Here is a 56,673-nt window from a genome sequence, read left to right as displayed (position 1 = left end):
TTGTATTTTGAAGGAGTGATTGCAGTGGAGTAAGTAATTTTTTAAATCTTGGTTACATACTTTGAAGGAAGGGATTTATAAATATGAATACAAAACTAATAATAGTAGAAGGTTTACCTGGATTCGGAAAATCGACCACTGCAAAGCTAATAAATGAAATTCTAAGCCAAAATAAAATTGAAGTTGAACTATTTTTAGAGGGGAATTTGAACCACCCCGCCGACTATGATGGTGTATCTTGTTTTAATAAATTTGAATTCGATAGATTAGTATCTAACAGTGGAGATTTTAACGAAGTTCTTCTTAAAAGAGTTTTAAAAAAAGGAAGCAATTATTTATTACCATACAGAAAGATAAAAAATGAGTTTGGTGACCAGTTTTCGGACGAATTATGTAACGATATTTCAAGAAACGATATATATGAATTACCATTCGATAAAAATGTTGAATTAATTGCTGACAAATGGAATGACTTTGCTGAAATTGCTCTAGAAGATAATAAGGTTTATATTTTTGAATGTTGTTTCATACAAAACCCATTAACAATTGGGATGATTAAATACGGTGAACAAAAAGAAAAAATAATAAATTATGTAATGAAAGTTGCAAAAATCATAGAGAATTTAAATCCAATGTTATTGTATGTAGAACAAGATGATCTTGAATTTTCATTTAGGAAGGCATTAAAAGAAAGAAATCCAGAATGGGCCACAGGAATTGTCGACTATTACACGAACCAAGGCTATGGGAAAGAACATAACCATACAGGTGTAGAAGGAGCGATAAAAGTTCTTGAAGCTAGAAGGAATTTAGAGTTAGAAATATTCGATATGTTAAAAATGAAAAAAGAAAAAATCAATAATACAAAATATGAAATTGACTCATATAGGTCAATGTTAAAAGATAAGTTAACAATACAAATGGTGAAATAGCTTTTTACACTAACAGGTGCTTTAGTTGAAGTAGGAAATAAAAACGCTCAGAATATTTTCTGAGCGTTTTAGTTTGCTATTTATAATGCGAAATGCATACAAATTATTGTGTTATTTCAATTGATAAACATAATGCTCCAATTATTAATATTTTCTTCAAAATAAATCCTCCTTAAAGTGTGTATGTAACTTTAATATAATTAAAAACAAAGGTTTTATTCAAGTTTGGAAAGAAAGGAATAGCAATCAACCGTTGCTATTCATCCAGCTTCTACTATATAATAGCTATAGTCTACAATAATTGAGTCGTAATATGCGATTTTTTAAGACAATCGGTGAGAAAACGCTGAAATAAGCGGTATTAGTAGGAGGACACAAATGATTACAGTAAGTAACGTTAGTTTGCGTTTCGCGGATCGCAAATTGTTTGAAGATGTTAACATAAAATTCACGCCAGGTAACTGCTACGGTTTAATCGGAGCAAACGGTGCTGGTAAATCAACATTTCTAAAGATTTTATCTGGAGAAATCGAACCATCAACAGGTGACATACATATTACGCCAGGTGAGCGTCTAGCAGTATTAAAACAGAACCACTTCGAATACGAAGAGTTCCCAGTATTAGAAACAGTAATTATGGGTCACACGCAACTTTATAAAGTAATGCAAGAGAAAAATGCTATTTACATGAAAGAAGACTTTAGTGATGAAGATGGTATGCGTGCTGCTGAACTTGAAGGTGAGTTCGCTGAGCTGAACGGTTGGGAAGCTGAGTCAGAAGCTGCAATCTTACTAAAAGGGCTTGGTATTGGTGAAGATCTTCATGATAAGAAATTGTCAGAATTAACTGGGGCAGAGAAAGTAAAAGTATTACTTGCTCAAGCATTATTCGGTAAACCTGATATTCTATTACTAGATGAGCCTACCAACCACTTGGACTTAAAAGCGATCCAATGGTTAGAAAACTTCTTAATGAACTTTGAAAATACAGTTATCGTTGTATCCCATGACCGTCACTTCTTAAATAAAGTATGTACGCACATGGCTGATCTTGATTTCGGTAAAATTCAACTTTACGTTGGTAACTATGACTTCTGGTATGAATCAAGCCAATTAGCTTTAAAATTAACACAAGATGCTAATAAGAAAAAAGAAGAGAAAGTAAAAGAGTTACAAAACTTCATTGCGCGCTTTAGCTCAAACGCATCTAAAGCGAAACAAGCAACTTCTCGTAAAAAATTATTAGATAAAATTACATTAGATGATATTAGACCATCATCTCGTCGTTACCCATTCGTTGGCTTCACACCTGAGCGTGAAGTAGGAAATGACTTATTAACTGTTGAAGGTCTTTCTAAAACAATTGATGGCGAAAAAGTGTTAGATAATGTGTACTTCACTTTAAATAAAGGTGATAAAGTTGCATTTATCGGTCGTAACGATATTGCAATGACAACATTATTTAAAATTCTTATGGGTGAAATGGAGCCAGATAGCGGTTCATTCAAATGGGGCGTTACAACTTCTCAATCGTACTTCCCAAGAGATAACTCTAAGTACTTTGAGAACAGTGACCTCAACTTAGTTGAATGGTTACGCCAATTCTCTCCACAAGATGAGTCAGAAAGCTTCTTACGTGGTTTCTTAGGCCGTATGTTATTCTCAGGTGAAGAAGTTAAGAAGAACGTTTCTGTATTATCTGGAGGCGAAAAAGTTCGTTGTATGTTATCTAAAATGATGTTAAGTGGTGCGAACGTAATCACACTTGACGACCCAACGAACCATTTAGACCTTGAGTCTATTACAGCACTAAACAACGGTTTAATCGCATTCAAAGGTACAATGTTATTCACATCTCATGATCATCAGTTCGTACAAACAATTGCAAACCGCATTATCGAAGTAACGCCAAACGGTGTAATCGATAAAGAGGCTACTTACGATGAGTTCTTAGAAAATGAAGAACTTCAAAAACAAGTAGATGCAATGTACAAAGGTCAATAATAAATGATGAAAAGCCTCGCTCTCGTTATGAGAGCGAGGTTTTTTATAATCATTATTTTTATGGATTGTGAATAATTATTCAAGAATAACTTTATTAGAGGGAAGAGATTTGGATTTTACACATAGAAGAATTGCTGAAGCATAAATAACTGAATGAAGAAATAATATATATCGAAAAATTAAATGCTATCTATTGTGAATTTCATTATATTACATTAATGTTCCAGAACTGGAGACATATTTATTTGCGAAGTAGTGAATAAAGGTATATAGTATGTGATGTCATTATTAGTGGATGAATCTTGGGAGAAAACAGGAAATGTTACAAATTTATTTTGTTAAATAGAAACCAAGGTCAAAATCTCTAGAAAGAAATAGTTGAATAAATACTAGCTTCAAATTATAATTACTAGTATTCTTCATATAGTTAAATAAATAAAATCTATTTGAAGATGAAAAATTGAATAGAGAGACAGACTTATAAAAAATAAGCCTTGGATGATCAAAAGAGGTGGAGAAATGAAACAATTCTTATTAAAGAGCAAAAGTGTGCTAAGCAATCATTTTGGATTCTTTCTGTTTGCCGTTATTTTATTCTGGCTCAAAACATATGCAGCTTATGTAACAGAATTTAATTTAGGGATTTCAAACACGATCCAAAAATTCTTGCTGTTTTTCAACCCGCTTAGTTCAGCAGTGCTATTTTTAGGACTTGCATTATTTGCAAAAGGGAAACGATCTTATATTTGGTTAATTGTTATCAACTTGTTATTGTCGATTCTTTTATACGCAAACGTCGTATATTATCGCTTTTTCAGTGACTTTATTACGTTCCCGACATTAACACAAACGAATAACTTTGGAGATTTAGGTGGTAGTATTGTTGCGTTGCTACATCTTTATGATCCGCTATACTTCTTAGATACAATTATTTTAATTGTGTTAGTAGCAACGAAATTTGTAAATCCAAAACCAATTCGTGTTGCGAAACATAAATTATCTTTAGTATTTGTAGCAGGTATTTTATTATTCAGTGTTAACTTAGGACTTGCAGAATCTGATCGTCCTGAATTATTAACAAGAACGTTTGACCGTAACTACATTGTGAAATATTTAGGGGCGTATAACTACACAATTTATGACGGTATTCAAAGTGCGAAAGCATCAACGGAAAGAGCGTTAGCTGATGGAGATAACATGACAGAAGTAAGAAATTATTTAACATCAACTTACGCAAGTCCAAATCCTGAGTATTTCGGTAAAGGAAAGGGAATGAACGTAATCTATATTCATTTAGAGTCATTCCAAAACTTCTTAATCGATTATAAATTAAATGGTCAAGAAGTAACGCCGTTCTTAAACTCATTCACAAAAGATGCGAATACGCTTTACTTTGATAACTTCTTCCATCAAACAGGACAAGGAAAAACATCTGATGCGGAGTTTATGTTAGAGAATTCTATGTTTGGTTTACCACAAGGTTCTGTCTTTACAACGAAATCTCATAATACGTATCAATCAGCACCAGCTATTTTAGGGCAACAAGGATACACATCAGCAGTATTCCACGGTAACTATAAAACATTCTGGAACCGTGACGATATTTATAAATCATTTGGTTTTAATAAATTCTTTGATGCTTCATACTATGATATGAATGAAAAAGATGTAGTAAACTATGGATTAAAAGATAAACCATTCTTTAATGAATCCATTCCGTTATTAGAAACATTGAAACAACCGTTCTATACGAAGTTTATTACGTTATCAAATCACTTCCCGTATCCAATTGATAAAGAGGAAGCGACAATTGAACCAGCGAACACAGGTGACTCATCTGTAGATACGTATTTCCAAACAGCACGTTATTTAGACGAATCTGTAAAAGGTTTCATCGATTACTTGAAACAATCTGGTTTATACGATAATTCGATTATCGTTATGTACGGAGACCATTACGGTATTTCAGATAATCATAACGCAGCAATGTCAAAAGTAATGGGTAAAGAAATTAACTCGTTTGAAAATGCACAGTTACAGCGTGTACCTTTAATCGTTCGTGTACCAGGTGTGAAAGGTGGCGTACAACATCAATACGGTGGTGAAATTGATGTTCTTCCAACTCTTTTACACTTACTAGGAACAGATACAAAAAATTATGTTCAATTCGGTTCAGATTTATTATCACCAGATCATAAGCAAGTTGTTGCGTTCCGAAATGGTAACTACGTAAGCCCAACAGTTACTGCATTAAACGGCAAATACTATGATACAACGACTGGAAAACCAGTAGAATTTACAGATGAAATAAAACAAAATGAACAAATGGTTCAAAACTCGTTAAAATACTCTGACCAAGTCGTAAATGGTGACTTATTACGATTCTACACACCGGAAGGATTTACACCGATAGATCGTTCGAAGTATAATTATAACAATCGTGATAAAAACAAAACGAAAGTAAAAACGACTCCGGAAGGGGAAGCTAAATAAATAACAAAAGGCACTATTCATAGGAATAGTGCCTTTTGTTTGTAAATAAATCATCATCATGAGATAGAACCATCTGTTGCCTTTTGTTTTGCCTTTCCGAAGAAAACTACACCGACAATGATGATAATGATGAATGCCCATTTCATGAAAGGGTTGCTTTCGAAAAATGCAGCGAACCATTTTTCATCTACAATCATTTTCGCAGCAGTATAAGCTAGAACAGCTGCTCCAATTGTAATAATGATAGGATATCGGTCGACCCATTTTAAAATTAATGTACTGCCCCATACCACTACAGGAATAGAAACTAATAACCCGATGATTACTAAAGAAAAGTTGCCATGAGCAGCTCCCGCAACAGCAAGTACATTATCAATTCCCATTAATGCATCAGCTATAATAATGGTTTTAATAGCAGACCAAAATCCTTCTTCGGCCTTAATATCATGATCTTTGCCTTCAGCAATTAATTTGTAAGCGATCCATATAAGGAGTACACCACCAATTAGAAGTAGCCCTGGTATTTTTAACAACCAAACGACAACTAAGGTAGCGAGGGCTCTAATCGCGATTGCCCCGATAGTTCCCCATATAATAACTTTCTTTTGTTGATCTTTCGGTAATCGTCTTGCTGCTAATCCAATTACAATGGCATTATCACCTGCTAACACTAAATCAATTACAATAATGGCAAGTAAGGCTGACAAATATTCGGCTGAAAGAAAATCCATATACACATCACTCCTTAAGAGTAATATGTGCTAAAGTGTTGATAATATAAAAAATAGAATTGAATTTGTATATTCAATCCATAATTTCTTACTGTATTTTGATATATGTTTTAATTTCGTATAAGTCGCTTTTGTAGTCTTTTTTGTTTATCGTTTCGCTTTCTTAATTTTCGATTCATCTTTTTAATGCGGTTTTCTTTTCGATTATCCCAGTTATCACTTCTGATTTTACGAATAGACTTATCTGTCTTAGCACGAAAACGTCTTACTTTTTTCACGAAGGAAAGGGGTATTTTGCCGATAACACCTTGTTTTTCTAACGAATCCTCTTTACCTAGACACCAATCAGGATGAGATAACAAATAGTCGGAATCGAATATTATCCCGTATTCTTTATCCATATAGGTATACCATTCATCTAAAGTACACTTATTTTTTGTATGTAAATATATTGATCCGTCAGTCATAGCACAGCACCAATAGTCAAAATAGCTCCATAGTACCCATTCTTTCGGTACATCTAGCGTTAAAATTACCATTTTTGAATTTTTTCTACCCCAACCTCTATGATTTCGATTTGGGTAATTATTTGCTTCCCAGACCCAAATAGGGTAGTTACCATCGAAATAAGGCAATCTTGTTTTAGCAGCGCGCACCATCCAGTCATATGAATATAAATCGTCTGGATCGATGAATTCTTTATTACCTTCTAAATAACCAAGTTTCTTAAATTGTTTCCAAGCTTCTTCCGTTTGTACTGTATATACGATCATATGACACCTACTTATTTAAACTAGATTATAGTATAACATGTGATGTTTTTAAGTTAAATTCATGTGATTTGTAATTTTTATTGATAGTAGAGAAGGTGGAGTTTGAGTCGAATATACGAGGAGTAATTCCGAAAACGATAAAAAGACTTGATTCCTAGATAAAGGAAATCAAGTCTTTTTTATTACATACGATTATCGTGCCAGAAGTTTAATGGGAAGTGTTCGTTCTCACTATAGGCTTCTAATTCATATCCTTTTTCTTTCAGCCCTTTAATAATACCAGGTACTGCTTTTACGGATTGTGGATGAATGTCGTGCATAAGGATAACTTCTGTTGGATTTGTAGCATGAGCTAGAACATTCTCGACAATTTTAGCAGATGCAGCATCAACCTGCATTTTGTTGTACTTCCAGTCTAATGAATCGATTGTCCAATCCCAAACTTTTAAGCCATTCTCAACAACTTTGTTGCGAAGAGCCTCATTTAATCCTGGCATTGAGCCGTAAGAAGGGCGAGTTAATACTGGTGATTTACCTAGAACGCCAGCGATTAATCCTTGATCTTCTTTCATCTCATCTACGTAATGACCCTCTGTGTAAAGTTTCTTGTAGTTATGAGTCATACTGTGCATCCCAACGTAGTGGCCTTCAGCATCTTCACGCTTTACAAGATCAGGAAAAGCTTTTACATTTGAACCAATAAGGAAGAATGTTGCTTTTGCATTTTCTTTCTTTAGCATATCTAAAAGCTCAGCTGTGTATTTTCCAGGACCATCATCAAATGTTAAGTAAGCTACTTTTCTAACTTGCCCATTATATTGTTTTGGAGCTTCTTTCGGTGCAAGAGATGATTGAATTTCACTTACAAGTTGAACAGATTTTGCTTCATCCTCTGTACTTGCTAGAGCAGTATGTGCTGATCCTAAAGCCGCTTCGTATGTAAATAATACCCCCGCGCAAATCAACATAGCTCTTTTCACTAAAGTTGTCATTCGAATTCCATTGTGCATAATTTTCCTTCTCTCTATAAAAGTTCTACTCTACTATATTAGCAATTATAGGGAGGTAATTGCAAAAAAACTTTTTTACAAGAGCAAAAAGGTTTGTCCAAAAGTATGCAAGATTTCAATATTTTGCAGGTTTACTAAAATGAAACAAAAATTGAATGAAAATGCATGTAATTTGTTCATATATATAGTAAACCCAATGAATGAGTTAGTAGGGGATTGTATACAGAGAATGTTAGCGAAGAGGGTGCCTGTTGTATTAAAACGCATCTATAAAATTTCACATACCGTATTTTAAAAATAAATATAGGAAAACCAAAAAGTAATGTAGAATATATCGTACATACATATATGAAGTCAACATAAAAGATAAAGAGGTGTGCATATGTTACTTGATGAAGTAATGCAGCAACTAGAGGAATATGGAACAGAACAAAATCGTAAAACGTATAAAAATCACGGAGCGAAAGAGCCACTATTCGGAGTTAGTTTCGCGAATTTAAAATTGCTAAAAAAGAAGATAAAAAAAGATCATGATTTAGCAATTTTATTATGGCAAACAAAAAATATGGATGCAATGACTTTAGCAACGATGATTTTAGATCCAAAAAAAGTTACGACAGAACTACTAAATAAATGGGTACAGGAAGTTGATTATTATTGTTTAATGGATGTTTTGATGACGGCTATTTGTACGTCGCCAATCGCGATAGAAAGAATGGAAGAATGGACAAAATCTGATGATGAATGGATTGGAAGAGCAGGCTGGTCTTTATTAGCAAATATAGCGATTAAAAATAAAATGTTACAAGACGATTTCTTCTCTCCGTATTTAGAAGAAATTAAAGTAAATATACATAATGAAAAAAATAGAAAAAAAGAAGCGATGAATCGTGCATTAATCGCGATAGGAATTCGTAATGAAGACTTAGAGCGATTAGCTATTGAAATTGCACGTGAAATTGGAAAAGTACAGGTTGATCACGGAGAAACGTCATGCAAAACACCAGACGCAGAGCCGTATATAAAAAAAGCGAGAGAAAGAGCTGAAAAAAAGAAAGAGAAATAAGAAAAGGGGAACGGTTATGAAAGCAATGGAAGCGGCACAAAGCATAATTACATCACAATTTCCGAATTGTGATGTAGCTTTACTTGGAGGAAGCGTTGCAAGAGGGGAAGCGACAAAAACATCTGATCTGGACATTGTAATAATAGATTGTAGTTTGCCATCTTGTTATAGAGAATCTTTCTATAGTAATGGATGGCCAGTTGAGGTATTTGTACATAATTTTGAAACGTTAAAAACCTTTTTTAAAATGGATTGTGACCGCGGAAGACCTTCGTTACCACAATTAGTTGCAGAAGGTATTGTATTAAAAGGGGAAGATGAAATTATTGAGAAATTAAAAAGCGAAGCGAATGAGTTACTAAATAAAGGACCAGCTAAATGGACGGAAGAAATGATGGAGCAGAAGCGTTATTTTATTACAGATACTTTGGATGATTTTATTGGTGCATCAAAAAGAGAAGAAGAGTTGTTTATCGCGAATTTATTAGCTGATTTATTACATGAATATGTATTAAGAGTAAATGGGAAATGGCTTGGAAGTTCAAAATGGTTTATAAGGGTACTTAGAAGATATGATGAACAATACGCAGATCAATTTGTAGCAGCATTCGATCATTTTTATACAACGGGAGAGAAAAGAAAATTAATTACTTTTGTAGAAAAAACATTAGAACAGTATGGAGGAAGAATGTTCGAAGGGTTTTCTATAGGAAAATAAAAAGGGGATAACACAATGAATGTACCATTTGTTCAATTAAGAGAACTGACGCTAGATGATGTAGAAGAACGATATCAATGGTCATTAGATACAGAAGTAACAAAACATTTAGTTGTACCAGATCAATATCCACCGTTCACTCGTGAAGATACAAAACGATGGATTGAGGCATGTATAAATCGAAAAAATGGTTATGAACAAAGAGCTATCACTGCAGAGAACGGCATACATATTGGATGGATAGATCTTAAAAACTTTGATAAAACAAATAAAAATGCAGAACTGGGAATCGCGATTGGTAATAAAGAGTACTGGGGGAAAGGGTATGGAATAGCAGCCCTATATAGTATGTTACATGTAGCATTCTTTGAATTTAAATTAGAAAAAGTATGGCTACGTGTAGATGAAGATAATTTTCAAGCTAGAAAGAGTTATAAAAAGGCTGGTTTTGTTTGTGAAGGATTAATGAGAAAGGATCGATTACGTCAAGGGAAGTTCATTCATCGTTATCGCTATAGTATGTTAAGAGAAGAATACGAATCTATAAATAGTAGTTTATAAAAATATTATGTTAACTTAAAGGGGCTGGAGAAATATGATTCGATTACTTACGAAAGAAGATGCAAAAAAATATTGGGACTTACGTTTACAAGCATTACAAGTAAATCCAGAGGCATTTGTAACAACTTATGAAGAGGCGATTCGTCAAGAAAACCCGATTAAGCGAGTGGAAAGTAATTTAACAGCTACTACTAGTTGTACATTCGGTGCTTTTAATGAGGATTATCAATTAGTTGGAGTTGTCACTTTACTAACAGAAGAGAAAGAGGCGTATAAACATAAAGGGCATATCGTTGCGATGTATGTAGATGCAAGCAATCGAAGAAATGGCCTTGCACGTGATTTAATACGTAAGGCAATTGAAAGAGCAAGAGAAATGAACTTGGAACAATTGACTTTAGGTGTGGTGTCTACAAATGAGCCAGCAAAGAAGTTGTATGAATCAATGGGCTTTAAAACATATGGAATTGAAAAGAGAGCTATAAAGATGAATGGTGTGTATAGTGATGATGAACATATGGTGTTGTTCTTTTAAGAAAGGGAGTTTAGTATGAAAGATCTTTATATAGACAAAAATATGAACCCGCAAGTAGCGATTTTGTATGCGATGGTTACGGATACATTTAAACGCTTGCAAAAGTTAGTGGAAGGAACTGATGAAAAAGAACTGTCATTTAAAGGGACAGAAAATAATGAAAATAGTATTGGACAACTACTTCAACATTTAGCAGTTGTCGATTTACATTGGGTGTACCGCTTAAAAGGAGAAGCAATTCCACAGACACTTGATAATATATATGGATCTATGTTAAATGAAGCAGGAGAGCTGCCAAGTTTAAGAAAACAGACATTGCAACAATTAATGCAAGATTATGAAGTTGTGCAACATATGTTTTATGAGGAATGCATGAAACTAACAGAAAATGATTTAACACGAGAGGTTTTTTATGAAAAGGGAGAAACTGCGACTATAAGGTGGGGGATATGGCATATAGCTGATCATAATCGGTACCATCAAGCTCATATTAGTCAGTTAAGAAAACTATATAGAGCTAGAATACATGCAAGATAAAGAGTGCGAATTTTAATTATATTTATTTTGTTGTATAGTATAAGAAGAAACTAAACAAGGGGTTTTATCATGAAAGCTATTGCAGTAGGGATATTGGCATCATTTTTCTTTGCCTTTACCTTCGTTTTAAACCGGGCGATGGACTTAGAAGGTGGAAGCTGGATTTGGAGTGCTTCATTACGGTACTACTTTATGGTTCCAATGCTTTTACTTATTGTCATGTATAGGGGAAACTTAAAGCAACTCTTTCAATATATGAAAAACAATCCGAAAGAATGGTTAGTGTGGAGTATCGTTGGATTTGGTCTCTTCTATGCACCACTTAGTTTTGCTGGAGCGTTTGGACCTGGTTGGCTCGTTGCATCAACATGGCAAATTACAATCGTCGCAGGGATTTTGTTAACGCCATTTTTTGCGGTAGATCCATTACATAAAAAACTCCCAATGAAGGAATTAGTTATGTCGGGTATTATTTTATGCGGTGTTGTACTCATGCAAGTAGAACATGCTTCTTCATTAGGAATTCGTGAAACCGTTTTATGTGTCGTTCCTGTACTGATTGCAGCGTTTGCGTATCCTCTTGGAAATCGAAAAATGATGCAAGTTTGTAAAGGCGAGTTAGATGTATTCCAGCGAGTTCTCGGTATGACATTAGCAAGTCTACCATTTTGGTTTTTACTATCTGGTTATGAAGTATCAACAGGTGGTCTACCGTCAAGTAGCCAAGTTTTCCAATGCTTTATTGTAGCAGTTAGTTCTGGCTTAATCGCAACGGTATTATTCTTCTTTGCGACAGACCTTGTAAAAGATGATCCGCAAAAACTAGCAACAGTAGAAGCGACTCAGTCCGGTGAGGTTTTATTTGCGCTAGTAGGAGAACTTATCTTGTTATCTGCACCAATTCCGTCATCTTTATCTTGGGTTGGTATGAGCCTCGTTATTATCGGAATGATACTACATAGTTATGTAGCGGTCGTTGTGAAGAAAGAAGAAAAAATAACGGCGTAATGAGATTAGCTCTTTATATAAAGAGCTAATCTTTTTTCGTAGAAAGGAATGATGAAATGAATTTGCAATGTGTTGAACAAATTGAGAAAGATCCTATTTTAAATGTACTACTGTATGCAATCGGCCCAAGTGAAACTAGCTTAAAGAAAGCAGTTTTATTTTATGAAAGGAATAAAGGGTCATTGTATAGATATGAAGAAAAGGCTTGCATAGGTATTGAAATAATCGGAGCAAATAAAGCGAGAATATGCCACATAGCAGTCGTTCCACAATATCGCCATAAAGGAATTGCGTTGCAAATATAAAGGAAGTAGTAAGAATGCATCAATTGACGTATATAGAGGCAGAGACTGACGCTGAGGCAGTAAAATTTTATAAGAAAATTGGTTTTCAGATTAAAAGTTTAGGAGAAAAATATCCGGGGATTGAAAGGTTTCATTGTTATTTGGAAAAATAGTACGAAAATATGTAAATACATATTGTGTTTAGTTTGAAAAAAGTAACATTTACATTATATAATAAAGGTATCTGGAAAAATATAGATAATGGAAATTGGGTGTATAACACATGAGAATGGATAAAAGTAAATTTATAAAAATCGCTACTTCAATAGGGGTTTCATCTTTTTTATTAACGGGCTGTGGTGATTATGAAGAAGAAACTGCACAGAAAGAAAGTACTGCTGTTAAAACAGATGGTGCAAAACAGGGAAATGAACAAGAAACATTACATTGCGATGATAAAGCTCCTACTAATGAAAATGTAGAAAAAGATGAGTTATGTAAGGAAATGAATCCGTCTTTTTCATCGTATCATGAAAATTCACATTTACCGATACTTCCATTCGTAGCAGGATATTTATTAGCAAGCAGAACTTCAAATATGAATTATACAGCAAAGCCAAATATAATGAAGAAACCGTATGCAAATAATGTTATTCCCTATCGTGAAAAAGACCAAAGTAGAACTGGTGGAAGCGGTGGTGGAGGGTATTACGGCGGAACTAACAGTAACAATAATAACTCGTCCAATAAAGTGGATTTAAATAAACAACAGCCAAATAGCTCAAATAAAGTGACACCAGATACAAATGCGCCAAAATCATCTCCGACACAAACGCCAAAAGTGAATTCAGGTTCAAGTGGAATTGGGAACGCAAAAGCACCGGCCGGATCATAACTCGAAAGGATAATAGGAATATGTATACAGAGCAAGAGCAGAAGGAGTATATGAAAGTATGGTTTTCACTAGCGGAAGAGGCTGGTCGGAATGGATTTACGTGGCCGAGCCTATTAGAAAATGAAGAATGGAATCAATATATGGCAACAGGTATGTATCGTATGCCAGTAAAAACTTATACTGCTATTTCAAAAGCGACTGAAGAAATTATGTACGTGTTATATAGAACGTATCAATATATTGTAAATACGGCAGAAGATTTTCAAACACTAGGATTTCCTGCTGAAACGTGGGAAATTGCGAGAATGAAACATACTGGTTTGTTTTCATATTTTACGAGATTTGACTTTATCGTAAATGGTGAAGATATAAAGTTAATAGAAGTAAATTGTGATACACCAACAGGTTATTTAGAGCCATCGGTCGCAAATGAAGTGTTGTGCCGTTATCACGATGTAAATCACCCAAATCATATAGAAGAGCATATTGTGCAGGCATGGGAACAAATTAAACATGACTATAATATAGATCCTAGAGAAACGATTTATTTCACGAGTTATGATTGGCATGATGAAGATCATCAAACGGTTCAATTTTTAAGAAGCTATTGTTTGGATCAGTCAACGGATTATATAGGTATACAAGATATTGTCGTGACAGATGATGGTATATATACGCAAAATGGTGAGAGAATTCATTATTTATATAGGCTATATCCAATTGAATATTTAGTTTCAGACGCTGATAAAAACGGGAAAAGAATTGGACTCCAGTTTTTAGATCATATAGCGCAAGGAAGAGTGAAAATCATTAATCCACCTGCTGCCTTTCTTATGCAAAATAAAAGTGTACTCGCATTAATTTGGCAGCTTTATGAAGATGAAGTTTTCTTTGGGGACGAAGAGCGAGAGACCATTCAAAAATACTTCCTACCAACATACTTTACAAATAAACCATTTATAGAAAGAAATGAATCCTATGTTTCTAAACCTTTATACGGCCGTGAAGGCGGAGGGGTATCTATATTTGAAAATAATGAACTATTAGCTGAAGATAAAACAGAGTATTACTTTGAACAGCGGAAAATATATCAGCAATACATAGAAATGCCTGACTATACAATTGACACATGGGACGGTCCGTATACTGGTAAACTTTTAATTGGTTCACACTGCATAAGCGGAAGAGCCGCAGGGTTATTTTTACGTGTAGGTGAGAAAATAACGGGAAACTTATCGATGTTTACTGGAGTTACAATTGAAGGATAAATGGAACAAAGAGCTCATCATTTTTGATGGGCTCTTTCGTTTAAATATAGTGTTTTTATTGCTGTGATGTAACGCCTTCATGTTGCTTCTTTTGTTATATAAAACCAATTTATTACCATTTTTTAATTGGATAAAAATGATTAAGTTAAAAATTAAGAAAAATATGATAATATATGTATGTAGTAGTTTAAAACAAAATGGGGGAACAATCGTGAAAATGAATGAAATAGTGGCAAGTACGCCATTGCCAAATACAATTAAAACAATTACAAATGATTTAAGAAAATTAGGATTAGAAAAAGGAATGACAGTTATTGTACATTCTTCGTTAAGCTCCATAGGCTGGGTATCTGGCGGAGCAGTTGCAGTAGTAGAGGCGTTAATGAATGTTATTACAGAAGAAGGAACACTCATTATGCCAACGCAATCTTCAGATTTATCCGATCCGAAACATTGGTCAAGACCGCCTGTTCCTGAAGATTGGTGGCAGATTATCCGTGATAATGTCCCAGCTTATGATCCACGAATAACACCAACAAGAGGTATGGGGGAAATAGTTGAATGTTTTCGTACATATCCGAATGTAGTACGCAGTAACCATCCATTAGGAAGTTTTGCTGCATGGGGAAGACATGCAGAAGAAATAACGATGAATCAGTCTCTATCAATGAGTTTAGGAGAAGAATCTCCATTAAGAAAAATATATGATTTAGACGGATACATATTATTAATTGGTGTTGGATATGATTCCAATACTTCTGTACATTTATCAGAAGTACGTTCTGGTGCATGTGAGTTAATAAAAGTAGGGGCACCCATTATAGAAAATGGCGAAAGAGTGTGGAAAGAATTTGTTGATATGGATTACGATTCTGACAAATTTGTAGAAATTGGTGTGGAATTTGAGCAAAAAGGAACCGTAACAATAGGGGAAATAGGAAACGCAAAGTGCCGTCTTATGAAACAACGTGATATAGTTGATTTTGGAACAGAATGGTTTCGTAAGAAAAATTAGTAAGGGATGGTTACAATGAAGGGGAAAAAGGTATTAATTACAAGCGGTGGTTGTTTAGAAAAATGGGATCAAGTTCGTGGTCATACGAATATGGCAAAAGGAACAATTGGAAGAATAATCGCCGAAGAGCTTATAAGTAAAGGGGCCTATGTTATATATTTACATGGTTATTTTGCGGAGAAACCGAATGATATAAACAATCAATTAGAATTACACCCATTTGAAGGAATTGTTGATTTGCAAGATAAAATGAAAAGTATCATTACGCATGAAAAAGTCGATGCGGTTATTATGGCAGCGGCTGGATCTGATTGGATTGTGGACAAGATCTGTGATCAAGAGGGTAATGTTCTTGATATGAATGGAAAAATCTCAAGTGATATAGCGCCAATTATACATTTTCAAAAGGCACCGAAAGTATTAAAACAAATAAAACAGTGGGATTCAGAAACTGTACTCGTTGGCTTTAAACTTGAAAGCGACGTAAATGAAGAAGAACTGTTTGAAAGAGCGAAAAATAGAATGGAAGAAGCGAAGGCGAGTGTAATGATTGCGAATTCACCACATTCTTTATATTCGCGTGGAGCAATGCACTACGTAATTGGACAAGACGGTATAGAGAAGTTATGTAATGGAAAAGATGAAACAGCGAAAGAAATTGTTAAAAGGTTAGAGGTATTATGTAATCACATTACTGCTTTATAATTTTAAGTATTTGGATAAGAGTGAATCCGCATAGTATATATTGGTAAGCGAAACTTTAATTTATAGGAATTTTACTTTTACACAAACGTTAACCATTCAATATGGATACATAGAATAAATGGTGAGGAGTGAATTCTATGGAACATTTATTAAAGCAAGCTATTAAACTCCGGAAAGAAAAGAAATATGCGCAGTCTAAAGAGATACTCATCGGATTAACAAACTTTACGAGGGATGCAGAAGTACTTTATCAATGTGCCTGGATACATGATGTAATGGGTCTTGAAACAGAAGCTATGCCGTATTATGAACAGGCAATTGCAAATGGTCTTGAAGGGGAGTCACTTTGTGGCGCATATATCGGTCTTGGTAGTACATATCGTTGTATAGGCGAGTATGATAAAGCAATTACTGTTTTAGAAACAGGTTTGCAGCAGTTTCCAGATAATGATGTGATGAAAGTATTTTTGTCATTAGCGAAATATAACGTAAACGATCATGAATCCGCGATGAAATTATTACTTGAAACAGTCGTAAAAGTAGAAGAAGTGAAAGAGTTTGAACGTGCTATTTCATTTTATAAAGACCATTTAAACGAGGTTTTTAAATAGAGGAGTGAAAGTATGAGTGTCACACTTTCGCGAAGGCGAAAAGGTATATGGATTGGACTCGTATCTTTAATCTTATTATCAAACTATTTATTGTATGCTCTTCCGATTGTACCAGCTACTCCCAAAGAAGTTGTTCTTGGATCATTATTAGATTGTATGTTTGTAATTCCGGTTATTACGTATTTCTTTATTATTCGAAAAAGATACTCGTTAACGTATATATTCCCTGTTGTAATAGCTGGTTATATATTTGCAAGATTTATTATTCCAAGCGACTATTTACAAGCTTTTTCATACGTTTCTTATATGATAGTTGCAGGAGAAATTACCTTTGTATGTGTAGAGTTATTCCTTCTATATAAAATTGTTAGAAAGCTTCCTAACATAATAAAAAAATATAAAGAATATAAAAGTGAGTATTCTTCATTTTCTTATGCAATTGATGCTGCATTTGACGCTGCTATGAAAAGAAATAAATTAATAGATATCATTGTAACAGAGTGTAAGTTAATCTATTATGCATTTTTATCGTGGCGTGAAAAAGTGCCAGAAGGAGAATCTGTATACTCATATCACAAAAAGACTGGCGCAATAGGTGTATATATTATGATTATCCATGCGACCTTAATAGAAAGTATCGGTTTTCATTATTTGTTTCATCAATGGAATCCAGTTGTAGCATGGGTGTTACTTATTTTAAACGTATATGCAATGTTTTATTTTTTAGCTGAAATTCAAGCGATGCGTAAAAATCAAATTATTGTTGCGAAAGAAAAAATAATTATTCAAATTGGATTAGGAAAGAAAATCATTATACCATTTGCGCAAATTGATACAATTACGTTTTATAAAGGGGAACTTTTAACGAAAGAGAAAGAGCTTCTTGACGCAACGGTGATGGAATTTATAAAGGAACCTCCAACATTTGAAATCATACTCAAAGAGCCAATGAAAGCACAATTATTATATGGATTTTCTAAAACAGTAAGTCGTGTTCACTTAAATGTTGATGAGGAACGGAAATTTTATGATGTGATGACGGAGAAATTGAACCATGAATAATGCTACTAATTTTCATCGTGCGTTTGGTGTGTATGGCATTTGTATCGAAAGCAATAACATATTAGTAATCGATAAAATTAAAGGGCCATATAGAAATCGGTATGATCTACCTGGTGGTAGTCTAAAAGATGGGGAAGCATTATTAGCTGGACTTCATAGAGAGATTAAAGAGGAGACCGGGCTAAATGTAACGGTAGTAAAACAAATAGGTACGATTGATTTTCAATTTCCATCAAAATTCAAGGAGTACACACATGTACATCATATCGCAGTTTTCTACGGTGTTGAAAGGTGCGAAGGTGAATTCGTAGTAACGGAACAATTTGAAGAGCAAGATTCATTAGGAGCTAGATGGGTTCCTATTGAAAGCATTACAGAAGACAATTCATCTCCACTTGTATGTAGTGCAGTGAAGTGGTTGAAAACGAATGAGCTTCCATTAGAAGTGAAAAAATATGAAACATGGACAGTGAAAAACTCCTTCTAAAATAAGAGGGAGTTTTTATTGTGTATTTGGAGACCAAACACTTCTTTATCACTATATAAATGGATATAATTAAGATTAGAAATAGCATAAGGGGAAACAAAGAATGAATAAATTACTAACACCAAAAAGTGAAATTATAGAAAGAAAAATTCGGTATGATTCGACCGTAGTAGATCACACTTGCTTATTACTTGAAAAGCAGTTGCAAAGTATCGTGTTATTTCATGAGGTTCAGTATTCATTTACAATGACTGCACATCGTGCGAGTTTAACAATCCCAAAAGGAAGTTACACCATTGCATACTACTGGGAAAATCGTCCGTACAATTTATACATATGGAGAGATAAAAATGGAATATATGTAGGCTCTTATTTTAATGTTGTAAAAAATACGCAAATAACAGACGAATTAGTGTCATTTGAAGACTTAATTATTGATATATTGGTACTTCCAAGTGGTGAATATTTTATTTTAGATGAGGATGAGTTACCTGAGCCTTTAGAGGGTTTTGAGGGTGGTTATGTGAATGAAGCTCTTAATATATTAGAGGAAATCATTCAAAAGACGCTTCCTCAAATGATTGTAGAGACAGAAATGGTGTGGTTAAACTAAAGCGATTTGAAAAGAAAATATGTGTTTAATGAAATTGAGTAGTCTTAAGTTATATGATCTAACTTTTTTGATAAGTCTAAGGTTAGATGTATATTTCTTGAGATTACTCTTTTTTTGTGGAAACTAATATTGACTGAATATAGTTCAGTCGTTTATGATTGAATCAGATTCAGTCGAGGGTAAAACATAGTAGGAGATGACCTATGAAAAGAATATCAAAAGAACCAGATGTTAGAAGGCAAGAGTTGATGGATATTGGTTTTGAACTATATATGAAAAATGGTATGAAAGGATTTGGCATAAAAGATGTTGTGAATCATGCAGGTGTAGCAACGGGCTTATTTTATTATTACTTCAAGTCTAAAGAGAATTTTGTTGATGAAGTATTAAATGATTTTATTGTGAAAAATATGGAGTTAATTGAAGAAATACTTATTTCTAATGAACGGTCTGTCATGCAAAAGCTGAAAGATTCTCTAAATATATTTTGGACATTTATCGAAAAATTAGCACCCTATAAAAATGTGAGTTCGTTTCAGACAGAACAACATTTTCAACTGGAACAGAAATTATTTACGCGAATGCAGCCATTAATTCGACAAGTAATCGAAGAAGGGGTGAAAACTGGGATTTTTAATACTGATAACTCATTATTAACATCAGGATTTATTTTATACGGTCTTAGCAGTATTGCTCATTCAGAGGTGAATTTGAATCTAGACACGAAGCAAGAAATGATTCATTTAGTATTAAATACACTACGATACGATCAAAGCGAAGGAGAATGTATATGAAAATTATGATTGACGGAAACAATATTTCGAATGAACAACTTACAAAGTGGAAAAGAGAACGTATTAAAAAAGTTTTACATACATTAGGACATAAAGAACCGGAATTAAATGATACAGACGTTATGATAAAAAAACTAACGGAACTAAAGTTAAATTATTCATACAATGAAATGTATGATAAGTTAAAATCTAAACTGAAATTAAGTGAAATGGGTATGCGTATTTGTACTGTTTTATCTGGTGATAGACGAAAATTTTCAAAAACAAGTATCTATTTAGATGGGATTACAGCAGAAGAAGCGATAAATGGAATTGATAGTTTTATGCTTGAACAATCAGATGAAAATGATCAAGTAAATTTATCAGCCTGTCCAGATCACTACGTACTAAGACCCTTTGGGGAAAATGAATTAGAGGTTATCGAAACTACTGGTAATTCTCCATTTCCAGTTCAATTTTTTATTGTTTTTGGTGACGAAACAGGATTGAAGACACCTCGAGAAAAGTCTTATCAATACCAATCAACAGGTGTTGCACGTATGAAAGACGGTACTACTATTGGTGGAGTTCGACATCAATTCAAAGATACAGATACTGGTATAGAAGTAAGTCTAGTTGTAGAGTTTCCGGCACTTTGTCCTAATAGCCTTATTAAATCACATCAAATGCATTTGGCATGTGAGTTTTCTTATTGGTTACAGTGGATTAAGGACCATAAAAAGTAATTTTTAAACAAATAACAATAAGGATGTTCAAACGAATCATATGTAATTTTTAACAAAACCCAGTTGACTTATCGGAAATATTTGTATAATATGTACTTAATTCTATTACGTATTGCTGATTGGAGAAACCAAAGGCATTTTATCTATTGATAAAATGCCTTTGGTTTTTTTATTGCATAAATAGTGAATCTGTTCATTTAGATGAATCATTTCAAGGAGGCGAAGAAGTGACTGTTTCAATTCATGAGGTATCAAAATATTTTTCGAAGCAAACTGGTACTGTTCAAGTATTAGAGAATATTAATTTTCAATTAGAGAAAGGGGATTTTGTTACAGTAATTGGTCCGAGTGGTTGCGGAAAAAGTACACTATTAAAAATTATTGCAGGTTTAGACAACGATTTTGAAGGTGAAATCATTATTGATGGGGAGCGTATAACAAAACCGAGTAAGAAGCAAGGATTTATATTTCAAGAGCATCGTCTGTTTCCATGGTTAACAGTTGAAGAAAACATTGCAGCTGATTTGTCATTAAAAGATAAGTATGTGAAGGATAAGGTAAAGGAATGGGTTGAAATTGTTCGGTTAGACGGTTTTGAAAAATCATATCCGAAAGAAATATCAGGCGGGATGTCACAACGTGTTGCGATTGCAAGAGCGTTGCTAAGAGATCCTAATGTATTATTACTTGATGAACCATTTGGAGCACTGGATGCATTTACCCGAAGTCATTTGCAAGAAGTACTGCTCAACATTTGGGAACAAAAAAAGACGACAATGATATTCGTTACACATGATTTAGATGAAGCAATATATCTTTCAAACAGAATTGTCATCATGAGTGCAAAGCCTGGAAAAATACATAAAGCAATTGAAAATAATTTACCTTATCCGCGTAGTAAAACTTCGGAGTCATTCCAAGAAATTCGAAAGAAAGTATTACAGCAGTTTGAGTATGGAGGATTGATTCAAACAAGTTTATAGGGAGAGGGTGAGTATTTATGTATAAAAAATTTAAAGTTCTTTCTTTTGCAGTAGCTATTTCTTTATTTCTATTCGGATGTGAGAAAAGTACAGCAAGTAGTAAGAAGGAAGATGTAACAGTACAAATTGGTATTCAGCAAGGATTAAGTCCACTATTACTCGCGCAGAAAAAGGGATGGTTTGAAGAAGAATTCAAAAAGGAAGGAGTTAAAGTGAAATGGACAGAGTTCCAAAGCGGTCCTCCTTATTTTGAAGCGATTGCATCAAATCGATTAGACTTTGGTGAAGTTGGGAACTCCCCAGTTATTTCCGCACAAGCAGCTGGTATTGAATTTACCGAAATTGCTAATACAAGTTATGCGAGAAAAGGAACAGGGATTCTTGTACAACAAGATAGCAAGATTACAAGTGTCAAAGAATTAAAAGGTAAAAAAATTGCTGTTGCAAAAGGAAGTAGCGCATTTAATTTATTGTATCGAGCGCTTGATAAAGAGGGTATCAATGCGAAAGATGTAAATGTGATTCAACTGCAACCAGATGAAGCGCAGCCAGCATTTGAATCAGGATCAGTAGATGCATGGGCAATTTGGGATCCTTTCATATCGTTACATACGGTAAATAAAGGAGCGAAGGTGATTACAGATGGTGAACAATTAAATGTATCTTCTCCAGAGTTTTTAATTGCGAGAACAAAATTTGCGAAAGAGCATCCAGAATTAGTTGAGAAATTCCTTAAAGTATATGAAAAAGCACGTGTATGGCAAGATGAAAACTTAGATGAAGCAATAAAAATATACACTTCCGCAAAGAAAATAGATGCAGATATTGTAAAAGAAGTGTTTAATCACGACAAACCCATTTTAGTTCCGGTAACGAAAGAAATAGTTACAGAACAGCAAAAGACAGCAGATTTTCAATATAAGCTCGGTTCTATAAAGAAAGAAATCAAAACAGATAAAGTTGTAGATAATTCTTTCGTAGAAAAAGCATTAAAGGCGAAATGAAAAGAGGTTTTGTAAATTGGAAAATACGAAGGCTGTTGTGAAAAGGGCGAGTATAACGATTGGCAAAAGCAATGTAAAAAAAGTGCGAAAGACAAATGTAAAAGTGTTAGTAAGAGCGATTACTATACCAGTTATCGTATTAATAATTTGGCAATTAGCCGGCGTATTTGATCTAGTTTCTAAAACAGTATTACCAACGCCATTAGATATATTTCTAGCTTTTCAAGAACTTATAAAAACAGGAGAGTTATTCGGTCATGTAAGTATTAGTGTATTTAGGGCGGCCGCTGGTTTCTTTATTGGCGGGAGTTTAGGAATTATTTTAGGAACAATTGTTGGATTTTCAACGAGAAGTGAGCAATATTTAGATCCGTCAGTACAAATGTTAAGAACTGTGCCTCACTTAGCTGTTGCACCGCTTTTCGTATTATGGTTCGGTTTTGGGGAAACATCAAAAGTGTTATTAATTGCAGATGGTGCATTTTTTCCTTTATACGTAAACGCGTTTCTAGGAATACGAGGTGTAGATTCAAAATTATTTGATGTTGCGAGAGTGTTAGAGTTTAGTAAAAGAAAATTAATTACAAAATTAATTTTACCTGCCGCATTACCGAACCTATTACTAGGAGCAAGATTATCATTAGGAGTTGCATGGGTGAGTTTAGTAGTAGCAGAACTTATGGGATCTACAGAAGGTATTGGCTATATGATAATGGATGCAAGGCAATTTTCAAATACAGATATCGTATTTGTCGGTATTATCATCTTTGCATTCGTTGGGAAGTTTTCTGATTCACTCGTACGTTTACTAGAAGTGAAGTTTTTAAGATGGCGAGATAATTTTAAAGGCGAGATAGGAAATTAACATATAAATTATTAGGGGTAATTTATATAGAGTATTTTAGTATACGTTTCAAAATAAATAAGGGGTGTGTAAAAGGTATGGAATTATTATGGTTTATTCCGGCGTATGGAGATGGTCGATATTTAGGAACGACAAAACGAGGAAGAGCAGCTGAGTATGGTTATTATAAACAAGTTGCACAGGCAGCCGATTATTTAGGATATACAGGTGTGTTACTTCCAACTGGTCAAGGTTGTGAAGATCCATGGGTGTTAGCGTCAGCTCTTGCAGCTGAGACAGAGAAATTAAAGTTTTTAGTAGCAGTTAGACCAGGACTAATGTCACCGACAGTTGCAGCGAGGATGGCTTCTACATTTGATAGAATTTCAGACGGCAGACTTCTAATTAATGTAGTAGCTGGAGGGGATCCAGTTGAATTGCAAGGTGATGGATTATATCTTGAGCATGATGAAAGATATGAAGCGGCGGATGAGTTTTTAAAGGTTTGGAAATCAACATTGCAAGGTGAAACAATTTCTTTAGAAGGAAAACATATTAAGGTTACGGATAGTAAAGTTGTGTTCCCGCCAGTTCAAACGCCATACCCTCCTATATATTTCGGAGGATCATCCGCTGCTGGAAAGGAAGTTGCAGCAGAACATAGTGATGTATATTTAACGTGGGGCGAGCCACCAAAGCAAGTGAAAGAGAAAATAGATGAAGTAAGAAAACTTGCGGAAGAAAAGGGGCGTACGGTTCAATTTGGCATTAGATTACACGTAATTGTAAGAGAAACAGAAGAAGAAGCATGGGAAGAGGCAGAACGTTTAATTCAATATGTAGATAATGAGACAATTGAGCTTGCTCAAAAAACATTTGCAAGGTACGATTCAGTTGGTCAAAAACGAATGACTTATTTAAATAAAGGAACACGGGAATCGTTAGAGATAAGTCCAAACTTATGGGCTGGTATAGGACTTGTAAGAGGTGGTGCAGGTACTGCACTTGTAGGAGATCCGCATACAGTAGCAGATAGAATAAAAGAATATGAAGCGTTAGGAATTGATACTTTTGTATTATCGGGATACCCTCATTTAGAAGAGGCATATGAAGTGGCAGAACTGTTATTTCCTTTATTGAAAGAAGATAAGAAACAAGAAAATAAAATTGTTGGTGAAATGATAGCCGATGCATATGCATTAAAAAAATAGTGAGAAATAAAAAAACTCGCGAGTAAATCACTTGCGGGTTTTCATCGTAAACTATCAGAAAATATGGTAAAATTAAATAGTAACTTAAGGTACGGTTGGTTGTTCAATTATCACTTCTCCAAGTAGGAGGGGGGTGATAATAAGTGAGTGAAATAGCGTTGTTACTGCAAGGTGGACTGTTTCTCGTTGCATTGTTAACGTTCGTCGTCGTTTTAATAGACAAGCTCAAAAAATAACAACCCACCTATGCCAATAGAATGTGGGTTGTTTTGTTTGTAAGAAACAAATAGGATAAATGAACAATCCAATCTGCTAAGTTACGTGGACTAGTGTGTAGCCGCACACTAGTCTTTTTTATTTATATACAATTTATAATTGGTTTATGTGATTGTATTGTTCTTTTCATACTTATTATAACACAGTGTCTTTTCATCAAGAAAGGAGACCGTATGTTCTGTTTTGCCATTAAATAGAAGGTGTTTTTTCTTTAAAGAGCCCGTCCATATACTGTTTTAAAGTTTGGACATAAAATTCCTGTTTATTTACATTATTTATACCAACAATTGGTGATGAAAGTTCATATCTCTTTTCGGATAAATGAACGACAACGTCAAAAATATCAAATAGACGAATGAAACAGAACAGGCCATCTTTATCACTTAATAAAATAAAATAATGGTTTTCGCTATTTGTATTTAATGTATTCCATAATGAACTTTTGCTTAAATCGCGAACAATGCTCTTTTCTTTTAATTCCATGAAGTCGGCATTTGATAGAATGTTAGAAATATCAATCGCATCAGGATCTTCAAAATAGCCATCAACTGCTTGTACAGCGAAAGTATAAGCCATTTTTAATACACTCATTTTATACTTACGGTTATCTAAAAGTAATTCACGTTGAATAGAGCTAGCTACTTTTGTTACACGTTCTTCTTTCCAAATTTCATTATGTAGTGAAATATCGTGCTTTTTACATAGTTTCATAATTAATGCATTGGAATAAAGTATTTCATCACTTACTTCAACAACATCTGTCTCAGCCGCCGCAAGTTCCTCACCATGCTCATTTGTATAGAGGGGGGAGTCAATCTGTTTTTTCATTTGCTCAATCTTAAATTGACTTAATTTATGCCGAATTAAGGGGCGATCAATTTTTGTTGTCATTTGTTCATGACAAGTATCACAAATTGAGTTTGTGAAATAATATCCACATAATATTTCTGGGATGACATATTGTTCACTAAGTTCTTTCGTATCTTTTCTGCAAATGATGCATTGTGTCATTTTTATCACCTTTACCTGCAAATTTGTATGTAATCTCATTGTAGTGTATTTATTGGTATTTTGGAATATTGTAAAGGAAAATATTATGTGAAATTGTTGCTTATTTTGGTACAATGAAGAGAAGTGCTAGTTTAAAGGAGGACGTTTTTTTGAAATCGAAAGTGCACTTTTGGACATTAGAAGTGCTAATGGTTGTAGCGATCATATTTATTTGCACAAAAATATCGTTTCTATTTCAACCGATTGGTATCTTCATATCAACGTTGTTTTTCCCAATCTTAATCGCGCTTTTTTTATACTTCATATTTAATCCGGTATTAGTCTTTTTGGAGGATAAAAAAGTACCTAGAAATTTAGCGATATTACTGTTATATCTTTTTATCATAACATTAACCGCGGTTGGAGTTGGGGTAGTAGTACCAACGATCTCCCAACAGCTAATGGATTTAGTAAAAAATATGCCAGGTTATATAAAAGAGGGAAAAGTATACATACAAGATTTATCCCATCATAGACTGTTTGAATGGTTATCTACACAAAACTATGTTTCCATTGAAACAATTGAAAAAAATGCAATTGAATACTTAAAGGATATACCAAACACCATTACGTCGAGTGCAACGGCTTTATTTGGTATTATAACGAATGTCGCATTAGTTATCTTTACAGTACCGTTCATTTTATTTTATATGTTTAAAGATGGACATGCGTTTCCAGGGAAAGCAGTTAGTCTATTACCTGAATCTTACCGTGAAGAAGGACTTCGTATCATTAAGGAAACGAACGAAACATTATCTGCTTATATTCAAGGGCAAGCGCTCGTTTGTATATTTGTAGGTGCTTTTACTTTTATCGGTTATTTAATTATCGATTTACCATACGCTTTTGTTTTAGGAATTATAGCAGCATTTACTAATATCATTCCTAACTTAGGTCCATTTATCGGTGCAGCACCAGCTGTTATTGTAGGTCTGTTCGTATCTCCGATGCAAGCGTTGTACGTAATTATTATCGTAACAATTGTACAACAGTTTGAAAGTAACATCATTTCACCGCGTATTATGAGTTCAAAATTAAATATTCATCCATTAACAATTATTATTTTAATTTTAGGGGTAGGTAACTTTGCGGGAATTATCGGAATGATTTTGGCGGTGCCAGTTTATGCAGTAACGAAAACTGTTGTATCAAACTTAGTGAGATTATTTAAGACGAAACGAAGTAATCGAAAATAGTAAATGTTGAGAAAGATACACCCCTTTTTAAGTGGTGTATCTTTTGTTTATTAATCAATATTAAAAAGTGTACGAATGCAATTTTATTATATATTTATTACATATCAAATAAAACAGTAAACTTGGATGATATAGCCCCAAATAAAACTATGTGGAATCCCTCTGAACTATCCAAATCATTTCTTTACAACGTACTATCAACATCATAATCGACCCCTCTCAATTTTTTATAGTTAAATGATTATAGGTGGGTGTAGTATTTGCTTCTTCGATCACGAATTTCATCAATAATCATTTTGTATTGCTGTTCTTGTTTTAATTCAGTTTCAGAAATAGTTTCTTTCTGGATTGTGATTGTTAAAAAGAAAAGGTGAAACTTCATGATACATTCCTCCTTTCGAAAGGAATTATAGATGGCTACAGTAGTGACTTTGACGTTCTTTTACATCTTCCATAGCTTTATTAATTTGATGGTCATGCAAAATCTCATTGTCTGAGAACTTAGTTTTTTGAATCGTGATCGTTAAAAAGAATACTTTAAATTTCATTACATATTACCCCTTTATAAGTTAATTAGAAAAGACGGCTGTAATAAGAAGCCTGGCGGTCTTTCACTTCGTCCATAATAGTTTGAATGTGTTGCTCATGCAAAATCTCATTCTGTGAAAGTTTACGTTGTTGAATGGTAATTGTTAAAAAGAATGCTTTAAATTTCATGAAGGTATAGCCCCTTTAAAAGTTATTTAGAAAAGACGATTGTAATACGAAGCTTGACGCTCTTTTACTTCGTCCATAATAGTTTGAATGTGTTGCTCACGCAAAATCTCATTCTGTGAAAGTTTACGTTGTTGAATGGTGATGGTTAAAAAGAATGCTTTAAATTTCATTAGATAAAACCCCTTTATAATTGATTTAGAAAAGACGACTGTAATAAGAAGCTTGGCGGTCTTTCATTTCGTCCATAATGGATTGAATGTGTTGCTCACGTAAAATTTCGTTTCGAGAAAGCTTACGTTGTTGAATGGTGATGGTTAAAAAGAATGCTTTAAATTTCATGAAGGTATTTCTCCTTAAAAATATATTTTTAATACATGTGCGTATAGTATGAACTTTTAATGTCAGTCATTTTATCAGTCAGTTGTTTTAATTGTTGTTTACGATTGATTTCAGCTTCAGTTAAAGTATTTTTCTGAAGTACAGTCGTAAAAAAGAAAATATGAAAAGTCATAAATGAATTCCTCCTTTCGAAAAGGAATTACATGTGATCACAATAAAGTGCTTGGCGCTCCTTAACATCATTCATAGCTTTTTCAATTTGCTCATTATGAAAAATTTCATCTTTGGAAATTGTATTTCTTTGAATCGTAATACTTAAAAACAATACGCTAATAGTCATCGAATGTTGCTCCTTTCTTTAAAAAATAATGTAAGAGACTAAAAAATCGCACAAAAAAGCCACAGGAAGATATAGTTCTCCTATGGCCAGGCGTGAAAAAGCCACAGGAAAGTATACGACCTCCTGTGGCGAATTTATGAATTAATAGAAATAAAGTACAATTTTCAATTCTCCATTAGGGTGGTCGAATTCATATTTAATTGTCCAGAAAACACATGTGCAGTTAACGCTAAAGTTAAAGCATGTAATTGTAATTTCATCATTTCCTTCGACCTCCTTTTAGAATATTTTTCTTACGTTAGTAAGTATATACAATTAATGGATAATTGTAAACATAAAAATTGAAAATTTTTAATTTTGATTAAAATGCGTATGTTTTAAAGGGATTTGATAAGTACTATTGTAATTAAAGAAATACCGATAAAAATGGGGGATGCTAAATGAAGTATATGCATCGTAATGTAATGGTTATGCTAACAATTTTTTTATTTATTACTGCTTGTTCTAGCGGAGAAAGAATAAAAGGAATATCTGATGTTGAACCTGGTGACTTTAAGCAATATGCTGGGACATATGTTGGGAATAACTCAGATGTGGTTGCAATTGTTAATCATTTACCCGGTGGTGAAACATTTCAAAGTATAAGTTTAGAGAATGAAAGTATAAAGGTGAACTATGATGCAAAAGAGAATGGAATCCTTACAGAAGACATGGTTGAGACATATTGGTTTGATGGTAAGGATACGATGGAGAAGAATTTTCTCTTTAACGTTATTTATCTAGCGATTTTAGTACCAAATGCGAAAAGCTACGAGTTTCAAGTAGAAAATAAAAATTTCACGATAAAAAGAGAAGAAATACTATCAATCCTGTATGAAAAATTTGATAATTTTCCAAAAGAAAATGATATATGGGATAAAAAGAAAGTAGTAAAGTTTCTTAACGAAAATAACGAAGAAATTACAATGCTTATGAATGATAAAGAGTTTCGGAAATCTTTATTTACTAAATATCCAGTGCAGCAGTTGAAATGATTGGAGGAGAAAAGATGGAGTTAGTATACAAAATTTCTTATCATAGAATGCAGGATCATTATTTATCTAAGTTAGTACAGGCAATTGAGTTCGCTAATGAAGATGATTTGTGGAAGCAAGGGAACTCTGTTAATCCAATTGGTGGAATCGTATTGCATATTTGTGAACATATACAGAGAAATACGAGTCGTTATAAAAATCCAAATATAGTTTTTGAAAAGGGAATCGAGGAGTATTTTCCAGTAAAACGACAACGTACTGAAGTTTTGCTACAGTATGTTGAAAAAGTATTTGATGAATGGGGAAAAGCATATATACAAGCATGGGAAGAAAAAAGACATATTGATCTTCATAGTTTATTACATTTAGTAGAGCATACAAGTTATCATTTAGGGCAAATAGTAGATCGTACAAAGTTGATAAAAGGACAACAATTTAACTTTTGTCAAAAGGGTATAAATGAAAAGGATTTGAGAACAAGAGTTGAAACTTCTAAATTTTAGAAAGAGAGTCATTCTTAAACGAATGACTCTCTTTTTTTGTAAAAGAAATTTATGGAAATAAATATGTTTATGTGATATGGTTAATTACATAAGTAATGAACCTATGAACCTAACTAAGGTGGTGAAATTGTGAAACCTACTCTGGAGCAAAATAAATTGATATACTTACAAATTGCAGAAACGATCGAATCTGATATTTTAAAAGACATATTGCTTGAAGAAGAACAAGTGCCATCAACAAATCAATTTGCGAAGATGCTACAAATTAATCCAGCTACTGCAGCTAAAGGGGTAAATGTATTAGTGGATGAAGGGATTTTATATAAAAAGAGAGGGATCGGGATGTTTGTTGCAAAAGGAGCGAAAGAAGTTGTACTTAAAAAAAGACAAAATACTTTTATGACCGAATATTTACCGAAAGTGTGGGAAGAAGCAAAAGTATTAGAAATATCGAAAGACGAATTGATGGATATGATTCAAAAAATCACGAAGGAGGGGAAAGAGGGATGATTGCACTTGAAACGAAAGATATAACGAAAAAATACAAAAAGAAAGTAGCTGTAAATGAAGTAACGATTTCATTGGAAGAGCATAAAATATATGGTTTGCTTGGTAGAAACGGAGCAGGAAAAACGACGCTATTAAATTTACTTGCAGGCCAAATTACTTCAAGTAGTGGTAGCGTATCAATATTTGGTGAAAATGTATTTGAAAATAGTAAAGCGATGCAAAATATTTGTTTCGTTAAAGTGAAAGAAGAAGCTCATTTAAGTTATAGAGTAAAAGAAATTTTTAAGATGTGTAGCATGTTTTATAAAAATTGGGATGGAAAGTATGCTGAAGAACTAGCAGGCAAATTTCAACTTAATATAACAGAAAAATATCACAAACTATCACATGGTATGCAAACGGTTGTCGGGATTATTCAAGGGTTGGCAAGTAGGGCACCAATTACTATTTTTGATGAACCAACTACAGGTTTAGATGCAGCACATCGAGAGTTATTTTATAGTTTACTATTAGAAGATTACGGTAAGTATCCCCGAACAATTATATTATCAACACATTTAGTAGAAGAAGTAACTCATATTATTGAAGATGTAATCATCATAAAAGAAGGAAGATTGCTTGTTCAATCATCAGTGGAAGATTTATTGCAACAAGCTCATATTATTTCAGGGAAAAAAGATAAAGTAGATGAATTCTTGATTAATAAAAATGTTATAAATCGAGAAGGTTATGGAAATAAGGGGATTGCTGTTATATGGGAAGAACTTTCTAATGAAGATTATTACTCTCTTGAAAAAGAAGGTCTAGTAATTGATAGAATTACATTACAAAAACTATTTATTCACATAACTGGTGGTGAAGTGAAATGACGATGTTATTGAAGCAGTTAAAGTTACATATTAATTTTCATTATAAAGCAATTTTAATATTTTGGATTGTAATTTTATTAATAACAGGAGCTTTGAATGCTGCTCATTTAAACGGAGTAAAAATTGGTTATTTACCTGAGATTATTAATAATCCTTCAATAGCAATTATAATGTTTATAGTTGGGAGTGTTTTCATTATTCAAGATGATTTATTTCGTTTAGCTGTTTCATTTGGCGTTACGAGAATACAATTTTTCATCGGAGCGATTTGTTATATTGTACTGCAATCGGCATTGTTTTCATTTCTTCAAGTAATGCTTTTACAACATATAAAATATAATTTAGAGAATGTTAACTTTGGGGAGCAATTAGCGCAACAATTTATTTTGCAATTTTTATTTTATGTAACAACAGCATGTTTCTTTCAAGTGGTAATACTTTTAAAACAACGATTTCAGTGGATTGGTCTTATGATTGGTGGAACACTTTTCTTATCAACAAATAGTGTGCTTTATGGAAACGCAGGGGTAACCGGTTTATTATTTACAAGTGATGGATCTTTAGTAGATATTCCATATTTTACTGTTATTTCAATTGGATTAACTATTCTTTATATCATAACTAGTAGTATATTTATACGTAAAGTATCATTTGAACGAACGGTTTAATAGAGTGTTGGATTATTTTAGAGAGAAGGAAAGTAAATGGGAGACACGTCCTCACTAATTACAGTCTTTTTATGCATTGCACTACTAATATTTTTGCGTCGTTATCGCTCTATGTATAAGCCAATAAAGGGAACGGGAAAACGTATGTTATGGCCATTACTATTTTTAACACCAGGGATTATATGGTTTTTTGGCCCCGTACATCCAGCTATCTTACAAGTTATAATAGCGGTATTAATTGGTGTCCTTTTCGCCGTACCACTTATAGTTTTAACAAATTATGAGCGAAGAGAGGATGGGAATATTTATACGAAAAAAAGTGCAGCTTTTTTAATTACTTTTATTGCACTGATTATTTTAAGATATGGTTCAAGGCAATATATTATTGATTTAGATCAACAAACGATTGGTTTATTATTTTACGTTGTTGCCGTGTCATATATCATTCCGTGGAGAATTGCTTGTTATATTAAGTTCAGAAAAGTTTGGCGGGAAAATAATAATCATGCTATATAAGAAAAAACTTCTCTTTCGAGAAGTTTTTTCTTTTTATATGTAATTGTAAACATTTGTTGAAGTGCACACTGCTATACAATATGATAAATATAAAAAAAGGGGAAGTAGGGAGTATAAAAATGCGTACGATTTTACTTTTTCTAAATAAAATTTCTATCAATGAAATAGAGGCCATTAGGCTAAAACATGATCCTTTATTTGGGTTAATTCCACCGCATATTACAATTGTATTCCCATTTGAAAGTTCACTTTCAAATGATGAGTTGAAACTACATATTTTGAAGTTATCAAAAGGGATACAGGAGATAGAAATTGAATTTGCGAATCAAATTACGAGTGTGGGAGAATATTTGTTTTTACTAGTTGAAAAGGGAAAAGAACAAATAGAAGAACTGCATAATATCCTGTATACAGGACCTTTAATACAATTTTTGAAAGAAGATATTCCGTACATACCGCATGTAACAGTCGGGAGAATAGAAAGTGCTGGGGTAGCTGCTGAAGTAGCTAAGGATATTCAAAGTTTTCCTGAAAAGTTACAATGTGTAGTTGATAGAATTAGTGTAGAGCGAATTGGAGAGAATGGGGAATCAATTATAGAATTTGAAGTACCGTTGCAAAAAAGCTGACAATTGTCAGCTTTTTTTATTCGTAACATGAAGCCAAGCTCCAATCGCACCACTATTACCACCATCTCGTAAAAAAATAGGTGTTTTATTTTGATATTTTGTGTAGCTACAAATAATATTTTGAAGGTGTACGTTATTACATAGAGTCGAGCCAATATAAATAATATGGTCAATGTTTTTTGTTTCGGCGAATTGAAGGCTTAATGCAGTAACGACTTCACCGACAAGCCCTTGTACAGTAGCAAGTATATCTGAGCTATTATAATTTGATTCTATAGTAGCCGCTTTACCAAAATTGCTTGCAGTTAAACTATTATCAATAGGTGAGAGAATACCACCATAAATATCTCCAACCGTAATATCTAGTTCTTTTCTAGAACCTATTTTTGTTAAAGGAATCACATCTTCAAAATGATCTATATTTGTTAATAATTTTGAAAGTCCCATAATAGTGCCACCGCCAACACCAGTCCCACCAGCTCGAATATATTTGTCATTATAAACGTAATGAATAGAAGTACCTGTTCCGATATTTGTTAAAATAAAGTTGTTTATATCATATTTCTCTTCTTTTAACATGTAGCGGACGCCTATAAGAGTAGCTTCAAATTCGTTTAGCTCTATTATTTTATATGAACCTGTAAGCAGTTGCTGTAATTGTTTTGCTTTACCACCTGTAATACATATTTGTTTTTTACCAGTGTTTTTCTTAAGCCAATCTATTATTTTATCTTGTTCATTTGAATAAAATTTTTCAAAAGCTAATTGCTTTTTTTCGTTCAAATAAGCAATTTTTGTTAATGTTCCTCCAGCATCGATACCAATCGTACTTTTCATTTTCCTGCCCCTAACCAAGTAGTTTATTTACTCTGTTCATGTTGGTGAAACGAATTTGTAGGAGATAGAGCCCCAGTCGAATTACATCTTCTTTATTCAGCTTGATATATTAATAGCTTTTCTATCATTACAATCGGCTGATTATTAACCGTTGCGGTACCTTTACCGAGAACAAAACCTCGGCGATTTCGAGATAGCTCATAATGCAAATCAAGTTTATCACCGGGATATGCTTTTCCGTGGAATGTAACTCCATCTAAAGAGGAGAGAAAGCCTAATCCTTCAGAGTCACTCGTATGTACAAATGCGCTAAGCTGAGCAAGTGCTTCTACAATTAACATATGAGGCATATGTTTTTGACTATCATTTATAAACCATTCATTATTTGTAATGAGTTTATATCCCGTAACGGATTCACCATGTTTTACATTTGTTACTTTATCAATCATTAAAAATGGATAACGATGAGGAAGAGTGTCTTCAATGTGCATATGAAAATACCTCCAATAAATAATACCCCTGCTACAGTTAAGCAGGGGAGTTATCATTAATTTTTAACTAATTCATTTACTTTTTCAAGAGAAAAAATACCACTATTTCTAATGTTTTCAACCACTTGTTGTAGCACTTTTTTATCTTGAACGAGTGCAATACGTACAAAACCTTCTCCGTGAGGTCCAAATGCATGACCTGGCGTAACAACGACATTCGCACGATCCATTAATGCATATGCGAAATCTATAGAAGTCCAGCCGTTCGGAATTTCAGCCCAAACGAACATACTACCAGCTGGTTTATCGACATTCCAGCCAAATGTTTTGAACCCATCGATTAAAGTATCTCTACGTTCTTGATAAATACCGCGATTTTTCTCACAAAAAGCAGCGCCATTTCTTAGTGCAGCACATGCTGCTTTTTGAATTGGTAAAAACACTCCGTAATCTGTATTAGATTTAAATTGTGTAAGTGCCCCGACAATTTCTTCATTACCAATCATATAACCAATACGGCTACCTGCTAAACTATAACTTTTTGACAAAGAGTTGATTTCTACGCCAACGTCTTTAGCACCAGGCACAGAGAGGAAGCTAATTGGTTTGTTACCATCAAAATAAAATTCAGCATAAGCAAAATCATGGACAACAATAATGTTATGCTTTTTTGCGAATGCAATTATCTCTTTAAAGAAATCTTCATGAGCCATTGCTGGAACCGGATTCCCTGGGAAGTTTAAAATCATCATCTTCGCTTTATCTGCAATTTCTTCAGGAATTAGCTCTAAGTTAGGTAAGAAATCATTATCTTTCTTTAGAGGCATGTAGTAAGATGTTGCTCCAGCCATTTGAATTCCTGTTTCATAAGCTGTATATCCTGGATCAGGAACTAATATAATATCTCCCGGATTCGCATAAACCATAGGTAAATGAACGAGTCCATCCTGTGACCCCATTAATAATAAAACTTCTTTATCGGCATTTAATATAACATTATGAGTGTTGTTGTAATATTCAGTTACAGCTTCGTGAAATTCTTGAATACCACTTAATGTGTATCCATAGCTTTCTTTTTGATTTGCTGTATGTACCATTTCTTCTCTTACGAAATCAGCAGGTGGCATATCAGGATTCCCGATACTTAAATCAATCATTTTGTGACCTGCTGCAATCTTATCTTTTTTATAGGCCCCTAATTCACTAAATATAGAAGATTGGAATGCTTTCATTCTAGTTGCTAACGTGTAAGTCATCAAAACCCCTCCTAAAAACAGTGTTTTCTTTCTGCGTTTTTAATTATTCTGAAAACACATGAGTACATTTTATCATTTTTTTATGAAAATTAAAACGATTGACAAATTTAGAGGGAGGATTAGTCTTTTTTGAAAGGGGCGCTGTAAATAAGTATCGGTAAACTGAACTGTTTATTATATCTTTCTAGATGGTTTAGGATGTTTTGTAGTTTTTGTTAAGTATATCCCGCATATTTTGGATGAAAAAGTACACGAAAACGAGGCCTAATATACCACTAAGCCAATAGTATGAATTTCCTGTCGTGAATTTTTCATAACATGAATATGCGTTCCATATGATTAGGAGAATGGAACAGATTGTTGATACAATTAATGAACTTAAACTTCTCAAAAAAAAGCACCTCACATTAAAATATTGTTATTATATAATACTACATATAAATTTAAAAATTTAAAAGAGGGAAATGTTTTTGGGGAGGTTTTGTAAAATAAAAATAACGCAGAAAATATTTTCTGCGTTTTAAATGAAGAGTAATCATTTCTTTTTATATGTACATAATCTTTCCACTGCATAAAAGTATACATTTAATTTGTCATCGACAACTTTTAAAGTTTGATCCGATGTAAATGAGTTACCATAATCAATGTGATATACATTTGAATCTTTTACAAATGAACCTTTATATAAATCTTCTTTTTTCTTTGTTGTTTGCATCTCTACTAAATTTTGAATGATTTTTTCTTTCTTTTCTTCTTTTACAACTGTTTCAAATTTATACGATACAGGACAAAGACCATTTTTGTTGTCAACGACTTCCCAAGTACCGTATATGTCATTATTGCTACATCCACTGAGTAGTATAATGAATAATGGAATAAGTAATAGAACCTTTTTCATTTTGTACTCCTTTCTTTTTACTTTCAATAAACGTGCGAATACGATAGGAATATTGTAATAAATAAAGTTTAAATTTTTATAAAGAATTATTTAATTTCATATAAAAATTTAGAAGGAATTGAAAAAGAATGAATCTAGTGTACAGTCAGATTCATGCCGAGTACTATAGTCTATGTTATGTTTCTTTTGAGGGAAAATAAAGAGGAAAGTAGGATCACTATTCCATTTAAAATATATACAATGGCAACAATAAAGGCTAATGTACCTGCTTCAAATCCAGCTGTATCAAATATAGATGCGAATGCTGCGGTAGTCAAAAAGACTATGGGAGTTAGTAGTGAAAATATGGAACCTGCAACAATTCTTCTTTTAAAGTTATGCTTAGAAAGGAAAATGGCTAAAAAGTTTAGGATGCTAAACATTACTATTACAAAAATAAAGGTAATAAATAATTGCATACCATCAGACATTTCTACACCGCCTTGTTATGGATAATATTTTATATAATGTATTCGAAGGTGAGAGTGTTCACGCCTTTTAATAATTTTAATAAACGTAATAAATAAGGTTGTATATAATAAAGAAGCATGGATTAGTCTAATTCTACTAAATCCATGCTTCTTTGATTATGTTATAAATTCGCAGATTGCGACGGTTGTTTTTCATACTGTTTCTGTTTAGATAGCGATATAAAAATAATTAATAATGAAATAACTCCGAAGATTAGAACCATATATTGCAATCCAATCGTATCTAAGAAGAAACCAGTACCGAGTAAAACGATTTGGAACATCACTCTCTCAAACATATTACGGAATGAGAATAGACGGCCGTGATAACTTTTTTCCACTTTCGTTTGGAAAATTGTCGACATAATAGGGAAGAAGCAACCGACACTAAAACCAAATAAACCAAATGATGTAAGAGACATCCATTTTATATCGCTAAAGAACAATGATAGATGTGCAAAAGCGGTACAAACTGCGAAGAAATATAGTAACTTTTCAGGTTTGAAATGATCAGATAAACGTTTAATAACGAAGGCACCTAACATAAATGCGATACCTTCAATGGTATATATAAATCCTTTAATCGTTGGATCATGTTGCATTTCGCTAATGTTAATTACCATTAAATTAAATCCAGCTATAAATAATAGAGGGATAATACTTAATATAAGTGCTGTGAAAGCAATCGGAATTCCTTTTAAAATACGAAATACTTCCATAAAGCTATTATCTTTTGCAGCTTGTTTGCTTGGTGTTGTTGATTTCTTATCTTCGAATTGAAGGAAGAAAGTTGAGAGGAATAATAAAGCGTACGCTGCCATTGAGAAGGCATACATATACTGTAAACTCATTACAACTAAAAGAATGCCACCTAGTGAAGTACCTGCAATACGAGCGATTGTACCTACATTCATATGTACGCCGTTCATCTGTAATAACTCATGCTCACTTACGATAAGTGGGATTACAGATTGTAATGCAGGGAAATAAAATGCTGCTGAAATTTGAAGAGCAACCATAAATGCAATCATAAAGGCGATACTTTCAAATTGGATAGCGAAAAACATAAAAATAACACTAATAACACGACCGAACCCGGCATAAAGAAGAACTTTTTTCTTTTCATACTGATCAATAATGCGACCAGCCATAGGCCCTACTAGAACACCTGCTAATAGTCCAATAAATAATATAACTGATTTCATGAAATCAGAAGGGACATATTTTTGCATAAATTCTAGATTGCCAAGAATACCAAGCCATAACCCTAAACCAGCAATAAACTCCCCAATTAAAACAATCCAAACATTTTTATTACGCCACATAATATAAAACCTCTCCGTCTTTTAAAATGAAAAACTCGTATATAAAACCTCCTTATTTTATGTATAATTTATAACGAACTTTTTTAGAGTCAGAGTCTATATTACGTGTTTCATGAGTGGATTTCAATTTTTTTGATTTGTCAAAAAAACGATTCGTTAATTGATAAAATAAGCACATCAAAATGTAAATACGAGATGATTGAAAACGAACTGAAAGTAGGGGTAAATATCGCAAAAATAAAAAAGCAAGAACGTATAATTACGTCTCGCTTTTCTCAATAGCAAAATTAAACATTAGATTCACTTAGCAGCATTTACGCTCTTGTCCAATAGCTAAAGCGCTAAAAGATAGAGGACCAACAACTTCTGCGCTTGCACCACTAGTAAGGTTTTCTACAGTTAATGAATATTCGTGTGATCCACTGCTAACGTTTTGATCTATAGCTTGAAATGTTTGTACGTAGAATTGTTCAGAATCTGTAGATTCAATACCTACTTGTGCATTAAAAATTTCAATGTTATCACGGAAAATTCGGAATAAAACTTGTGAAGTCCCAGTTATACCTTCTACACCAATTGTAGCGATTAATTCTACGCGATTATTACGTGAATCTCTACTTGAAATTCTTACTTTCAAATTTGCTAGAATTGCTTTATTTGGAGAAGCTGGGATTGCAAAAGTGGTTTCACCCGTTTTACTTATAGGTTGAGTAGCTTGGTAATCAATGATATGAGTCATATTCGTCACCTCCTCATATACTAAAATATGAAAATGGCAATGAAATAGCTTGGACAAATAATAGAATATTTTAATAGAGTCGACAATAAGTGTTGAAAAGGAGTAATTCATAAAAAAGCATCAAGAAAATATCACAATAAAGTGAGGTTTTTCTTGATGCTTTTTGTAATTAAGCAGAATATTCTTCTTTACGTACTTCGAAAAATTCATTACGACGCAAGTAATTATAAACTTTCTCGGAAACCTCTTCTTCTTCAGACATTAAGAAACGATGATCAAAAGCATAGAAGGATTGACCTTTAATTAATTTTACGTAGTAAATTTTACACGCCTCCTCTAGCAAAATTAGTATGTACTTAATATTATGATGACCTATATGCATATGAATCATACTTGAAGTTTCAAAGGATAGAAGCTAAACAAAATAAAAAAGCTTACAAAACTGTAATGTTGTTGTCACGTTTTCCGATAGTTAAAAATAACCAATCTCTTCTATACTACAAATAGGTTACATAAAATAAGGGGGTAAAAAGATGGATGAAGTGATTGGAGAAGTAGTAGCAGGTATTTGTGAATTTGTGGTGGAAGTAACAGCAGATGCTATTGGCAATTTAGCTTCCGGAAATGATGAGGAAAAAGAAACATTATAATAGTTTGTAAAAGTATACAGATGATCAAACTATAAAGGCTGATTTCTAAAGGGAAGTCAGCTTTTTTATTTTTTACATTATATTAATTTCATTTGAATATTCATTTGTTATGATGTTTGTGAAACTCATAAAGGAGGTGAATAAATAAAGATGTCAAATTTAGGGGCTGATTTATCTGATTCTCGTTTGATTGTGGCGAATGTGGAGGAAAAGGAATATCACTTTATAGTCCGTGAACATCCGATTGTAGGGAATATTATATCGCTATTGGAAAATGGAAAAGAATATGGTTTAATAAATAAACAAATCGCTAATAAAGATAAATTTATTAAAACGGAGCTTGCTTTAACATAGATGTTCTATATCATACACCTGGATGGATATGGATTGGCATGGATCAATTTGGTTTACATGCTCGTGAGGCTACTTATAACGAAGTAGATGTGATTATGAAGTTGAAAGAGGATTTATATTATATAGATGTATATGAAAAAGTAAAAATGTAATTGATATTTAGTCAGGTTAGGGGACAAGTTCCCGTAGCCTTTTTTGTTTTATATGTAAACGGAAAATCGATTTTATGTTGATGATAGGACAGCATGATAAGAAGTGAGCTGAAAAGAGGATTTGAAAATACATAAAGAGAACTTTAATTATTACATGAATTCTATATGTAAATAACAATAGAAAGAAGATGATAAAATGAGTAAAGAAGAGCTTGTGAAACAACAGTTTGGTAATAATGCGGAGAAGTATGTAAAAAGTAAAATTCATGCTAAAGGACCGGATTTACAATATGTAGTTCAACAAGTTGAGTCTCGTCATAATAATCGTCTTCTTGATATTGCTACTGGCGGAGGACATGTTGCGAATGTATTAGCTCCATTGTTTCAAGAAGTAGTCGCCTTAGACTTAACAGAAAAAATGTTAGAGAATGCGAAAAACTTTATTATAAGTAATGGACATGAAAATGTATCTTTTGTCGCTGGAAATGCTGAAGATTTACCGTTTTCTGATCGTTCTTTTGATGTGATAACATGCCGAATTGCAGCACATCATTTTACGAATCCAGCTCAGTTTATTTATGAAGTAAATCGGACGTTAGAAGATAACGGATTGTTTATTTTAATAGATAATGTTTCACCGGAAAATAATGAATTTGATACGTTTTATAATTTTATAGAAAAAAAGCGGGATCCGAGTCATGAACGAGCGTTGAAAAAAACAGAATGGATTACCTTATTAGAAAGAAATAGTTTGCAAATGCAGTCGTGTCTTACTTTTGACAAGAAATTTGAATTTGATTGGTGGTGCGATATGATGGATGTACCTTTGCAGAAACGTGTGAAATTAACAGAATGTATGATGAAAACATCACTTGAAATGCAAGAATTCTTTAACATTCAATATGAAAATAATAAAATTATATCGTTTTATACTGAAATGGCATTGTTTATATGTAAAAAAAGTGCGACATTAAAAAGATAAATTTCTTGAAGTCTTTTCAAAGTACGATATACTTAGTACTGAGAAAATGAGAATAGAGGAAAAGTAATAATGATTCGCGTACGTATTGAAGGAACTGAAGAAGAAATGCTTGAATTTATGGAGAAAATGCCTGATATTCCTGGATTTGAAAAAACACATACGAGAGAACCAAGAAAAGGCAATAATCCAAAATACGATTCAAGTAAAAATGTACTAGCATATTTATCTTATAAAAAGATTGAAGTCGCCAATAAATAGGCGGCTTTTTTAGTTTGCATCGTTTCACAGCCTTGTCTTTTTTACATACTAATAATAGTAGAGTATGCTGAAGAGGGGTGAGGATAGTTAATAAGAAAATCATCTTTTTTGGAGACTTTGGTATTGACGATGCTGTGGCGTTAATTTATGCAAATAAAACATGTAAATTAGATATTATAGGTATTGTTGCTGAATATGGAAATGTATCGCGAGAAATCGTAACGGAAAATGTGTACTTTTTAGAAAGATACTATGCTACAGAAGTAAAAATTATTGAGGGTGCAGCAAGACCGATGACAGCTGAAGAACCTTTATTCTTTCCTGAAATTCATGGGGAGCACGGTTTAGGTCCAATTATTCCACCTGATATGAGGATTTGTAAACGCGAAAATTTTTGTGAATTAATTAAATTAATTGAACCTTGTCCGAAAGATATTATTATCGTAGCGACAGGGCGATTAACAACGTTGGCAACATTATTTTTATTATATCCAAACGTCATGGATAAAGTATGCTCGTATTATATTATGGGCGGTGCTTTTTTATTTCCTGGTAATGTTACTCCTGTATCAGAAGCGAATTTTTATGGAGATCCAATTGCCGCAAATATTGTGATGAAGTACGCGAAGAATGCGACTATTTATCCGTTAAATGTAACGCAAAAAGCCCTAATTACTCCTGAAATGGTGGATATTATTAATAGAGAAGGAACAGGGCAGGCAAAGCTTATTAAACCAATGATTGATTTTTATTATGAGAACTTTTATAAAAAAGAATACCCGGGTATTGCTGGAAGTCCGATTCACGATTTACTTCCATTCATTTCATTTATAAATGATGATATTTTTGAATATAAAAAATCTGCAGTTTGGATTAGTACGACAAATGATGTAACAAGAGGACAAAGTGTGGCTGACTTTAGAAAAATAGCTGAGCCGACAAGGTTTGATGATCGGCCAATACAAAGAATTGCGGTTGGTTTTAACTATCCTGCATTTAAAGAAGAGTTTATGCGGACAATATTGAAGCCCGATTGTCCATAATAAGTGTAATATCTCAAGCTGCATAAATCGTTAGTCTAAAAAGTTAATTAATATGTATTGTTTTTACAAAAAAACACAGTTGTGCTCCATGAATAACTTATGAAAAATGTAACATAACTAATGGTAAGCAATTGTTTCTAATTATATTTTGATTGGTGAAATATAAAGGAGGTTATCATATGATTTGGTCTTTAATCGTTGGTGGTATATTAGGGTGGCTTGCTAGCTTAATTACTGGTAGGGATGTACCAGGCGGTGTAATTGGTAATATCATTGCTGGTATTATTGGTTCTTGGATTGGTGGGAAATTACTTGGTAGTTTCGGCCCAGTAATCGGCGGATATGCAATTATTCCAGCTTTAATTGGTGCGATTATTTTAATCTTCATCGTAAGTTTCTTATTGCGAGCAATGCGAAAATAAATGTAAGGACTGTTTACATTTGTAAGCAGTCCTTTTTATATGTTATGCTAGTATTATACAATCAGGAGGTGTCAGCATTGAAAACATTTACAGTAAATTTTCATCAAGAAGATAATGCTAAAGCGACAACAGTACATAAATTAAGTGAAGAGGACTTCAATAAAGCAACAGAAAAAGGCACTCGTCATCTATTTGATTTAGATACAAATGTTGGATTCTTCGTATTCTTTGATGCAGAAGATGCAGAAGGAAATGATCAATACTTAATGTTACAATATGAAGGAGATCATGAAGAGCCAACTGCGTGCTACGGATTTGATTTAAAACTATACTATCAATTTTTAGCACTATACTTAAATGATCTTGAATTCCAAGGTGAAACTGATGAAGAAGAGGAAGAGTATGGTCCAATTCATCATTTAGCTCACTTACTTTATCATATTGTTGAAGATGGTAAGTCAATCGAAGTGTAAAAATACATATGTAAAGCTGTCCTTTTGGGCAGCTTTTTTCATTTTCTAAAGCAAAATATACAAATTGGATTTCTGATGATGATAGGTGGTTTGATTAAATAGAGAAAGCAACAAAGAAGATTTATCCTCCTTTGTTGCTTTTTCTACGTTTAAGGAAGGATTGCAGTGTAAATAGAGAGAAGGGATATATTAAGGAGATGGGAAAAATGATAAATAATACAATTCCAAGTTTTTTAAAATTATGGGAAGGTACCGACGTAGAATTAACAGTCCTTAATCAATACTTCACTTCACATCCAGAGATATTTGAAGAATATTTTAAGTATCATTGTCCTAAAACGAAAGAACGTCTCTCTAATGCCATTAACCTATATCCCACAAAAATAGAAGATATTCGTATCATTGCAGAATTATTACCAAACATTATTCAAGAGATAACGAATGAATATGATAACAAATTTAACTTTGATGTAAATATGAAATTTCATTTATTTGTTGGAGCTTTTGGCTCTAATGCATTTGTAGAAAGGGAGATTATTGGAGATATATTTTTTGCGGCAGAAAAATTATCTCCAGATTCAAATCATCTTCGCGTTATTGTCGCTCACGAAATAGGACATATATATCATAATGTTATGTTACAAAATGATGGAATGGATTGGAGAAAAGCTGAATGGACCGACGCGGCAGTTACTTTGTATCGTGAAGGTATTGCAACTTATTTATCAAAGAAAATTGTGAAAGGTTTAAATGAATCAGTATATTACTCCTATGATAATGATGGTGAACGTTGGTTACAATGCTATATAGAAAATGAAGAACATATAAAGAAATGTTTTTTGGCAGATTATATAGAAGGATGGACGTTCGAAAAAGAGAAAGAATGGTTCCGTTTATCAGGAGGAAACTATTTCGGATATAACCGACTCGGTTACTTTTTAGGAACAGCTTTTGTAACATATATTGTACAAGCTTTTGGAGAGAGTGAGGCACTGACTTTTTGGAGCAATCAAAATTTGAAAAGTAGTGTAATGGATTGGTTATCGAAATGAACAGGATTTGATAGGGGGCTGAAATGTATGAGAGTGTATGTAAAGATAGGTATGTTATTTCTCGCTTTTACATGCATTTTTGCATTAGTAGCATGTAAAGGAACGGACGAAAAAAAGGAAACAGATCCAACAACGGAAAATAGTAAAAATGAACAGAATAATACTTCTGAAGAAAAGAAAGAGCCTGATGAAAAATCAAATAATGAAGGATCAACAAAACCAAAGCCAGATCCAAGCACGAAAGATACAGTAATCAATCAAAAATCAATTAATCACGTTAAAGAATTGTTTGAACTATCGAAAGAAGGAAAAGTACCTAACGTTCCGTTTGCAGCGCATACAGGAGATATTGAAGAAATAGAAAAAGCGTGGGGGAAAGCAGATAAAACGGAACAAGCAGGAAATGGAATGTATGCTACCTTTACAAATAAAAATGTTTCCTTCGGTTTTAATAAAGGATCACAAGTTTTTGATGTACGCTCCTATCATGCAGAACTAAAATCAATTACATTACAAGAAATAGAAAAAGCATTAGGAAAACCAACTTCAGTTAAAGGAAATGGTGAAGATAAAATATATGTATATAAAGTAAACAATCAGTTTGAGTTAAAATTCATTATTCCAAAATCGACTGGTAAGGTAAATCATATTTCGGTATTTTCAACTGAGGATAGTATTAATAAAATGGCAGGGTAATAAAGAAAGGATGTCACAAAGGTCATCGAGACTTTTGTGACATCCTTCTTTTTACTGTTAAAAGGGTGAGGAATGCAGCTTATAAAACATGGGGAGTATGCTCTGAAATGTCTTTTTTCATTTTATTACGTTCGATATTTTGAATAAACAGTGCTTGAATAATGCCTCCAGCTATTAAGAAACAAGCGCAAATATAAAATAACATGCTACCGTTTAGTTTACTTAATAAAACCGCACCGATAACAGGACCGCAAGTTCGAGATACATCCCAGTGTAAGCCGTAAATTGAAAAATACAATCCACGTTTATCTGTAGGAGCGATTTCTGAAACGAATCGAAGTAAATGGTTGAAAGCAATGCTTTCGCCAATGACTAAAAAAAGTAAAGTGAAAAATAGTGATGAAATGGTTGCTGAAAGCCCGTAGCCAATTGCAGCTATTGTAAAGCAGGTGTAAGAAATAAGTATAATTTTTGTCATGGAAAATCGTTCAGACCATTTTACGAGGAAAATTTGTAGAATGATTTCCATAATAGCCTTGCATGTTGACATAAAAGCAAGTATGAATATGAAATCCGGAAATATATGTTTGGCGAAAATGCGATAATTTGTCTCAGTTTGTGCATAGAAAAAGCTAATAGGAAGTGTAGTAATCATAAGTCCTAAAACGGCGTAATGTTTGCGTACAAATTGTTTTGGAGATGATAATTCAAGTTTTTGCTTTGGCGTTGTAAGTACTGGAGCAGTTTCTGGAAGCTGCGTCCATACAACAAATGCATATACCATAAGTGTAATGCTTTGCATAATAAATAAATATTCAGGGTGAGTACGATAAAAGATAGCACCAATTATTGGACCGATTACGGAACCAATGGCAGCCATCGTATGCAAAAGAGCAAAAATTTCTGCTTGCTGTTTTTGTTTTGTTAAATCAGCAATTTGTGCACGTTGAGCGGGAATATATAAGGAACGGCCCACCCCATTTATGACGTATAACAATGCAAATATAAAAACAGTTTGAGCAAAGATGAAGCTTCCAATTGCAACGCCTTGCAGTAATAAACCGAGTAACATGATTTTCTTTCGCCCATATTTATCAGTCACTCCTCCGGCAATAAGTGTGAATACAATGTCTGAGAGAGGTTGTAGTCCAAAAATGAGCATAGTTATTATTATATTACCGTTTAACATTTTATTAACGTAAATAATCATAATGAGAGCTAACATAGATTCAGTCGTTCGGGTTAATAGTTCGCCGCACAGTCTAATAATAATGGGTTTATTATAACGTAGTAAGAGATTGGTCAATATTAATTCCTCCTTTCTATATTGAAATGATAAGATGAAAGGAGAAAGAGAAAAAGGGTAGAAATAAAAGGGGGTATTTTTCACCTTTTAGGGGGAGTATGATGTTTATTTTAGATCAATATATTGAACTATGGTGTGTCTACGGTAAAGGAAGACGAGAAGGAGAACGATTAGAAGTAACCGTACAAATGATAGCAGAAACATTATTTTGTACAGAGCGTAATAGTAAATTAATTATAAAAAAATTAGAAGAGTTACATTGGATCACTTGGTTTCCAGGTCGCGGGAGAGGGAATCGTTCTAAATTAATATTTCAAAAGCAACCAATTCCACTAATTTTAGAAAGAGGAAAAGAATTAACGAAAAAAGGAGATGTGAAAAGTGGAATCTCATTTATAGAACGCTACAGCTCACAGTTTCCATCAATAAAGAAAGAGTATGAAGTTTGGGTAGATTCCATATTTGGTCATCAAATAGAACGGACACCTGAAGGAAGAAAAGACGTACTTCGTTTGCAAGTACAAATGAACCTGGACATCGCTTTAGATCCGGTTTACGCTACGATGCGCTCAGAATGTCATATGGTTAAACATCTTTTTGATACACTCGTATATGTAAATGAGGAAACAAATTCTATAGAACCAAGGCTTGCTTTTCAATGGGAATATAATGATGCTGAAAAGGTATGGACTTTTTATTTACGAAAAGGCGTTCGTCTTCATAATGGAAAACGCCTTACTGCACATCATGTTATACATTCATTGAATCGATTTATGAAAGCTGAAAACAACCCACATGCATGGATGTTACAACATGTTGAAAGTTTCCGTGCAGTGGATGAATTTGTTGTTGAAATTCAATTGCATACGGAAAATAGGATGTTTTTACATATGCTAAGTGCAGAACAATGTTCTATCGTAAAGGAAGATGAAGCGGGAAACTTCATAGGTACAGGACCTTTTATATTACAAGAGAAGAATACACATTTATTTGCATTAGAAGTACATGATTTATATTATCGTGAAAGACCTTTTCTTGATCGAATTGAACTATTGAATGTAGAGCAAAATGTAAATACATATGACGTATTAGTAAAGGCACAGTATAAAGATAAAGAAAATCTTAATAAAGAACTTTCACGGCTTGAATCGAATGTGACATATGTAACGTGTAATCTTGTAAAAAAAGGGCCAATGCAAGATGAGCTGTTTCGAAAAGCGCTATACAAAATTATTCATGGTGATAAAATCGTTCAAGAACTCGGCGGAGAACGTGGAGAAGTGGCAAAGAAACTAATATTAGCAAATGAAAGTATAGTAGATATTGACGAAGATATCGAAAGTTTAATTAAAAGGAGTACGTATCATAGTGAAGTGCTACAACTATACACATTTACAGGACGAGATCACGTTGAAGATGCACAATGGATACAAAAAGAGTGTGCGAAGTACGGGATTCGTGTAGAAACTAATTTTCTTGAAATAGAAGATCTTTTAGAAATTAGTACGATACAAAAGGCTGATATGATGCATGATAGCGCAACAATTAGCGAACGAATAGAAGATAGTTTGTTATATATGTTTCTTACAAAAAACAGTTTTATTCATGGGCAAAGCAGCGTGGATTTTCATAAATTATTGTCCCCTTATTTTAAACAAGAACAAGTAGAGAAAAGAGTTACACTGTTACGCGATATTGAGGAGACATTGTTACGTCAAATTCAAGTTATTCCTTTATACCGTAACAAACAACAAGTAACTTCTCATGAAAAAGTACAAAATATAATGATTAATTCACAAGGGTGGATTGATTTTTATAAAATATGGTTTAAACCTTGATATATAAAGGTTCTTATGCATTTTCATGAGATGTGTAAGGGCCTTTTTTATATGTAAAATAGGTTTGTTTTACACATTGTTACGCTACTTGTGATAAAAGTCCATTTACAACGTAACAGTGTTATGTTACATTGTTATCAGGAAGGAGTGTTATACAGTTGAGTACAGATTTAATTTCAAAAAAAGATTTATTAGAACTTACTGGTATTTCATACGGACAATTATATAGGTGGAAAAGAAAAAATTTAATACCGGAAGATTGGTTTGTACGAAAGTCTACATTCACGGGTCAGGAGACATTTTTTCCGAAAGAAAAGATTTTAGAGCGAATTGATAAAATCCAAACGATGAAAGAGGATCTATCACTTGATGAACTAGCAAATATGTTTTCACCGAGTGTGAGAGAAATTCTTTTAACAAGGGAAGACGTTTTACGTAAAGGGATTGCATCAGAACCAGTTTTACAATTTTTTATAGAACAAACGAATAAAACAACAGAGTTTCAATTTGTAGATATTCTTTATGTGTACATGTTAGAAGAATTACTACAATCGGGAGAGATTAGTTTAGAAGAAGGAAAAATGATCTTGCAAGTTTTAAGTGAAAATTATGAAGCGATTAAACATAAAACATGTGACTTAATCATTGTCCGAAAGTTAGGGATTTCTACATGTTTCTTAGTTTCAAACGTGGACGACTTAATTTTTGAAAAAGGCACCAAAATCGTTTTACGCGAAGCGATTATGAAATATACCGAAGCATTAAAAACTAAATTGTTGTAGTGGAGGAGAAAGTATGCGTACAGATAATTTGATTATAAATGGTTACGGTTCATCGAATGGCGGCGAGTTTCATAAAGTGCAATTAAACGGAAAAGGAACTGTGAATGGAAATGTTGAATGTGAGCAATTTGAATGTAACGGTTACGGAGCAGTTACTGGCGATTTGAAAAGTAACAGTGCACGAATTAGCGGATCTGGTAAAGTCGATGGCACAGTTCATGCTGAAACGATGCGAATTGATGGAAAAGCTACAATTACGCAAAATGTAAAGGCAAACAGCTTGAAAATTGCAGGAAAAGGTACGATAGGTGGAAATGTCACAGGTGAAGAATTTAAAGTTAATGGTCAAGCAACAATTGACGGTAATTGTGAAGTGGATACTTTTTCTTCAGAAGGACAATTTACAATTGGCGGATTATTAAGCGCCGATGAAATAAATATTAATATTCACGGTACATGTCGAGCGAAAGAAATTGGCGGTCAAACGATTAAAGTAAAACATAGACTAAGTACTTTTAGTAGACTGTTTAAATCAGTATTTGGTATGCAGTTAGAGGCTGAACTATTAGAAGGTGACAATATCGATATTGATTATGCTCACATAAGAACGGTAAGAGGAAACAATGTTACAGTGGGACCGAACTGTGAGATTGAACTCATTGAATATACGGGCGTTCTTACTGTTGATAAAAGCGCAAATGTAAAAGAAATTAAGCAGGTTTAATGGGAGGGAGAAAGTAATATGGAAAATCCACATAGTCTTACTGTCAATGGTTCTGGCAGTTCAGCAGGCGGGGATTATAATAAAGTGAAGATACGCGGCGAAGGAACGATTTCTAATGATATGAGTTGTAATGAATTTAAAACATACGGCACGAGTGATGTACGCGGTAATATGAAAGTGAAAAATTATGTTGTGTATGGCGATAGTGAAGTACAAGGAAATGTAGATGCAGAATATGTAAAAGTATACGGTAATACACAAATGCATGGTGATGCACATATTGAAAAAACAAAAGTTAGAGGTATGATAGATATTGCAGGGAAGTTTTCAGGTGATTTCGTCGATGTAAAAGGTGCTTTAAATGTGAAAGGAGATATTGAAGTAGAGGAATTATCACTAACGGGTGGTCTTGAAAGTGATGGATTACTTAATTCTGAAAATATTCAAATCTCACTTCGTTATGAAGGGAGTAAGGTAAGAGAAATTGGTGGTAAAAAAATTACGATTCGTAAAAAAGCGAGATTTCTTCCTTTTATTAGTCATGTTGGAAACCTCCAAACTTCAATTGTTGAAGGAGATGATATTTATTTAGAACATACGATTGCTGACGTAGTGAGAGGAAACAACGTTACAATTGGCCCTGGCTGTGAAATTAGTGTTGTAGAATATCATACTAGTTTTAATCAAAAGGGTAATACAGTCGTAAAAGAACATAAACAAATATAAGTAGTATGAGGGAGAGCAAGGTTATGGTTGAGAAGAATAATAAGCTCGGCTTTATTGTGGCGGGCTTATTGCTAGGTATTTTAATGGCATCAATGGATAATACCATTGTCGTAACAGCGATGGGAACGATCGTTGGTGACTTAGGAGGTCTTGAAAACTTTGTATGGGTCGTTTCTGCCTATATGGTCGCAGAAATGGCAGGTATGCCGATTTTCGGTAAACTATCAGATATGTATGGAAGAAAGAGATTCTTTATTTTTGGTTTAATCGTCTTTATGATTGGTTCGGCACTTTGTGGTACTGCTGAAAACATTACACAGTTAGGTATTTATCGTGCGATTCAAGGTATTGGCGGCGGGGCATTAGTACCGATTGCATTTACTATTGTTTTTGATATTTTCCCTCCTGAAAAGCGCGGGAAAATGGGTGGATTATTCGGAGCAGTATTTGGATTATCAAGTATTTTCGGGCCATTACTTGGCGCATATATTACAGATTATATTAGTTGGCACTGGGTATTTTACATTAACTTACCTCTTGGCATTTTAGCACTTATTTTTATTACATTCTTTTATAAAGAATCACGAGTTCATAGAAAACAAAAAATTGATTGGTTCGGCGCAATTACTTTAGTTGGTGCAGTAGTTTCTTTAATGTTTGCACTTGAACTTGGCGGACAAAAATATGATTGGGATTCTAGCTTTATTTTAATTTTATTTGGTGGATTCGCTATTTTAATTATTGCATTTATTTTTATTGAACGAAAAGTAGAAGAGCCAATCATATCATTTGAGATGTTTAAGCAGCGCTTATTCGGAATGAGTACCATTATTGCTTTATGTTATGGTGCTGCGTTTATGTCAGCAACTGTATACATTCCGTTATTCATTCAAGGTGTATACGGAGGTACCGCAACAAACTCAGGGTTATTACTATTACCGATGATGTTAGGATCAGTTGTAACAGCGCAATTAGGTGGGTTTTTAACAACGAAGCTTAGTTACCGAAACATTATGATTATTTCTGCTGTTATTATGCTAATTGGACTATTCTTATTAAGCACATTAACGCCAGAAACAAGTCGTGTATTATTAACAGTGTATATGATTATTATTGGATTTGGAGTTGGTTTCTCATTCTCTGTACTAAGTATGGCGGCTATCCACAACTTTGGTATGGAACAGCGAGGGTCTGCGACTTCAACGAGTAACTTCATTCGTTCATTAGGCATGACGCTTGGTATTACAATCTTCGGAATGATCCAAAGAACAGGTTTCCAAGATCAATTAGAAGAAGCATTTAAAGGTATGAACGGGGGAATGAATACAAACACTTTAGGAGATTCAAGAGCTATTTTATCAGAATCGGCAAGATCTCAAATTCCACCGCAAATATTAGATAAAATTATTGATGCTCTTTCTAGCTCAATTGTCCAAACATTTATGTGGGCATTGGTACCAGCTGGTTTAGCATTCATATTTATTTTCTTTATGGGAAATGAGCGCATGGTAATTAAAAAACAACAAAAGAATAAAAAGAGCGAAACATCAAAAGCGTAATGAAAAAGCTCCCTTCCAATTGGAAAGGAGCTTTTTCGTATGTACGGATTTAGATTAGCCTTCGATGATTTCGTATTCTTCGTCTGCTAATAATAAAATTTGTGTTTTCTTACCTTTGTTTTGAACTTCGATTACATCGTAAGCACCTAAGTCTCTTATTTTGCTTTGAGAAGCGTTAACCATAACTTCAATAGAATCAATTAAGATATCTTCTTCAATGTATGATTCAGGCAATGCCATATCTTCAGTATCTAATACACATGCGTATAGATTTTGTAAGTTTTCAGCAGTTGGATTTTGTTCTTCAACATCAATGATGTTTTTTACTGCTTCCATATTTTCTTCTTTTGCTTGGTATACTTTAATTTTAGCCATTGTTTTAATCTCCTTTATAACGTAATCGTAGAGGCTACACTTCATTATAACGTTTTTTTCATGAAAGATGAAATTGTTATATGTATTTATAGGGAAATTTATGTGTTAGTACTCATTTTTAATGCGATAAGTAGGCAAATATATTCCTACGTTAAAGTTATATTGTCCAAGCTTTTCTCATATCCCGCTCATATTATGTGTATGAGATAAAACATATAGAGAAGGGATGGAGTGTAAGTGGGTTGTGAGCCGAAACGAAATGATCGATGTTGCCAAAATAGTATTTGTGAATTTTTGCGAAGTCTAGAGCCTTTTACAAAAGTTGAGAGTATTGTAATTGCCGGAAATGAAATTGTTGTATCTTATTTTCTTTCATTTAATAAGAAGAATGGTGTCGTATCCTTCGTACAAGAGGACGATGAGGTTATTTTTGTAGATTGCTCTAAGATTGATGCAATTCGAATAGGAAAAGTTTGTAGTTGTAAAACGAAAGTCAAATTTATTGAAGAGGATTTCAGTCTACTTGGAAACGTTTGTCCGCAATGTTTAACAGAGGGAAGCACACTCTTTTTTGACTTTCACAATTCAGAATTGAATTTATCACTTCAAGCAAAAACAATTGATGCGCCTAGTTGTACTGAGTTTATAGATGAGATGGGAAATGTAGTAAAACAAATTACTATAATAGGTGAAGCAATTGTTTCTAAAGATTTTGTTCAAGTGCCTGAATTATTAAGTTTCCGACTAGTATTATCTGATACGGCTACGAATCCTTTAAAGTTTGGAATACTGTTCATTAATTTCCCTGATCTTACGTTTATTATTCTTTTCGCATCGAGTGGATACCTCAACATTTCGAATTGTTTGAGGATAGAGAGTGGAACTGGTAATGCTGAAATAGAAGAGATGAAAAAGATAATATCGAATGACGATAATACGTACACATCAGTTGTTAAAGTGACTAAAGTATATAAAAACGGAGGAACAGAATCATTTGTTTATAAGAATGAGTTATAACATATATTTTTAAATGAACCCTTAAACTAATGTTAAGGGTTTTACATAATAAAAGATTATAGATTGCGAATTATTATTAAGTATATTATCTGTAAACCTATACACTAGAAAGTCATTTACTTTTTGATTAAATGTTATAATAATTTTATATTTATGAATAATTTATAATTATATGGAATGTAGTAGACGTTTGCTTATATGTAGAAAAGAGTAGAAGTACATTAATTCTAAAGAAAGCAGGAATGTAAATGATATATGAAGCGAATATACATACAAGAGAAAAATTAGTTACTATGTTCGAAGATTTCAATAACGTTGTTTTACTTTCTTATTTACAAGGACATATGGGTACCGCTTGGGTAAATGATCTTGAAAATCCAACAGTAGCGCAAATTACGGTAGGGATCTTTACATTTTACGCTGGGGATTCAAAGGTGAAAGAAACAGAAGAATTGCTTCGAAACATTCCTGATAGAATGTTAGTCATCGTAAATAGTGTAGAATGGAAAAAGCTTTTAGAAACATTTTACAAAAGAAAAATAGATAAGTTTTTACGCTATAAATTTAAACGTAATGCAGAAGTTTTTGATCGTTCAAAATTACAATCTCTTATATCAGCGCTTCCAAAAGGATACGAGTTAAGAAGAATAGATGAACATATTGTAAATAACCCTACATTACATAAAGTCTCTAAAGATTTTACAAGTCAATTTCAATCAGTAGAAGATTATATAAACCGAGGTATAGGGTATTGTATTTTGTATAAAGGAGAAGTTGTATGCGGTGCATCATCATATAGCATTTATGATGATGGCATTGAAATTGAAGTTGCGACTGATCACAATTATAGAAGAAAAGGATTGGCGACTATAGTTAGTGCAGCACTAATCTTGGACTGTTTAGAAAAAGGGATATATCCAAACTGGGATGCAGCGAATACTACATCTGCAAAACTAGCTGAAAAACTAGGATATGTTTTTGATAAGGCGTATGATACTTATTTTGTGGATAATAGATGAATGGGCAGAGAGTGTAAGATGTGTACAAAGTAAAGAGTTTAAAGGGAAAGACAGATGACTAGAATGTTTTGATAGAGTTTTTAAAAACTCTATCAAAACATTAGAAAATAAAATGATTAGTTCAATAATAAGAATATTTTATAATATATTGAGTGCAAAAACTGGCTTTTTTAGTCCGTTTTTATTTTTTATAAAAAGATAAATTAGTCGTGATCTTCTATTTTGTGGATATTAAAAAGTCGGTAAATGGTTCTTATTGAATATTATCCTTTGTTAGATGGAATAAAAGACTCTTGAAAAATTAATTTTGGAACACCTATTAGCTCTAACAGAAAAAAGTCGAGAAATTCTATTTTATATAGGTAGATATCAGTATAGGCTCCTTTTATTAATTTATGTGTTTTTAACTATCAAGGGGAAATGAATCTCTTATTTCGCAAATGATAAAAGTGACTATGATACAAACCCACGCATTAATAGAAAAAGTACATATACAGTATAGAGAGTTGAAAAACTCTAATTTTTTTTTATAAAGGAGATTATATATTATGAGTGAACAATGTCCAATTAATGTACCATGTCAGGTAGTAGGACAAACCCAAACACCATTAAGTGATGAGGCAGCAGCACCAATTCTTACACCAGGAGCACCGATTGTAAAAATTCCGGTGGTATTAGCCGAAAGAACAATTCAAATTGTTGTAGAATCAGATGTTCCATTAGCACCTGCAGCATCCGAAATTAAACGTGTGTTAAAAAACGTATTTTTAACACAGTGTAAGTTAGTTCCAGTAGCATTCACTCCAGTACCAGGTACAAATTACCGCCGAGTTACAAGAGCAAAGTTATTTGTACAAGGATATATTCGTAAAAACATTGAATATGCAGGTAGTGGATGTAATTCAGTACTATTTGATCGCATCGCAAATGTTCCATTTTCTGGTTTTGCAGATTTGACAGAAACTGATTTTCTATCACTAGCAATAGTAGCTTCTTCCTCAGATACTACATCTCACTTTATTAATCCTAAAAATGGTGACTTACCACGTTTAGACAAATACTTCTTTGAAAATACTGTTTTTTATAACGAACAACCATATTGCGAATTAGTTAGCGCTCAATTTTTTGAATTAGACTTCTCTCCTTGTCCAACAGAATTAAACGAATCATTTGAGACTCTTCGTGAGAAAATTGTACTGGATCTTACTGTGAAAGTTTTACAAGTGCAACAAGTACAAGTGTAAAACTAAAAAAGCATTGTCTTTGATAAAAAGACAATGTTTTTTTTAGTTTTATAAAACATATATAATAATGAAATGGTCGCGTACAAAAATATATTTTTATGAGTTTCATTAGTGGGGGGATGGTGATGAAAAATCCATGGGTTGGTAAGAAAATATGGAACAAAGTTTACAAAGGGGAAATACTGATTGCTCTAGAGAAATCTCATGAAATAAGAGAAAATAAGAAAAGTAAACAAACAGAGTCAGAGAAAAAAGAGAAAGCAATACAAGTAGAGAAAGAAGGTAAAGGACCAGAACGTACGGTGAAGGCAATACAAGCAGAGAAAGAAAGTAAAGAACCAAAGTCAAAAAAAGAAGAAAAAGCAATACAAGCAGAGAAAGAAAATAAAGAACCAAAGTCAAAAAAAGAAGAAAAAGCAATACAAGCAGA

Annotated in this window: 69 protein-coding genes and 3 pseudogenes; 50 read left to right on the top strand and 22 right to left on the bottom strand. The window is 33.2% G+C overall.

What is annotated here, in order from left to right; translation table 11 throughout:
* Positions 1-83: 83 nt before the first annotated feature.
* The 3 genes from AC2CGR_RS09785 (at position 84) to ltaS (ending at position 5,429) form a co-directional block, all read left to right on the top strand.
* Positions 84-932, top strand: a complete 849-nt coding sequence (locus AC2CGR_RS09785; protein ID WP_087964469.1) for a P-loop NTPase family protein — start codon at positions 84-86, stop codon at positions 930-932.
* Positions 933-1,310: 378 nt separating this feature from the next.
* Entirely contained in the window at positions 1,311-2,936 is a 1,626-nt protein-coding gene (locus AC2CGR_RS09780) for an ABC-F family ATP-binding cassette domain-containing protein (RefSeq protein WP_000633862.1), read from the top strand.
* Between the two features lie 519 nt (positions 2,937-3,455).
* The gene (gene ltaS / locus AC2CGR_RS09775) at positions 3,456-5,429 is read left to right on the top strand and encodes a lipoteichoic acid synthase (protein WP_087964468.1); all 1,974 of its coding nucleotides are present in this window, start codon (positions 3,456-3,458) and stop codon (positions 5,427-5,429) included.
* A gap of 56 nt (positions 5,430-5,485) precedes the next feature.
* Here ltaS and AC2CGR_RS09770 read toward each other — a convergent pair whose 3' ends face one another.
* The 3 genes from AC2CGR_RS09770 to AC2CGR_RS09760 all read right to left on the bottom strand — a co-directional run bounded on the left by AC2CGR_RS09770 (position 5,486) and on the right by AC2CGR_RS09760 (position 7,943).
* Positions 5,486-6,160: a TerC family protein gene (locus tag AC2CGR_RS09770; protein ID WP_000346938.1), complete on the bottom strand. Its 675-nt coding sequence runs from the start codon at positions 6,158-6,160 to the stop codon at positions 5,486-5,488.
* A 110-nt stretch (positions 6,161-6,270) separates the two neighbouring features.
* Positions 6,271-6,933 carry a DUF3841 domain-containing protein gene (locus tag AC2CGR_RS09765; protein WP_484480777.1) on the bottom strand — a complete coding sequence of 221 codons (663 nt, stop codon included), beginning with the start codon at positions 6,931-6,933 and terminating at the stop codon, positions 6,271-6,273.
* A gap of 182 nt (positions 6,934-7,115) precedes the next feature.
* Positions 7,116-7,943, bottom strand: coding sequence for a peptidoglycan-N-acetylglucosamine deacetylase (locus AC2CGR_RS09760; protein ID WP_270185044.1), 828 nt, complete (start codon positions 7,941-7,943; stop codon positions 7,116-7,118).
* Between the two features lie 382 nt (positions 7,944-8,325).
* Between AC2CGR_RS09760 and AC2CGR_RS09755 the strand changes: the two genes are divergently transcribed.
* From AC2CGR_RS09755 to AC2CGR_RS09650, 22 genes and pseudogenes are all read left to right on the top strand, one after another.
* Positions 8,326-9,009 carry a DNA alkylation repair protein gene (locus tag AC2CGR_RS09755; RefSeq protein WP_484480776.1) on the top strand — a complete coding sequence of 228 codons (684 nt, stop codon included), beginning with the start codon at positions 8,326-8,328 and terminating at the stop codon, positions 9,007-9,009.
* A gap of 16 nt (positions 9,010-9,025) precedes the next feature.
* Positions 9,026-9,727 carry a nucleotidyltransferase domain-containing protein gene (locus AC2CGR_RS09750; RefSeq protein ID WP_087964463.1) on the top strand — a complete coding sequence of 234 codons (702 nt, stop codon included), beginning with the start codon at positions 9,026-9,028 and terminating at the stop codon, positions 9,725-9,727.
* A gap of 15 nt (positions 9,728-9,742) precedes the next feature.
* Positions 9,743-10,288 (top strand): GNAT family N-acetyltransferase, encoded by a 546-nt coding sequence (locus AC2CGR_RS09745; RefSeq protein WP_484480775.1) that lies wholly within the window; start codon positions 9,743-9,745, stop codon positions 10,286-10,288.
* A 34-nt stretch (positions 10,289-10,322) separates the two neighbouring features.
* On the top strand, positions 10,323-10,823 hold the full coding sequence (locus tag AC2CGR_RS09740) for a GNAT family N-acetyltransferase (protein ID WP_000620348.1): 501 nt from the start codon (positions 10,323-10,325) through the stop codon (positions 10,821-10,823).
* Positions 10,824-10,838: 15 nt separating this feature from the next.
* Positions 10,839-11,360, top strand: a complete 522-nt coding sequence (locus tag AC2CGR_RS09735) for a DinB family protein (protein WP_000654210.1) — start codon at positions 10,839-10,841, stop codon at positions 11,358-11,360.
* 69 nt (positions 11,361-11,429) lie between these two features.
* Entirely contained in the window at positions 11,430-12,368 is a 939-nt protein-coding gene (locus tag AC2CGR_RS09730; RefSeq protein ID WP_000643666.1) for a DMT family transporter, read from the top strand.
* Between the two features lie 56 nt (positions 12,369-12,424).
* Positions 12,425-12,825: pseudogene (locus AC2CGR_RS09725) on the top strand (GNAT family N-acetyltransferase).
* A gap of 110 nt (positions 12,826-12,935) precedes the next feature.
* Positions 12,936-13,547 carry a hypothetical protein gene (locus AC2CGR_RS09720; RefSeq protein WP_001242160.1) on the top strand — a complete coding sequence of 204 codons (612 nt, stop codon included), beginning with the start codon at positions 12,936-12,938 and terminating at the stop codon, positions 13,545-13,547.
* Between the two features lie 20 nt (positions 13,548-13,567).
* Entirely contained in the window at positions 13,568-14,815 is a 1,248-nt protein-coding gene (locus AC2CGR_RS09715) for a glutathionylspermidine synthase family protein (protein WP_000287874.1), read from the top strand.
* 217 nt (positions 14,816-15,032) lie between these two features.
* Positions 15,033-15,830, top strand: a complete 798-nt coding sequence (locus AC2CGR_RS09710; protein ID WP_014297868.1) for an AAC(3) family N-acetyltransferase — start codon at positions 15,033-15,035, stop codon at positions 15,828-15,830.
* Between the two features lie 15 nt (positions 15,831-15,845).
* Complete coding sequence (locus AC2CGR_RS09705) at positions 15,846-16,535, top strand: phosphopantothenoylcysteine decarboxylase domain-containing protein (protein ID WP_000676717.1); 690 nt, start codon at positions 15,846-15,848, stop codon at positions 16,533-16,535.
* A 137-nt stretch (positions 16,536-16,672) separates the two neighbouring features.
* Positions 16,673-17,146 carry a tetratricopeptide repeat protein gene (locus AC2CGR_RS09700; RefSeq protein ID WP_000400626.1) on the top strand — a complete coding sequence of 158 codons (474 nt, stop codon included), beginning with the start codon at positions 16,673-16,675 and terminating at the stop codon, positions 17,144-17,146.
* Between the two features lie 12 nt (positions 17,147-17,158).
* Positions 17,159-18,208 carry a hypothetical protein gene (locus tag AC2CGR_RS09695; protein WP_000117484.1) on the top strand — a complete coding sequence of 350 codons (1,050 nt, stop codon included), beginning with the start codon at positions 17,159-17,161 and terminating at the stop codon, positions 18,206-18,208.
* The gene (locus tag AC2CGR_RS09690) at positions 18,201-18,695 is read left to right on the top strand and encodes an NUDIX hydrolase (RefSeq protein ID WP_087964460.1); all 495 of its coding nucleotides are present in this window, start codon (positions 18,201-18,203) and stop codon (positions 18,693-18,695) included. Before AC2CGR_RS09695 ends, AC2CGR_RS09690 begins: the two co-directional genes overlap by 8 nt.
* Before the next feature lie 103 nt (positions 18,696-18,798).
* Complete coding sequence (locus AC2CGR_RS09685) at positions 18,799-19,308, top strand: ribonuclease FAU-1 family protein (RefSeq protein WP_270185050.1); 510 nt, start codon at positions 18,799-18,801, stop codon at positions 19,306-19,308.
* A 203-nt stretch (positions 19,309-19,511) separates the two neighbouring features.
* The gene (locus AC2CGR_RS09680; RefSeq protein WP_071716826.1) at positions 19,512-20,102 is read left to right on the top strand and encodes a TetR/AcrR family transcriptional regulator; all 591 of its coding nucleotides are present in this window, start codon (positions 19,512-19,514) and stop codon (positions 20,100-20,102) included.
* The gene (locus AC2CGR_RS09675) at positions 20,099-20,827 is read left to right on the top strand and encodes a hypothetical protein (protein WP_071716825.1); all 729 of its coding nucleotides are present in this window, start codon (positions 20,099-20,101) and stop codon (positions 20,825-20,827) included. Before AC2CGR_RS09680 ends, AC2CGR_RS09675 begins: the two co-directional genes overlap by 4 nt.
* A 227-nt stretch (positions 20,828-21,054) precedes the next feature.
* Complete coding sequence (locus AC2CGR_RS09670; protein WP_484480774.1) at positions 21,055-21,810, top strand: ABC transporter ATP-binding protein; 756 nt, start codon at positions 21,055-21,057, stop codon at positions 21,808-21,810.
* Positions 21,811-21,827: 17 nt separating this feature from the next.
* Positions 21,828-22,814 carry an aliphatic sulfonate ABC transporter substrate-binding protein gene (locus AC2CGR_RS09665; RefSeq protein ID WP_061402975.1) on the top strand — a complete coding sequence of 329 codons (987 nt, stop codon included), beginning with the start codon at positions 21,828-21,830 and terminating at the stop codon, positions 22,812-22,814.
* Positions 22,815-22,830: 16 nt separating this feature from the next.
* Positions 22,831-23,679 carry an ABC transporter permease gene (locus AC2CGR_RS09660; protein WP_061402974.1) on the top strand — a complete coding sequence of 283 codons (849 nt, stop codon included), beginning with the start codon at positions 22,831-22,833 and terminating at the stop codon, positions 23,677-23,679.
* Positions 23,680-23,756: 77 nt separating this feature from the next.
* Positions 23,757-24,869 carry an FMNH2-dependent alkanesulfonate monooxygenase gene (gene ssuD, locus AC2CGR_RS09655; protein ID WP_000422277.1) on the top strand — a complete coding sequence of 371 codons (1,113 nt, stop codon included), beginning with the start codon at positions 23,757-23,759 and terminating at the stop codon, positions 24,867-24,869.
* Positions 24,870-25,012: 143 nt separating this feature from the next.
* Positions 25,013-25,105 carry a putative holin-like toxin gene (locus AC2CGR_RS09650; protein WP_001289320.1) on the top strand — a complete coding sequence of 31 codons (93 nt, stop codon included), beginning with the start codon at positions 25,013-25,015 and terminating at the stop codon, positions 25,103-25,105.
* 229 nt (positions 25,106-25,334) lie between these two features.
* On the opposite strand, the gene AC2CGR_RS09645 is transcribed toward AC2CGR_RS09650, so the two are convergent.
* The gene (locus tag AC2CGR_RS09645) at positions 25,335-26,156 is read right to left on the bottom strand and encodes an HNH endonuclease (protein ID WP_061686630.1); all 822 of its coding nucleotides are present in this window, start codon (positions 26,154-26,156) and stop codon (positions 25,335-25,337) included.
* A gap of 149 nt (positions 26,157-26,305) precedes the next feature.
* Between AC2CGR_RS09645 and AC2CGR_RS09640 the strand changes: the two genes are divergently transcribed.
* Positions 26,306-27,391 (top strand): AI-2E family transporter, encoded by a 1,086-nt coding sequence (locus AC2CGR_RS09640; protein ID WP_000837885.1) that lies wholly within the window; start codon positions 26,306-26,308, stop codon positions 27,389-27,391.
* A gap of 241 nt (positions 27,392-27,632) precedes the next feature.
* On the opposite strand, the gene AC2CGR_RS09635 is transcribed toward AC2CGR_RS09640, so the two are convergent.
* From AC2CGR_RS09635 to AC2CGR_RS09605, 7 genes are read right to left on the bottom strand one after another with little or no spacing between them, the layout of a single operon-like run.
* Positions 27,633-27,773: a YrzI family small protein gene (locus AC2CGR_RS09635; RefSeq protein ID WP_087964458.1), complete on the bottom strand. Its 141-nt coding sequence runs from the start codon at positions 27,771-27,773 to the stop codon at positions 27,633-27,635.
* A 25-nt stretch (positions 27,774-27,798) separates the two neighbouring features.
* Positions 27,799-27,939 (bottom strand): YrzI family small protein, encoded by a 141-nt coding sequence (locus AC2CGR_RS09630; protein ID WP_000669811.1) that lies wholly within the window; start codon positions 27,937-27,939, stop codon positions 27,799-27,801.
* A 25-nt stretch (positions 27,940-27,964) separates the two neighbouring features.
* Positions 27,965-28,108: a YrzI family small protein gene (locus AC2CGR_RS09625; protein WP_087964457.1), complete on the bottom strand. Its 144-nt coding sequence runs from the start codon at positions 28,106-28,108 to the stop codon at positions 27,965-27,967.
* Positions 28,109-28,134: 26 nt separating this feature from the next.
* A complete protein-coding gene (locus AC2CGR_RS09620; protein WP_087964456.1) occupies positions 28,135-28,278 on the bottom strand; it encodes a YrzI family small protein in 144 nt (47 codons plus the stop codon).
* 25 nt (positions 28,279-28,303) lie between these two features.
* Positions 28,304-28,447 (bottom strand): YrzI family small protein, encoded by a 144-nt coding sequence (locus tag AC2CGR_RS09615; RefSeq protein WP_484480773.1) that lies wholly within the window; start codon positions 28,445-28,447, stop codon positions 28,304-28,306.
* A 28-nt stretch (positions 28,448-28,475) separates the two neighbouring features.
* Positions 28,476-28,619, bottom strand: coding sequence for a YrzI family small protein (locus AC2CGR_RS09610; protein ID WP_087964454.1), 144 nt, complete (start codon positions 28,617-28,619; stop codon positions 28,476-28,478).
* Positions 28,620-28,646: 27 nt separating this feature from the next.
* On the bottom strand, positions 28,647-28,787 hold the full coding sequence (locus AC2CGR_RS09605) for a YrzI family small protein (protein WP_000156190.1): 141 nt from the start codon (positions 28,785-28,787) through the stop codon (positions 28,647-28,649).
* Between the two features lie 440 nt (positions 28,788-29,227).
* On the opposite strand from AC2CGR_RS09605, the gene AC2CGR_RS09600 reads away from it, so the two are divergent.
* From AC2CGR_RS09600 to AC2CGR_RS09570, 7 genes are all read left to right on the top strand, one after another.
* Complete coding sequence (locus tag AC2CGR_RS09600) at positions 29,228-29,821, top strand: DUF4825 domain-containing protein (RefSeq protein ID WP_087964452.1); 594 nt, start codon at positions 29,228-29,230, stop codon at positions 29,819-29,821.
* A 14-nt stretch (positions 29,822-29,835) separates the two neighbouring features.
* Positions 29,836-30,324 carry a hypothetical protein gene (locus AC2CGR_RS09595; protein WP_087964451.1) on the top strand — a complete coding sequence of 163 codons (489 nt, stop codon included), beginning with the start codon at positions 29,836-29,838 and terminating at the stop codon, positions 30,322-30,324.
* A 129-nt stretch (positions 30,325-30,453) separates the two neighbouring features.
* Positions 30,454-30,834, top strand: a complete 381-nt coding sequence (locus AC2CGR_RS09590) for a GntR family transcriptional regulator (protein ID WP_000805194.1) — start codon at positions 30,454-30,456, stop codon at positions 30,832-30,834.
* Positions 30,831-31,703, top strand: coding sequence for an ABC transporter ATP-binding protein (locus AC2CGR_RS09585; RefSeq protein ID WP_087964450.1), 873 nt, complete (start codon positions 30,831-30,833; stop codon positions 31,701-31,703). Before AC2CGR_RS09590 ends, AC2CGR_RS09585 begins: the two co-directional genes overlap by 4 nt.
* Positions 31,700-32,371 carry a DUF4052 family protein gene (locus AC2CGR_RS09580; protein ID WP_270185052.1) on the top strand — a complete coding sequence of 224 codons (672 nt, stop codon included), beginning with the start codon at positions 31,700-31,702 and terminating at the stop codon, positions 32,369-32,371. The genes AC2CGR_RS09585 and AC2CGR_RS09580 overlap by 4 nt, the downstream gene beginning before the upstream one ends.
* A 36-nt stretch (positions 32,372-32,407) precedes the next feature.
* Positions 32,408-32,887: a CcdC family protein gene (locus AC2CGR_RS09575; RefSeq protein WP_087964448.1), complete on the top strand. Its 480-nt coding sequence runs from the start codon at positions 32,408-32,410 to the stop codon at positions 32,885-32,887.
* A gap of 119 nt (positions 32,888-33,006) precedes the next feature.
* Positions 33,007-33,516, top strand: a complete 510-nt coding sequence (locus AC2CGR_RS09570) for a 2'-5' RNA ligase family protein (RefSeq protein WP_484480772.1) — start codon at positions 33,007-33,009, stop codon at positions 33,514-33,516.
* A gap of 6 nt (positions 33,517-33,522) precedes the next feature.
* On the opposite strand, the gene coaW is transcribed toward AC2CGR_RS09570, so the two are convergent.
* The 9 genes from coaW to AC2CGR_RS09525 all read right to left on the bottom strand — a co-directional run bounded on the left by coaW (position 33,523) and on the right by AC2CGR_RS09525 (position 39,893).
* Complete coding sequence (gene coaW, locus AC2CGR_RS09565) at positions 33,523-34,353, bottom strand: type II pantothenate kinase (protein WP_484480771.1); 831 nt, start codon at positions 34,351-34,353, stop codon at positions 33,523-33,525.
* Positions 34,354-34,445: 92 nt separating this feature from the next.
* Positions 34,446-34,844, bottom strand: a complete 399-nt coding sequence (locus AC2CGR_RS09560; RefSeq protein WP_087964445.1) for a 3-hydroxyacyl-ACP dehydratase FabZ family protein — start codon at positions 34,842-34,844, stop codon at positions 34,446-34,448.
* A 56-nt stretch (positions 34,845-34,900) separates the two neighbouring features.
* Complete coding sequence (locus tag AC2CGR_RS09555) at positions 34,901-36,100, bottom strand: LL-diaminopimelate aminotransferase (protein ID WP_131102412.1); 1,200 nt, start codon at positions 36,098-36,100, stop codon at positions 34,901-34,903.
* Between the two features lie 193 nt (positions 36,101-36,293).
* Positions 36,294-36,491, bottom strand: a complete 198-nt coding sequence (locus tag AC2CGR_RS09550) for a DMT family transporter (protein ID WP_131102410.1) — start codon at positions 36,489-36,491, stop codon at positions 36,294-36,296.
* A gap of 144 nt (positions 36,492-36,635) precedes the next feature.
* Positions 36,636-36,998 carry a hypothetical protein gene (locus tag AC2CGR_RS09545; protein WP_087964443.1) on the bottom strand — a complete coding sequence of 121 codons (363 nt, stop codon included), beginning with the start codon at positions 36,996-36,998 and terminating at the stop codon, positions 36,636-36,638.
* 170 nt (positions 36,999-37,168) lie between these two features.
* Positions 37,169-37,468, bottom strand: coding sequence for a hypothetical protein (locus tag AC2CGR_RS09540; RefSeq protein ID WP_087964442.1), 300 nt, complete (start codon positions 37,466-37,468; stop codon positions 37,169-37,171).
* 161 nt (positions 37,469-37,629) lie between these two features.
* A complete protein-coding gene (locus AC2CGR_RS09535; protein WP_087964441.1) occupies positions 37,630-38,832 on the bottom strand; it encodes an MFS transporter in 1,203 nt (400 codons plus the stop codon).
* 304 nt (positions 38,833-39,136) lie between these two features.
* Positions 39,137-39,571, bottom strand: a complete 435-nt coding sequence (exsC, locus tag AC2CGR_RS09530) for an exosporium protein ExsC (RefSeq protein ID WP_087964440.1) — start codon at positions 39,569-39,571, stop codon at positions 39,137-39,139.
* Positions 39,572-39,740: 169 nt separating this feature from the next.
* Entirely contained in the window at positions 39,741-39,893 is a 153-nt protein-coding gene (locus tag AC2CGR_RS09525; RefSeq protein ID WP_071680000.1) for a YqbF domain-containing protein, read from the bottom strand.
* Between the two features lie 478 nt (positions 39,894-40,371).
* On the opposite strand from AC2CGR_RS09525, the pseudogene AC2CGR_RS09520 reads away from it, so the two are divergent.
* The 8 genes and pseudogenes from AC2CGR_RS09520 (at position 40,372) to AC2CGR_RS09485 (ending at position 45,653) form a co-directional block, all read left to right on the top strand.
* A pseudogene (locus tag AC2CGR_RS09520) lies at positions 40,372-40,727 on the top strand (hypothetical protein).
* A 196-nt stretch (positions 40,728-40,923) separates the two neighbouring features.
* A complete protein-coding gene (locus AC2CGR_RS09515; protein WP_087964439.1) occupies positions 40,924-41,709 on the top strand; it encodes a class I SAM-dependent methyltransferase in 786 nt (261 codons plus the stop codon).
* 69 nt (positions 41,710-41,778) lie between these two features.
* A complete protein-coding gene (locus tag AC2CGR_RS09510; protein WP_000621882.1) occupies positions 41,779-41,967 on the top strand; it encodes a YvzF family protein in 189 nt (62 codons plus the stop codon).
* Between the two features lie 77 nt (positions 41,968-42,044).
* A complete protein-coding gene (locus AC2CGR_RS09505) occupies positions 42,045-43,010 on the top strand; it encodes a nucleoside hydrolase (RefSeq protein ID WP_270185058.1) in 966 nt (321 codons plus the stop codon).
* A 179-nt stretch (positions 43,011-43,189) separates the two neighbouring features.
* Complete coding sequence (locus tag AC2CGR_RS09500; protein ID WP_000638307.1) at positions 43,190-43,432, top strand: GlsB/YeaQ/YmgE family stress response membrane protein; 243 nt, start codon at positions 43,190-43,192, stop codon at positions 43,430-43,432.
* 77 nt (positions 43,433-43,509) lie between these two features.
* Positions 43,510-43,905: a hypothetical protein gene (locus AC2CGR_RS09495; RefSeq protein ID WP_000847587.1), complete on the top strand. Its 396-nt coding sequence runs from the start codon at positions 43,510-43,512 to the stop codon at positions 43,903-43,905.
* A gap of 206 nt (positions 43,906-44,111) precedes the next feature.
* Positions 44,112-44,957: a DUF5700 domain-containing putative Zn-dependent protease gene (locus tag AC2CGR_RS09490; protein WP_087964437.1), complete on the top strand. Its 846-nt coding sequence runs from the start codon at positions 44,112-44,114 to the stop codon at positions 44,955-44,957.
* A gap of 27 nt (positions 44,958-44,984) precedes the next feature.
* Positions 44,985-45,653, top strand: a complete 669-nt coding sequence (locus AC2CGR_RS09485) for a YjgB family protein (protein ID WP_087964436.1) — start codon at positions 44,985-44,987, stop codon at positions 45,651-45,653.
* Between the two features lie 79 nt (positions 45,654-45,732).
* Here AC2CGR_RS09485 and AC2CGR_RS09480 read toward each other — a convergent pair whose 3' ends face one another.
* Positions 45,733-46,959: an MDR family MFS transporter gene (locus tag AC2CGR_RS09480; RefSeq protein ID WP_087964435.1), complete on the bottom strand. Its 1,227-nt coding sequence runs from the start codon at positions 46,957-46,959 to the stop codon at positions 45,733-45,735.
* A gap of 101 nt (positions 46,960-47,060) precedes the next feature.
* On the opposite strand from AC2CGR_RS09480, the gene AC2CGR_RS09475 reads away from it, so the two are divergent.
* The 5 genes from AC2CGR_RS09475 (at position 47,061) to AC2CGR_RS09455 (ending at position 52,588) form a co-directional block, all read left to right on the top strand.
* Complete coding sequence (locus AC2CGR_RS09475; protein WP_484480770.1) at positions 47,061-48,797, top strand: ABC transporter substrate-binding protein; 1,737 nt, start codon at positions 47,061-47,063, stop codon at positions 48,795-48,797.
* Positions 48,798-48,955: 158 nt separating this feature from the next.
* Positions 48,956-49,579, top strand: a complete 624-nt coding sequence (locus AC2CGR_RS09470; protein WP_087964433.1) for a YhbD family protein — start codon at positions 48,956-48,958, stop codon at positions 49,577-49,579.
* 13 nt (positions 49,580-49,592) lie between these two features.
* A complete protein-coding gene (locus AC2CGR_RS09465; protein ID WP_087964432.1) occupies positions 49,593-50,303 on the top strand; it encodes a bactofilin family protein in 711 nt (236 codons plus the stop codon).
* Positions 50,304-50,321: 18 nt separating this feature from the next.
* The gene (locus AC2CGR_RS09460; RefSeq protein WP_270185060.1) at positions 50,322-51,029 is read left to right on the top strand and encodes a cytoplasmic protein; all 708 of its coding nucleotides are present in this window, start codon (positions 50,322-50,324) and stop codon (positions 51,027-51,029) included.
* 23 nt (positions 51,030-51,052) lie between these two features.
* Entirely contained in the window at positions 51,053-52,588 is a 1,536-nt protein-coding gene (locus tag AC2CGR_RS09455; protein ID WP_071728895.1) for an MDR family MFS transporter, read from the top strand.
* A 54-nt stretch (positions 52,589-52,642) separates the two neighbouring features.
* Here AC2CGR_RS09455 and AC2CGR_RS09450 read toward each other — a convergent pair whose 3' ends face one another.
* A complete protein-coding gene (locus tag AC2CGR_RS09450) occupies positions 52,643-52,963 on the bottom strand; it encodes a hypothetical protein (protein ID WP_001062732.1) in 321 nt (106 codons plus the stop codon).
* Between the two features lie 237 nt (positions 52,964-53,200).
* Here AC2CGR_RS09450 and AC2CGR_RS09445 point away from each other — a divergent pair, with 237 nt between their 5' ends.
* From AC2CGR_RS09445 to AC2CGR_RS09430, 4 genes and pseudogenes are all read left to right on the top strand, one after another.
* Positions 53,201-53,980, top strand: a complete 780-nt coding sequence (locus AC2CGR_RS09445; RefSeq protein ID WP_000501713.1) for a BC_2878 family exosporium-associated protein — start codon at positions 53,201-53,203, stop codon at positions 53,978-53,980.
* 248 nt (positions 53,981-54,228) lie between these two features.
* Positions 54,229-54,999, top strand: coding sequence for a GNAT family N-acetyltransferase (locus AC2CGR_RS09440; protein WP_131102404.1), 771 nt, complete (start codon positions 54,229-54,231; stop codon positions 54,997-54,999).
* A 548-nt stretch (positions 55,000-55,547) separates the two neighbouring features.
* Positions 55,548-56,243 (top strand): CsxC family protein, encoded by a 696-nt coding sequence (locus AC2CGR_RS09435; protein ID WP_001295002.1) that lies wholly within the window; start codon positions 55,548-55,550, stop codon positions 56,241-56,243.
* 125 nt (positions 56,244-56,368) lie between these two features.
* Positions 56,369-56,673: pseudogene (locus AC2CGR_RS09430) on the top strand (BC_2427 family protein); the annotation flags it as partial.

This window comes from Bacillus sp. LSHTCR4, assembly GCF_057197025.1.
Note: the sequence above shows the minus strand (reverse complement) of the source record. Positions and strands in the feature narration are given on the sequence as shown.

What these genes read in the sequence shown, in the direction of transcription:
- AC2CGR_RS09740 (WP_000620348.1), top strand. Translation starts at nt 10,323, where the DNA reads ATGATTCGATTACTTACGAAAGAAGATGCAAAAAAATATTGGGACTTA.
- AC2CGR_RS09770 (WP_000346938.1), bottom strand. Translation starts at nt 6,160, where the DNA reads ATGGATTTTCTTTCAGCCGAATATTTGTCAGCCTTACTTGCCATTATT.
- AC2CGR_RS09610 (WP_087964454.1), bottom strand. Translation starts at nt 28,619, where the DNA reads ATGACTTTTCATATTTTCTTTTTTACGACTGTACTTCAGAAAAATACT.
- coaW (WP_484480771.1), bottom strand. Translation starts at nt 34,353, where the DNA reads ATGAAAAGTACGATTGGTATCGATGCTGGAGGAACATTAACAAAAATT.
- AC2CGR_RS09440 (WP_131102404.1), top strand. Translation starts at nt 54,229, where the DNA reads ATGATATATGAAGCGAATATACATACAAGAGAAAAATTAGTTACTATG.
- AC2CGR_RS09595 (WP_087964451.1), top strand. Translation starts at nt 29,836, where the DNA reads ATGGAGTTAGTATACAAAATTTCTTATCATAGAATGCAGGATCATTAT.
- AC2CGR_RS09515 (WP_087964439.1), top strand. Translation starts at nt 40,924, where the DNA reads ATGAGTAAAGAAGAGCTTGTGAAACAACAGTTTGGTAATAATGCGGAG.
- AC2CGR_RS09630 (WP_000669811.1), bottom strand. Translation starts at nt 27,939, where the DNA reads ATGAAATTTAAAGTATTCTTTTTAACGATCACGATTCAAAAAACTAAG.
- AC2CGR_RS09700 (WP_000400626.1), top strand. Translation starts at nt 16,673, where the DNA reads ATGGAACATTTATTAAAGCAAGCTATTAAACTCCGGAAAGAAAAGAAA.
- AC2CGR_RS09690 (WP_087964460.1), top strand. Translation starts at nt 18,201, where the DNA reads ATGAATAATGCTACTAATTTTCATCGTGCGTTTGGTGTGTATGGCATT.
- AC2CGR_RS09570 (WP_484480772.1), top strand. Translation starts at nt 33,007, where the DNA reads ATGCGTACGATTTTACTTTTTCTAAATAAAATTTCTATCAATGAAATA.
- exsC (WP_087964440.1), bottom strand. Translation starts at nt 39,571, where the DNA reads ATGACTCATATCATTGATTACCAAGCTACTCAACCTATAAGTAAAACG.
- AC2CGR_RS09605 (WP_000156190.1), bottom strand. Translation starts at nt 28,787, where the DNA reads ATGACTATTAGCGTATTGTTTTTAAGTATTACGATTCAAAGAAATACA.
- AC2CGR_RS09580 (WP_270185052.1), top strand. Translation starts at nt 31,700, where the DNA reads ATGACGATGTTATTGAAGCAGTTAAAGTTACATATTAATTTTCATTAT.
- AC2CGR_RS09710 (WP_014297868.1), top strand. Translation starts at nt 15,033, where the DNA reads ATGAATGAAATAGTGGCAAGTACGCCATTGCCAAATACAATTAAAACA.
- AC2CGR_RS09735 (WP_000654210.1), top strand. Translation starts at nt 10,839, where the DNA reads ATGAAAGATCTTTATATAGACAAAAATATGAACCCGCAAGTAGCGATT.
- AC2CGR_RS09780 (WP_000633862.1), top strand. Translation starts at nt 1,311, where the DNA reads ATGATTACAGTAAGTAACGTTAGTTTGCGTTTCGCGGATCGCAAATTG.
- AC2CGR_RS09545 (WP_087964443.1), bottom strand. Translation starts at nt 36,998, where the DNA reads ATGAAAAAGGTTCTATTACTTATTCCATTATTCATTATACTACTCAGT.
- AC2CGR_RS09750 (WP_087964463.1), top strand. Translation starts at nt 9,026, where the DNA reads ATGAAAGCAATGGAAGCGGCACAAAGCATAATTACATCACAATTTCCG.
- AC2CGR_RS09490 (WP_087964437.1), top strand. Translation starts at nt 44,112, where the DNA reads ATGATAAATAATACAATTCCAAGTTTTTTAAAATTATGGGAAGGTACC.
- AC2CGR_RS09600 (WP_087964452.1), top strand. Translation starts at nt 29,228, where the DNA reads ATGAAGTATATGCATCGTAATGTAATGGTTATGCTAACAATTTTTTTA.
- AC2CGR_RS09765 (WP_484480777.1), bottom strand. Translation starts at nt 6,933, where the DNA reads ATGATCGTATATACAGTACAAACGGAAGAAGCTTGGAAACAATTTAAG.
- AC2CGR_RS09755 (WP_484480776.1), top strand. Translation starts at nt 8,326, where the DNA reads ATGTTACTTGATGAAGTAATGCAGCAACTAGAGGAATATGGAACAGAA.
- AC2CGR_RS09485 (WP_087964436.1), top strand. Translation starts at nt 44,985, where the DNA reads ATGAGAGTGTATGTAAAGATAGGTATGTTATTTCTCGCTTTTACATGC.
- AC2CGR_RS09625 (WP_087964457.1), bottom strand. Translation starts at nt 28,108, where the DNA reads ATGAAATTTAAAGCATTCTTTTTAACAATTACCATTCAACAACGTAAA.
- AC2CGR_RS09435 (WP_001295002.1), top strand. Translation starts at nt 55,548, where the DNA reads ATGAGTGAACAATGTCCAATTAATGTACCATGTCAGGTAGTAGGACAA.
- AC2CGR_RS09785 (WP_087964469.1), top strand. Translation starts at nt 84, where the DNA reads ATGAATACAAAACTAATAATAGTAGAAGGTTTACCTGGATTCGGAAAA.
- AC2CGR_RS09680 (WP_071716826.1), top strand. Translation starts at nt 19,512, where the DNA reads ATGAAAAGAATATCAAAAGAACCAGATGTTAGAAGGCAAGAGTTGATG.
- AC2CGR_RS09685 (WP_270185050.1), top strand. Translation starts at nt 18,799, where the DNA reads ATGAATAAATTACTAACACCAAAAAGTGAAATTATAGAAAGAAAAATT.
- AC2CGR_RS09665 (WP_061402975.1), top strand. Translation starts at nt 21,828, where the DNA reads ATGTATAAAAAATTTAAAGTTCTTTCTTTTGCAGTAGCTATTTCTTTA.
- AC2CGR_RS09620 (WP_087964456.1), bottom strand. Translation starts at nt 28,278, where the DNA reads ATGAAATTTAAAGCATTCTTTTTAACCATCACCATTCAACAACGTAAA.
- AC2CGR_RS09450 (WP_001062732.1), bottom strand. Translation starts at nt 52,963, where the DNA reads ATGGCTAAAATTAAAGTATACCAAGCAAAAGAAGAAAATATGGAAGCA.
- AC2CGR_RS09745 (WP_484480775.1), top strand. Translation starts at nt 9,743, where the DNA reads ATGAATGTACCATTTGTTCAATTAAGAGAACTGACGCTAGATGATGTA.
- AC2CGR_RS09730 (WP_000643666.1), top strand. Translation starts at nt 11,430, where the DNA reads ATGAAAGCTATTGCAGTAGGGATATTGGCATCATTTTTCTTTGCCTTT.
- AC2CGR_RS09760 (WP_270185044.1), bottom strand. Translation starts at nt 7,943, where the DNA reads ATGCACAATGGAATTCGAATGACAACTTTAGTGAAAAGAGCTATGTTG.
- AC2CGR_RS09500 (WP_000638307.1), top strand. Translation starts at nt 43,190, where the DNA reads ATGATTTGGTCTTTAATCGTTGGTGGTATATTAGGGTGGCTTGCTAGC.
- AC2CGR_RS09675 (WP_071716825.1), top strand. Translation starts at nt 20,099, where the DNA reads ATGAAAATTATGATTGACGGAAACAATATTTCGAATGAACAACTTACA.
- AC2CGR_RS09555 (WP_131102412.1), bottom strand. Translation starts at nt 36,100, where the DNA reads ATGACTTACACGTTAGCAACTAGAATGAAAGCATTCCAATCTTCTATA.
- AC2CGR_RS09560 (WP_087964445.1), bottom strand. Translation starts at nt 34,844, where the DNA reads ATGCACATTGAAGACACTCTTCCTCATCGTTATCCATTTTTAATGATT.
- AC2CGR_RS09645 (WP_061686630.1), bottom strand. Translation starts at nt 26,156, where the DNA reads ATGACACAATGCATCATTTGCAGAAAAGATACGAAAGAACTTAGTGAA.
- ssuD (WP_000422277.1), top strand. Translation starts at nt 23,757, where the DNA reads ATGGAATTATTATGGTTTATTCCGGCGTATGGAGATGGTCGATATTTA.
- AC2CGR_RS09695 (WP_000117484.1), top strand. Translation starts at nt 17,159, where the DNA reads ATGAGTGTCACACTTTCGCGAAGGCGAAAAGGTATATGGATTGGACTC.
- AC2CGR_RS09575 (WP_087964448.1), top strand. Translation starts at nt 32,408, where the DNA reads ATGGGAGACACGTCCTCACTAATTACAGTCTTTTTATGCATTGCACTA.
- AC2CGR_RS09715 (WP_000287874.1), top strand. Translation starts at nt 13,568, where the DNA reads ATGTATACAGAGCAAGAGCAGAAGGAGTATATGAAAGTATGGTTTTCA.
- AC2CGR_RS09615 (WP_484480773.1), bottom strand. Translation starts at nt 28,447, where the DNA reads ATGAAATTTAAAGCATTCTTTTTAACCATCACCATTCAACAACGTAAG.
- AC2CGR_RS09585 (WP_087964450.1), top strand. Translation starts at nt 30,831, where the DNA reads ATGATTGCACTTGAAACGAAAGATATAACGAAAAAATACAAAAAGAAA.
- ltaS (WP_087964468.1), top strand. Translation starts at nt 3,456, where the DNA reads ATGAAACAATTCTTATTAAAGAGCAAAAGTGTGCTAAGCAATCATTTT.
- AC2CGR_RS09705 (WP_000676717.1), top strand. Translation starts at nt 15,846, where the DNA reads ATGAAGGGGAAAAAGGTATTAATTACAAGCGGTGGTTGTTTAGAAAAA.
- AC2CGR_RS09535 (WP_087964441.1), bottom strand. Translation starts at nt 38,832, where the DNA reads ATGTGGCGTAATAAAAATGTTTGGATTGTTTTAATTGGGGAGTTTATT.
- AC2CGR_RS09635 (WP_087964458.1), bottom strand. Translation starts at nt 27,773, where the DNA reads ATGAAGTTTCACCTTTTCTTTTTAACAATCACAATCCAGAAAGAAACT.
- AC2CGR_RS09465 (WP_087964432.1), top strand. Translation starts at nt 49,593, where the DNA reads ATGCGTACAGATAATTTGATTATAAATGGTTACGGTTCATCGAATGGC.
- AC2CGR_RS09540 (WP_087964442.1), bottom strand. Translation starts at nt 37,468, where the DNA reads ATGTCTGATGGTATGCAATTATTTATTACCTTTATTTTTGTAATAGTA.
- AC2CGR_RS09510 (WP_000621882.1), top strand. Translation starts at nt 41,779, where the DNA reads ATGATTCGCGTACGTATTGAAGGAACTGAAGAAGAAATGCTTGAATTT.
- AC2CGR_RS09455 (WP_071728895.1), top strand. Translation starts at nt 51,053, where the DNA reads ATGGTTGAGAAGAATAATAAGCTCGGCTTTATTGTGGCGGGCTTATTG.
- AC2CGR_RS09460 (WP_270185060.1), top strand. Translation starts at nt 50,322, where the DNA reads ATGGAAAATCCACATAGTCTTACTGTCAATGGTTCTGGCAGTTCAGCA.
- AC2CGR_RS09720 (WP_001242160.1), top strand. Translation starts at nt 12,936, where the DNA reads ATGAGAATGGATAAAAGTAAATTTATAAAAATCGCTACTTCAATAGGG.
- AC2CGR_RS09475 (WP_484480770.1), top strand. Translation starts at nt 47,061, where the DNA reads ATGTTTATTTTAGATCAATATATTGAACTATGGTGTGTCTACGGTAAA.